This window comes from Candidatus Aminicenantes bacterium (genome assembly GCA_026393855.1).
Taxonomy (GTDB): domain Bacteria; phylum Acidobacteriota; class Aminicenantia; order Aminicenantales; family UBA4085; genus UBA4085.
Map to the genome: position 1 here is coordinate 1 of JAPKZJ010000087.1, position 57,293 is coordinate 57,293.

The following is a 57,293-nucleotide window of genomic DNA, read 5'->3' on the forward strand; positions in this document are numbered from 1 at the left end:
GGAGGAGGATGGCAAAGCCCCGGAGTATATTTAGGGTCATACTGAGCGGCGCCTTTACCCCGATTTGAAAATCGGGGTTTTGTGCCGCGAACGTATGGGGCCGACATCCGAGGAGGATTCATGAAGAAGGCGATCGTCTCCCTTGCTTTGGCCCTGGCGGTGTTGACCGCGATCGCGGCCGCCCAAACGCCGACCTACGTGGGCGCCGACAAATGCGCCCTTTGCCACAAGACCGAAAGGCAAGGCCTGCAGTTCGTGATCTGGCAGGGCGCCAAACACGCCAAGTCCTTCGCCACCCTGAGCTCCCCGCAGGCCGCCCAGAATGCCCAAGCCCTCGGTGTCGCCAAGCCCGCGGAAGATCCCAAGTGCCTCAAGTGCCATGCGCCTCTCCACGACAAGGCCCCCGCCCTCATGGCCGAGGGAGTGACCTGCGAGGTCTGCCACGGCCCCGGCTCCGACTACAAGGCCCTTGCGGTCATGAAGAATCGCGAGGAATCGGCCAAGAAGGGGCTCATCCTCTTTCCGAACCCCGACGACATCAAGGCCCAGTGCCTGAAGTGCCACGAGAACGCCCATGGGCTGACCTTCGATTTCGCGGCCGCTTGGGCCAAGATCAAGCACCCCATTCCGGCCAAGTGACGGGGCCGGATCTCCGGCTCCCCATCCGTCCCGGCCGGCCGGCCCGTGCGGCGGCCCGGGACTCCGAACCGCGTGAGTTTTCCCGTCGTTGAGAGAAATATCTATTTATTCTGAAGCTGGAAGGCGTCGATAATCCGGCGCAGTTCGCGGGCCGCGGCTTCCGGATCGGAAGCGGCCATGATCGCCGAAACGACGGCCAGTCCGTCGGCGCCGGCCGCCAAAACCGCGGCGGCGTTGGCGGCGTTGAGGCCGCCGATGGCCGCCAGGGGAAGCGCCGTCGCCGCCCGCAGGCACCGCAGCCCCTCCGGCCCCCAGGCCGGACCGGCATCCCCTTTGGTCGGCGTGGGAAAGATGGGGCCCACGCCCAGATAATCCGCACCCCGGTTCGCGGCCGCAACGGCCTGGGCCGGATTCTCCACCGACAGCCCGATAATCGCGTCCGGGCCCAGGATGCGGCGGGCTTCCTCTGGAGGCGCATCGCTCTGCCCTAGATGGACCCCGTCGGCGCCCGATGCAAGAGCGACGTCGACGCGGTCGTTGATGAGGAGCGGGACGCGGCTGGGAGCCAAGAGGGATTTCAGACGGACGGCCGTTTCGATGAACGCCGCCGTCGCGAGCCTCTTCTCGCGAAGCTGAACCGCCGTCACGCCGCCCCGGACCGCCGCGGCCACGACATCCTCGAGGAAACGGCCCGCGGCCAGATCCCGGTCGGTGATCAGATACAGGCGCAGATCGAACGGCCGGGTCACCCTTCCTCCAGACGCAGGCGCGACCGGACGGCCTCTGCGCTTAGGGCGTAAAGGGCGTCGAGAAACCGGACTTGGAGCGAAGCTGGACCGGACGCGCCTTCCGCCGCCATCTCGCCGGCAATGCCCATGACGGCCATGGCGTGGACGGCCGCCGCAAAGGGCGAGGGGTTGACCGCGGTAAAAGCCCCGGTCAGAGCGGTCGCGACACAGCCCAGGCCGGTCACCCTCGGCATCAAGGGATGGCCGTTGGCCACTCGAACGAGAGCGGCCGGCCCGACGATGATGTCCACGGGGCCGCTGACGCTGACGACCGGGCCGAAGCGGCCGGCCAGCATCCGGGCCGCTTCCAAAGCGTCGGCGGGATCATGGCGGCTGTCCACGCCCTTGGTCCCGGCCTCGGCCAGGGCCAAGGCCCGGATTTCGGAGGCGTTGCCGCGCAGCACCGCCGGGCGAGCTGTTTCGAGCAAAGCCAGCGCGGTCTCGGTCCGAAAGCGGGTGGCGCCCGCCCCGACCGGGTCGAGGACGATCGGGATGCCCGCGGCCCGGGCCGCCGCCGCGGCCAAGCCCATCGCTTCGATCCAGGGCCGGCTGAGCGTCCCGATGTTGAGGACCAGGGCCCGGGCGAGCCCGGCCATCTCGGCCACTTCCTCGGGGGCATGGGCCATGACCGGCGAAGCTCCCAGGGCCAGCAGCGCGTTGGCGGTCAGGCTCATGGCCACATAGTTGGTGATGTTGTGAACGAGCGGGCGCTCGGCCCGGATCCTCTCGATGTCCCGCCAGATCCCCTGGGCGTCGGTCATAGCGTCCTCCTGATTCCCGAGCCGCTTCCCGCACCGGCCCGGAAGCGAAAAAAAAGGCCGTCTCCCCCGGCTTCGATCAGACGGAGGAAACGGCCTTGGAACGTCGTTACTTCTTGGTCGCGCAGCCGGCGCAGCCGGTGCAACCGGTCTCGGCCATCGGGCCGGCGGCCGGGGTCTTCTTCATCTCTTTCATGTCCTTCATGTTCATATCTTTCATCTTGGCCGCATGCTCCTGGATCTTCTTGACCGTCTCGGCGTTCTTGGAGGTCAGGGTGATGACGACACCGTTCTTGGTCGTTTCGATCTTGCGCTCGACGTCGGGGAGCATCATCGGGCAGCCGGCCATGCCTTCCATGCCGGCGGCCATCTTCTCGTGCATCATGCCCTGGCCCTTCATCATGCCGGCCATCGGCTTGGCCTCGGCGGCCAGATACTTCTCGGGCTCCTTGGCGAAGGAGGTCTTGCAGCCTTCGCTGCAGAAGTAATAGGTTGTGCCCTTGTATTCGTAGGTCCACTTGGCCGTGGCCTTGTCGACCGTCATGCCGCAAACGAGGTCCTTGGCCTTGGACGGATCGACGGCCTGGCCCTGCATCATCTGGCCGTGCATCATGCCCTGGCCTTTCATCTCGCCCATGGGCTTGGTCTCGGCCCCGGGGGCCAAATACTTCTCGGGGTCCTTGATGAAGGACGTCTTGCAGCTCTCCCCGCAGAAGTAATAGGTCGTGCCTTTGTAGTCGTAGGTGTATGTGGCGGTCGATTTGGTCACCGACATGCCGCAGACGGGGTCCTTGGCCTTGTCCGGGCCTTGGGACGCGACCAGCCAACCGCCCGCCGCCACGAGAAGCAGCAGGACGAGAATCAGCAAGCTCGATTTCTTCATTGGAACCTCCGTTCGATTCGGCCCCCCGAGGGGCGGCCGTTGAACGCCTATTATACATATTTATGATAGGATAAATCAAACCACCGTTCGCGGGACGCAGGCTTGAAGGCCGGCCTCCTTCAGACGCCGGCCGGGGCGGTCACAGCCGGGGCGTCCGCATCCGGCGCCGGGGGAAGAAATACAGGTTGACGAAGGCGATCAGCCCCAGTCCGGCCAGGCTCACCAGGATTTTCGCAATCATGCCGCCTCCTTCAATCGCCCGGGCGGAAACGCCGGAGGCGAAGGGAATTCGAAACCACCGAGACCGAGCTGAAGGCCATGGCGGCGGACGCCAGCATCGGGTTGAGCAGAAGGCCGAAGAAGGGATAGAGGAGACCCGCCGCCACGGGGATGCCGATGACGTTGTAAAAAAAAGCCCAGAAGAGGTTCTGCTTGATCGTTCGGATCGTCCGACGGCTTAGGGCGATGGCTCGCGCGACGCCGGCCAGATCGCCCCTGATCAGGGTGATGTCGGCGGCTTCCATGGCCACGTCGGTGCCCGTCCCGATGGCGATCCCGACGTCGGCCTGGGCCAGGGCCGGAGCGTCGTTGATCCCGTCGCCGACCATGGCCACCCGGCGACCCTCGGCCTGCAGGGCGCGGATCGCCGCCGTTTTATCCGCGGGCAGCAGCTCGGCCCGAACCCGGTCTACACCCGCCGCCCGGGCCACTGCCTCGGCGGTTCGGCGGTGATCGCCGGTTAGCATGACGACCTCCAGGCCGAGCCCCTTGAGCTTCGCAACGGCGTCCGCCGCCCCGTCCTTGAGGGGATCCGCGATGCCCAGAAGCCCTGCCGCCCGCCCGTCCGCCGCCGCATAGACCGGCGTCTTGCCCTCGCCGGCCAGGTTTTCGCCGCGGGCCGCCAGGCCGGAGGCGTCGATGCCCCGCGACTCCAGGAGGGCCTTGGTCCCGACGAGGACCCGCCGACCTCCCACGACGGCTTCGACCCCCCGGCCTTCGAGGGCCATGAAATCGGCCGCGGCCTCGAGCTCGAGGCCCCGTGATCCGGCGGCTTCGACGACGGCCGAGGCCAGGGGATGCTCGGAAGGACGCTCGGCCGCGGCCATGAGCGAGAGCAGGGCGTCCGCCGTCCAGCCCTCGGCGGGGACGACATCGGTCACCTCCGGCGTTCCCTTGGTCAGCGTCCCGGTCTTGTCGAAAACCACGGTCGTAATCTTATGGGCTGTTTCCAGGCTGGCGCCGTTTTTAATGAGGATGCCGTGCTCGGCCCCCTTGCCCGTCCCGACCATGATCGCGGTCGGCGTCGCCAGGCCCAGGGCGCAAGGGCAGGCAATGATCATCACGGCCACGAAGTTGAGCAGGGCCATGGTCAGCGCCGGCCGGGGGCCGAAATCGAACCACAGGACGAAGGTCAGGACGGCGATCGAGATGACGACCGGGACGAAGACGCCGGCGATCCGGTCCGCCAGCCGTTGAATCGGGGCCTTGGAACCCTGGGCTTCTCGGACCAGGCGCACGATCTGGGCCAATGCGGTGTCCCGGCCGACCCGGGTGGCCTGAAACTCGAAGCTGCCCGTCTTGTTCATCGTCGCTCCGATCACCTCTCCCCCGGCTTCCTTGGCCACGGGCAGGCTTTCGCCGGTGATCATGGACTCGTCCACGGCCGACTTGCCTTTGAGCACGACGCCGTCCACGGGAATCCTCTCGCCCGGACGCACCACCAGGATGTCGCCGACAGCGACGTCCCGGACGGGCACTTCGATCTCGCCCGGCCCGCGGACGACATGGGCCGTCGCCGGCTGCAGCCCGATGAGCCTGCGGATGGCGTCCGAGGTGCGGCCTTTAGCCCTCGCTTCGAGCAGGCGCCCAAAAAGAATCAGAGTGATGATCACGGCCGAGGTGTCGAAATAGACGTCGGGCTTCAGACCGCCGCGGGTGAAGAGCGCCGGCGCCACGGTCGCTGCAACGCTGTAGCCGTAGGCGGCGGAAGTGCCGACGGCGACGAGAGTGTTCATATCCGCGGTCCGGTGGCGGAAGGCGGACCAGGCGCCTTGGTAAAAGCGACCGCCGATCCAAAACTGGACCGGGGTGGCCAGGGCCCAGAGGAGAAGAGGCGAGCCCAGCCACGCCGGGAAGCCCGGGATGAGGTGTCCCAAGCTTCCAATCAGGACGGCGGCGCTGAAGGCCAGACCGAAGAGGAACCGGGAGCGGAGCCGCCGCCAATCGCGGTCCCGCAACGCGGCTTCGACGTCCTCCTCCTCGCCCTCGTCGGAGGCTCGGACCACACCATAGCCGGCCGCCTCGATCGCCGCCTCGATCTCGGCCCGCCGGATTTCGTTGGGCAGATACTCGACGGTCGCCCGATTCGTGGCCAAATTGACGGCGGCCGTCAGGACGCCCTTGACGGCGAGCAGGGCTTCCTCGACCCGGCGGACGCAGGACGCGCAGTGGAGGCCCTGGACCGCGATCTCGACCTTGGCCGAGGCCACTTCATAGCCGGCCCGGCGGACGGCCTGAACAAGATCCGCGGCTTTCACCAGCCGGGGCGAGAACAGGACGCTGGCCCGGGCCGAGGCGAAGTTCACCCCGGCTTCGTCCACCCCTTCGATGTCGGATAAGGCCCGCTCGACGGAACGGGCGCAATTGGCGCAGCTCATCCCCGTGACCGGAATCTCAAGGCGGGTCGCTCCGGGGGCGGCGGGATTCTTCTCCCGCGGGGTAGGGGGTGCCATGGGCTCCCGGGAACCCGTCCGATATTTCTCGGGATCGATAGCCATGTTGAACCTCCTTAGCGCCGAGCCCGGAAGCGGCCCAGTACGTCCACGATCTCCGCGATCTTCCGATCCTGGTCGTCCCGGTCACGTCCGGCCAGCGAGTCGCGGACGCATGTCCGCAGGTGCCGGGCCAGGATGTTCTCCTCGACCTTGGCCAGCGCGCCGGCGATGGAGCGGATCTGGGTCAGGATGTCGATGCAATAGCGCCCGTCATCGACCATCTTCCGGACGCCCTGGACCTGGCCTTCGATCTTGCGCAGACGGCCGGCGTCGTCCGAGGGGGGCTTGGGTGGGTGGGTCATGGGATTCTCCTCGCCCATTATACCATACCCCCCTATAGTATATGCACGAGTCGGACGCATCCCCTCCCGACCGGCCAAGGAGTCCGAGCCGCACGACTTCCTCTTGCTCGGCCTCCAGGTCCACCTGATGGCCGGAGCGAGGTCCGACTTCGGGACGAAATTCTTGATCGCCGGCGGCATTTCCTACTAACCGGGCATCTGATAGAATACCCGCCCGGTCGGATCTCCTCTGTTCCCCCTTCCGGAAAAGATTGGCCATGAAGAAAAAGCTCATCCCCGGCTGGCTTCTGATGGCGGGACTCGGCGGCTTCTCCCTGCTGATCCAAAACCTCATCACCGCGGGCGGCAAACACCCCCTGGAAGCCTCGGCCGTCGCCGTGATCCTGGGCCTCGTTCTGCGCAACTTCGGCCTCGTGCCGAAGATCTTCCTCCCCGGCCTCAAGCAGTTCGAGATGTTCCTCATCTGGGGCGTCATCCTCATCGGGGCCACCCTCAACTTCAGGGATTTCCGGACCCAAGGGGCGCGGATGCTGGCCGTCATCCTGGTCACCATGTTCGTCAGCTTCGTCGTCATCTACGCCCTGGCCAGGGTCTTCAAGCTCCCGGCCGCGCTTGCGACCCTGCTGGCCGTAGGGACGACCATCTGCGGCGGCTCGGCCATCGCCATCACCGCGCCGCTCATCAAAGCCCGCGAGGAGGAGACGAGCTACGCCATCGGCACCATCACCCTGTGGGGCCTTCTGGCGATCCTCGTCTATCCGCAGATCGCCCGGCTGCTGGGCGTCGGCGACGTCGCCTTCGGCGTCTTCGCCGGCACGGCCATCCACTCCACCCCGCAAGTCGTCGGGGCGGGGTTCATCTATTCCGACCTGGCCGGCCGGACCGCCACCGCCGTCAAGCTGGTCCGCAATTGCTTCATGGCCCCGCTGGCCTTCCTGATCGCCGCCGGCTGGACCCGAGCCCGGATCCGGGCCTCCCGGGATGAGAAGCGCCCGGTCAACGCGGCCAAGGCCTTCCCCTGGTTCTTGTTCGGCTTCTATCTCATGGCCGGGCTCAACACGGCCGGATACTTCACCCAAGCCGGCTTGGACGGCCTGACCTGGCTGGGCAAATTCCTGATCACCATCTCCATGGCCGGCATCGGGCTGAACACCCTGGTCAAAGCCTTCAAAGCCGTCGGGTTCAAACCCCTGCTGGTCGGCTTCCTCGGCGCGGTCGTCGTGGCCGGGGTGAGCGCGGGGATGATCGCTCTGCTGCTCTGATCCCGATCGGCCGGATTAAACGATCGTCCCGCCGCCGAGGACGACGTCGCCCTCGTAGAAGACCGCCGCCTGGCCGGGGGTGACCGCGCGTTGGGCCCGCTCGAACTCGACGACGATTCTCGCGCCTGCCTCGGGGTGCAGGACGGCCTTGGCTTCGGCGTGCCGGTAGCGGATCTTGACCGAGGCCGGCCGCGGCGCCGCAAGCCCCGCGATCCCGACCCAATTGAGATCCTCGACGACGAGGCTCCGGCGGAAGAGGGCCTCGTTCGGCCCGGCCGTGATCCGGTTGGCCGCGGCATCGATGCCGACGACATAGAGCGGCCGCGGCGCGGCGATGCCGAGACCCTTGCGCTGGCCGATGGTGTAATGGGCGATCCCGGCATGGCGGCCGAGCGGCCTCCCGGCGAGGTCGACGATGGCCCCCGGCCGGAACGCCTCCGGGGCGCGCGCCCGCAGGAACCCGGCGTAATCGTCGTCGGGGACGAAGCAGATCTCCTGGCTCTCCGGCTTATGCGCGACGGGCAGCCCCCACCTCTCGGCCAGGGCGCGGACTTCCGGCTTGCGCAGGGAACCGACCGGGAACAGCGTCTTAGCCAGGACGGCCTGGGTCAGGGGGAAGAGGAAGTAGGACTGGTCCTTGTCGGGATCGAGGCCTTTGCGCAACAGCCAGCGGCCCGAGCCCGCGTCGCGCTCGACCCGGGCGTAGTGGCCGGTGGCCACGACCGTCGCGCCGAGCCGGCTCGCCCGCCGCAGGAGCGGCCCGAACTTGACGAAGCGGTTGCACCGGAGGCAGGGATTGGGCGTGCGGCCGCGGGCGTATTCCGAGACAAAATCCTCGATCACCGCCTTTTCGAACGTCCGCCGGAAATCGGCCGTGTAAAACGGAATGCCCAGGGCCGCGGCGACGGCGCCCGCATCCCGCCGGGCACTCGATCCGCAGCAGCTTCGCAGCTCCTCCGAAGCGCAGACCGCCCGGGGCAGGCCGAACAGGTTCATGGTCAAGCCGATGACCTCATGACCCGCTTCCCGGAGCAGGGCGGCGGCGACGGAGGAATCCACGCCCCCGCTCATGGCCACGACAACGGGGCCGTGAACGGACTCATCGTCGGCCGGGCTCCGTTCGATCCCTGGAACGCGTTGTGCTATCATTTGCCGAGGCTATTTTATCACGGCCCGGGAGAAGACCCATGAAAACCTCGCGCCTATTCGTCGCCGCCTCGGCTGCCGTCCTGCTCGTATCCGGCTCGGCGTTCGCCCAGCTCAGCCTGGAGATCAACGTCGGGTACGGCACCTATGTCTCGGCCTGGAAGGACGCCGCATATATCCACGCCTATTCGCCGCGCTTCCTCTACGGCACGGCCGTCACGTCGGCCCTTCAAACCCTGCGTCTCAACGCCGACGCGGCCGGCAGCGGATCGTTCGGCCTGACCCTGTTCAGCGGCCGCTTCGGCATCCAGATCCAGTACCACGAGTTCGACCCCGCAGTCTCGGGTTGGAGCTCGACGCACGAGGCCTCGGTGACTTACACATCCATGCAGCCGCCGGACTATACGCCGACCCAGTTCACCCAGAACTCCTCCACCCTCATGCCCGAGCCCTCCGGCCAGCTGAACGAAAAAGCCTTCAGCCTGAACGCCGTCTACCGGCTCCGCCTGCCGGGTTGGTTCAGCCTGGACCTGTCGGCGGGGCTGACCTGGTTCAACGTCCAGGGCGAGATCGGGGTCTTGGGGTATTGGAAATACTGGCTGGGCGGCCACTCGGTGCTGTTCTCCGAAAACTACCAGATGGCCATGCATATCGAGACGTTCAACCGGATCGGAGGCAACGCGGCGGCGACCTTGAACTGGCATATGGGCAGCAACGCGGCCCTCTGGATCGAAGCCCGCTGGTTTCTGGCTCCGGAGACCGAGGCCGGGCTGAGCTTCGAACCGATCGACGCCGCGGACGCCATCATGGCCTTCGATCCGATCGAGGACGTCTTCCCGGCCGGCCGGCTTCTCGTCAAGCCGGCCTTCTTCCGCTTCGCCGCGGGCTTCCGGATTTCGATCTGACGAGGACGAGGCGACGGTGCGACGCCGAACGGGCGGGGCCGGCGCAGCCTTCCTACGCTTCCATTTGCGGGTCGGGGTCCGGGTCGGCCTGCGCCTCCTGGCCCCGGTCCTGGCCGGCCTGTTCGCCGCCTATTATCTGCTCCGCCCCGAGCTGGTCCTCCTGCTGGCCGAGCACCTGCTGAAGAGCGGGGACTCGATCCGGCGCGGCCTCTCGCTGGCCGTCGTGACGGGGCTGGTCGGCGCCGCCGTCTCTCCCCGGGTGACACTGGGCCTAGGCGGATGGATCCGGCACTTGCCCGCGTCCTCCCGGACCCAGCGGCTCCTAGCCGCGGCGTCCCTCCTGACGGCCGAGCTTCCGATTCTGTTACCGCTCGGTACGGCGGCATTCATCTTACCCGACAAAAACGGCTCCGGATCGGCCTGGGCGGCGGCCGGAGGAATCCTCGCCTCGGCGTTTTTCATGGCCCTGTACCTTCTTCCGGTCCGGCAGCCGCTCTGGGCCTCAGGCCTGGGTTTGACGGCCTGCATCCTGGCCGGTTCGGGACAACCGCTCCTGCTCGCGGCGGCCGCGGCGGCGGCCTTCCTGGCCGATCGGGCCTCGGGGCCTTTCCTGGGGCGAGGCCGGACGGTCCGCCGCTTCGGCCGGCCGGCCGCCGGCTCTGCCGCCTTCGGCTTCCGCCTGAGCCTCCGCGCGGCCGGAAGCGGGATTCTCTGGGCCCTCATACCCACCGGCTTGGCCCTCGGTTGGGCGGCGCTTTTTCTCGGCAACAATCCCCTCGCACCCGGCCCGGCCCGGGCGGCCGTCCGCTTCGCGGCCGGGGCCGGACTGGCCGGCGCCCTGGCCGTCTCCGCCGCCATCCTCGGAAAGAGGAGGCCGCCGTGGCCTTGGAGCCGTTCGCTGCCCCTGGGCTCGCGGCGGCGCGTATTCGAGGACGCCCTATTCCTGGCCGGCCCGGCCGTCGCGGGGTTGGCCGCCTTCGCCGCATTTTCTGCGGCCGCCCTTCCGGTCGCAGGGCTCCTGCCCTACGCCGTGCTCCGGGCCTCGGCGGCTCTGCGGCCGTCCATGGAGACGCCGCGGAGCCCCGTGCCCGGCCTGGTCTTGGAGCTGATGCTGGCCGCGGCTTTAGCGGCGCTCGTCCCGGCCGTCCTTGGATTATTTCCCGTTCTGGCCATCCCTGCCTGGCTGGAGGCGGCGCGGCGGGAGCGCGCCGTCAAAGTCGGCCGCTGGCTGGAGCGGCGCTACTCCGCGGCCGGCGATTCCCTGACTTGGAGCTCGCGATGATCGTTTTCGAAGAAGTGACTTTCGGCTATGATCCGGGCCGGCCGTTCCTGCGCGGCCACAGCGTAACGATCGGCCCCGGCTTGACCCTGGTCGTGGGCCCCAATGGGGCCGGCAAGAGCTCCTGGCTGAAGCTGGCGGCGGGGGTCGAGCCGCCGGACGCCGGTCGCATCCTGATCGACGGATGCGACCTCTGGCGGGAGGAAGCGGCGGCCCGGGCCTCGCTGGCCTATCTCCCCGAACAGCCGGATTTGACCCCCTACGCGACCATCCGGGATATTCTCCTGCTCGTCTGCGGCATCCGCCGCCGCCCGCGGGCCGAGGCCGACGAGGCGCTGGCCCGCTTTGGACTGATCCGGTTCGCCGGGCGCTCCGTGCGGGAGCTTTCGCTGGGCCAAAAACGCAAGGCCGTCTTCGCGGCGGCCTTCATCGGTTCGCCTTCGCATCTTCTCCTGGACGAGCCGCTCGAGGCGATGGATCGGACCGCCCGCGACCTGGTCGTGGCTTGGGTTATAAGGCGGAAAGCCGCCGGAGCGGCGGCCGTGGTGGTTTCGCACGATATCGAGCCGTTCGCCGCCGCCGCCGACCGCGTCCTGGCGCTGCGCGAAGGGACGGCCGTCCTGCACCCGGATTGGCCGGAGGGGCAGGCGGCACGGCTGGCCTTCCTGGACCGGCTGGCGCGGGGCGAAGCGCCGGCTTAGGCGCCGCCCTACCGTTTACGATTCGGGCCGCGGAAGAAGGTGTAGAGCGAACAGAACCCGATCGCCGACGTGATCAAAAGCAGGACCGCCAAAACTCCCAAAACGATGGCCCAGGTTCCCTTGAGGGCCCCGGTCAGAATCAGGGCGGCCAAGCCCAAGGCGATGATCAGGCGGATGATGCGATCGAGGGGGCCGACATTGGTCTTCATGGGATGCTCCTTAAAGGGTTGCCGACTTATATATAATATATTTGTTATATATAAAGTCAAGCCCGCGCCGGGCCCTTCCCGCGTTGCGGCCGGACCCGGTTTGTGGTAATATTTTCCGGCTTCATACCGTCTCCAAGGAGCTCACATGTCCGGTCATTCCAAATGGGCCTCGATTAAGCATAAAAAGGGCGCCGCAGACGCCAAGCGCGGCAAGATTTTCACCAAGATCATCCGCGAAATCGCCGTGGCCGCCCGAGCCGGCGGCGGCGATCCGGACATGAATCCCCGCCTGCGTACGGCCATCCAGGGCGCCAAGAACGCCAACATGCCGGCCGACAACGTCAAACGGGCCATCCAGAAAGGCACCGGCCAGCTCGAAGGCGCCCAATACGAAGAAGTCATCTACGAAGGCTACGGCCCCGGCGGCGTGGCGATCTACATCACGGCTCTCTCGGACAACAAAAATCGGACGGTCTCCGAAATCCGCCATATTTTCCTCAAGAACGGCGGCCAGATCGGGACCCAGGGCTGCGTCTCGTTCCGGTTCAAACGCGGCGGCTACATCGACATCGACAAGGAAAAAGCCTCTGAGGAACAATTGATGGACATCGCCCTAACGGCCGGGGCCGAGGACATCAAGGACGACGGGGACACCTGGGAAGTCATTACTACGCCGGAGAAATACGAGGCCATTCTGGAGGCGATCAAGGCGGCCGGGATCGAAGTGGCGGATTCCAGCGTCGGTTACATCCCCCTGGACTATACCAAGGTCGAAGGCAAACAGGCCCACCAGGCCCTCAAGCTGGTCGAGGAGCTTGAGGACCACGACGACGTCCAAAGCGCCGCCGCCAACTTCGATATCGACGCCAAGGATATCGCGGAGTACGAGAACTCCTGACCGGGGCACCCCTCCCATGCGGGTCCTCGGCATCGACCCCAGCAGCCAGGCCACGGGCTACGGTCTGATCGAATCGGACGGCGGCGACGCGACGGTGCTCGCCTACGGCGCCATCAAGCCGGCCCGCAAATCCGGCCTCCCCGGCAAGCTTCTGGAGATTCGAGCCGGTGTGGCCGAGCTCATCGCCCGTCATCACCCAGAGGAAGTCGCCGTCGAAAATCCATTTTTCGCCCGCAACGCCCGGACGGCGCTCATTTTGGGCCAAGTCCGCGGCGCGGTCCTGGTGGCCGTGGCCGAAGCGGACCTGCCCCTCTTCGAATACTCCGCCCTGGAGATCAAAAAGGCCGTGACCGGCTATGGCCAAGCCGAGAAGAACCAGGTCGGGGTGATGATCCGAGCCTTGCTGCGGATCGAAGACGAAAGCATGGAGGAGGACGCCGCGGACGCCCTGGCCTGCGCCCTCTGCCACCTGAATACGCGGCTGTTCCAGAAGAACGTGGAAGCTTCGTCCCGCTGAACAGGGGCCTGAGCGGCAGCCGTCAGACGGCGAAGCGGAAATTGATGATGTCCCCGTCGCGGACGGGGTAATCCTTGCCTTCCAAGCGCAAAGTCCCATCAGACTTGCAGTCCTGGAGGTTGCCCTTGGCGGCAAAATCCTCGTAGCCGACGACCTCGGCCCGGATGAATCCCCGCTCGATGTCGGAATGGATGACGCCGGCAGCCCGGGCAGCCGGAGTGCCGGACCGGATCGTCCAAGCCTTGACCTCGTCGCCGCCGACCGTGAAAAACGAAACCAGCCCCATCAGCGCGTAGGCCGTGGCGATAAGCTTGGCCCGGGCCGGGCGCTCGATCCCGAAGTCCTGGAGAAAGCGTCGGGCGTCCTCCTCGGGCAGCTGGCGGATCTCCATCTCCAGCCGGGCCGAGAGGGCGATGACGGCGGAATTCAAGCCTTCCAGCCAGGGCTTGAAGGGGCGGAGCGCTTCGGCTTCCGTTGAGATGTCCGCTTCGTCCAGGTTCAGGGCCACGATGAAGGGCTTTTGGGTCAGGAACCGGTAGCCCCGCAGGAGAAGCTCCTCGTCGGCCGTCAGGTCCGCCCGCCGTAGCGGCGTCTCGGACTCCAGAAAGGCCCGGCACCGCTCCAGGGCGGCCTTCTCCCGGACGTCGCGGTCGGACTTCTTGGCCGCGATCTGCTTGACCAGCTTCTCCAGACGGCTCTCAATGACGCCGAGGTCGGCCAACAGGAGCTCCGCCTCGATATGGCGCAGGTCGCGGAGGGGATCGATAGACTCGAGGGGATGGGCCACCGCGGGATCGCGGAAGCCGCGAACCGCGGCCAGCAGAGCGTCGGCGGCCCGGAGCTTGCCCAAGGCCTGCTCAGCGAAGCCCGTCCGTCCGGGCTCGCCCGAAGTCAGGCCGGCCGTCTCGCTGAATTCGATGGCGGCGAAAGTCTTTTTCTTCGGCTTATAAACGGAGGTCAGATTTTCGACCCGGAGATCGGGGACTTTGACGACGGCTACGGGCTCCGTCCCCTTGGCGGCGGCCTCCCCGGTGCCAAGCCCGGTCAGGGCGCTGAAAAGCGAGGACTTCCCGGATTGGGGCAGTCCGATCAGGCAAATCTTCACGTTTTTTTCCTTCGGGGGATATCAGGCGAAGCAAGAATCGTCATTATACAGGATTCCTTCCAAAAAACAAGGCTTTCATGGGAAAAACGCCTAAACTTGTCTCCGCTTCCTGCGTATAATAAGGACGAGGAAAAGCCCCGGACATGTCACATCCCCTCCCCGTTCTCGCCGCCAGCGTCATTCGCCATCCCGCCATCCTGCGGGCCCGCCCCTCCGTCAATCGATTTCTGCTCCGCTATATGATGAAGTTTCGGCCGCGACGGGTCGGCGGGCATGTCATTCTTCATTCCCATCTCCCCCCGCTCAACAGCCGGGCCTACGGCCGCTTCGTGCGCGAGCATCTGCTGGGCGGTAGCCGGGGGCCTTCCCACGCCCAGATCGGACTGACCGATGCCTGCCCCCAGCACTGCGCCTACTGCTACAACAAGGGCCGTCAAGGCGTGGCCATGGACGCAGCAACCCTCCGGCGGACGATCTCCGACTTGAAGGCTCTCGGCGTCTTCTGGCTCGGGCTGACCGGCGGCGAGCCGTTGCTCAACCGCGAGATCGTGGATCTGACAGCCGTGGCATCCCCGGACTGCGCCGTCAAGCTGTTCACGACCGGGATGGGGCTGACCCCAGCCCTGGCCGACGACCTCCGGCGCGCCGGGCTCTTCTCGGTCTCGGTCAGTTTGGACCATGGGACGGCCGAAAAGCACGACGCCATCCGGGGATATCCGGGTGCCTTCAACGCGGCCATGCGGGCCATCGGAATGTTCAAGGAGGCCGGCCTTCATACCGGAGTCTCGGCCGTCCTTTCGACCGGGATGATCCGAAGCGACGGCGTCGAGCCGTTTCTGGAATTCCTGAACGGCCTGGGCCTCGACGAGGCCTGGTTGAGCGAGATGAAGCCATCGCTCCAAGGCCCGTCCGATCCGGCCGCCATCGCCACCGCCGAGGAACGCCGAAGCCTGATCCGTCTACAGGATCGCTGGAACCGGTCGGCCCGAATGACCGTCAACTACCTGGGACATTTCGAAGCCGGCGCCCATTTCGGCTGCAACGCCGGGACGAAGATGATCTATGTCGACGCCTTCGGCGAGGTCAGCCCCTGTGTCTTCGCACCGCTTTCGTTCGGCAACGTCCGCCAGACGCCTCTCGCCGCGATCTGGGACGACATGCGCTCGTCGTTCGCCCCCGGCGAAGATTGCTTCATGCTCCGCAACCAGGGCCTGTTGCGGAGCCGGGCCGGAGCCGGCCTGCCGATCGCGCCCTCAGCCTCGCGGGAGCTGGTCAAGGAAATCCATCCCGAGGCCCCGGGGCGATTCGTCGGGCTTCTCGATCGAAGCCGAAGGAGTTCCACATGAGTCCCAAGATGATTCGAGCGGCCGGAATCGCTTGCGGTCTGACTTTTGCCGGAGTCGGGACGATCTTCCTCTTCAGCCCGGACGCCGTCTTGCGGCTCATGAATTCGCTCGGCCGTTCGTTCGGACTGCCCGAAGCGCCGCTCGCAGGCGCCGGGTTCTACCTCGCCCTGGCCGTCGGCTATATGGCCGTCGTGACCATCCTGTCCTTCATGATGGTTCGGCAGCCCGGGAATCCGGCCTATGCCCTTCTCCTGAGCCAAGCCAAGGGCGCGTCCAGCCTGCTTTCGATCGGGCTGTTTTTCTTCCATCAGAGAGCCTTCGTCTACCTGGCCAACGGCATCGTGGACGGAGCCCTCGGGCTGTTCGCCTTCCTGATCTACCGATCGGTCCGGAAAAGCCCCGCCGCCGCGAGATCATGAGCCTGCGCCTGCGGCTCGCCGCGCTGTGGCTCCCGCGCGTCGTCCGCGAGAGGTTTTTTCTCGAGCTGGCCGAGCGGACAGCCAGGGCTTTCGAATCGTCCGCGCCGAACTTGAGTGGTCTTTCCGGCGAACCCGCTCGGCTCGCCTTCGCCCGCTTCACCCAGGAGAAGGCGGCCGGCCTCCAGGCCGACCCGCCGGCCCGGGCTCGGGCCGAAGCAAGGCTGCGGGAGGAATCCGTCTCGTTCGGCCGGCGGCTTGGGTCCGTCCTCGGCGTCCGAACCCGGGCCGACGTCCTGCGGGCGGCCCGCCTTCTCTATCGCTCGATCCGGATCGATTTCGCAGCCTCCGCGTCAGGCGGGATTCGCATGACGGCCTGTTCGTTCGCCGAGACCTATTCGCCGGCGACCTGTCGGACGATCGCCGCCCTGGATGAGGGCCTCCTCGTCGGCTTGGCCGGCGGGGGGCGGCTGGCCTTCACGTCCAGACTGACCGAGGGAGCCGAGGCCTGCCGAGCCCAATTCGATTTTCCGGAGTCGCTCCCTTGAAGACCGCTATCGTCGTCGGGAGCGGGGCCGGAGGGGCCGCGGCCGCCCGCGAGCTTCAGGGCCGCTTTAACGTCACGATCCTCGAAGCCGGGCCCGAATTCCGGCCGTTCGGCTGGAGCCTTCGAATCCCCACGGCCGCCAAGCGGGCTCGGCTGCTCTTCGACGTCCGGGAGATCTCGCTTCTCTTTCCGGCCATGAAGATCGATCGGGCCGGGGACGGGATGATCCACGTCCGAGGCATCGGGACGGGCGGAACGACGACATTGGCGACGGGCAACGGCCTTCGCTTGGACCACGACCTCAAGGCCTTGGGGATCGATCTGGGCCCGGAGTTCGATGACCTCGGACGGGAGGTGCCGATCACGACGGATCACCGCCGGCTCTGGCGGCGGACGACGCGGGAACTTTTCGCCGCCGCCGAAGCCATGGGCCTGGATCCCCGTCCGACGCCGAAAATGGGCCGCCATGAGCACTGCCGCAATTGCGGCCGCTGCGTCCTGGGCTGTCCGTACGGCGTCAAATGGGACAGCCGCGAATTCCTGAAGGATGCGCTGGCCAAAGGCGCGAAGCTGGAAACCGGCGCCCATGTCGAGCGTCTCGAGATGCGGGGGGGCGAAGCGGCCGGAGTCCGGGTTCGCAGGGGCCTCCGGAGCCGATTCATGCCCGCGGATGTCACGGTCCTGGCGGCGGGGGGGTTGGGAACCCCGGTCATCCTCGCCGCGTCCGGATTCCCGGGCGAACCCCGGCTTTTCGTCGACCCGGTCCTCTGCGTCGCAGCCCGCCGTCCGGGGGCGGGCCAGAACGCGGAGCTTCCGATGCCGTTCTATGCCCAGCGAGACGGCTATATGATCTCGCCCTATTTCGATCATCTCAGCTATTTTTTCAACCGGCGCTGGACCGCACCGGCCGGGGATATCCTGAGTCTGATGATCAAGCTGGCCGATCAAGGCCGGGGCTCAATCGAAAGACGGCGCCTGCGCAAAACGCTGACCCCGGAGGACCGGGCCAAGTTGGCGGAGGCGACAGGGCTTTGCGAGGAGCTATTCGGTCGTTTGGGCATCCCCAAGAACCGCTTGTTCCTCGGCACCCTCAACGCCGGGCATCCCGGAGGGATGTATCCGCTCACCCGGGCCGAAGCCAAAACATTCCATCACGATCGCCTGCCGGGCAACGTCTTCCTCGTCGACGCCTCACTCTTGCCCGCCGCGCTCGGCCGCCCCCCCATCCTGACCATCCTGGCCCTGGCCAAAGCGGTAGCCCGTAAGATTCCTTCGTAAGGAGCCGGGCGCCGATTCACGCCGCTCCCCCGGCCGCCCTCGCCTTGCCTCGGTCGTGAGTCGCCTTAAACCCGCGGCTTCGGGATCTGTTCGACAAAAACGATCCGGAACTCGGTGCCGCCGTCCCGGATCAATTCAAGAGTCCCGTCCAACTGTCCGACCAGGAGATTGACGAGCTGTAAGCCCATCGATTCCGCCGCCCGATAATCAAGGCCGGCGGGGAATCCGGCGCCGTCGTCCCGGACCGCCAGAAGCAGCCGGCCGTCCTGCAGGCGTTGAAATTTGATCATGACCTCGCCGACCCGCCCATCGGGGAAGCCATGCTTGATGGAGTTGGAGACGAGCTCGTTGACGATCAGCCCGCAGGGAATGGCATTGTTGATGTCCAGGAGGATCGCCTCCGTCTCCCGCCGCAGACTGATGCGGCGCAAATCGACGGCCAGGAATTGGAACAAGTGGACGGCCAGGCTCTCAATGTAGTCGGCGAAATCGATCCGCGACAAGTCGCCCGATCGATAGAGCTTTTCATGGACGATGGACATCGTCCGGATCCGGCTTTGGCTCTCCTTGAGGAGCTCGGCCTGGATCGGGTCCTTGAGGCTCCGGGCCTGCAGGTTGAGCAGGCTGACCATGATCTGCATGTTGTTTTTGACCCGGTGATGGACCTCCCGCAGGAGGATCTCCTTCTCCCGCAGGGAGGCTTGGACGAGCGCTTCGGCCTTCTTGCGCGGGCTGACATCGGCCATGATATGGACGGCGCCGGTCAAGACGCCGCTCTCATCCAGGATCGGATCGACCGCCACATACATCCAGCGGCCTTGTTCGAAGACTTCGGCCTCCTCGTGGCTCTTCGAGGCCAGCATTCTCTGGAACGGGCAGTCGGGTAAGAAGCTTTCCAGGCCATGGACCATCCGGTGGCATTTTTCCCCAATGATCTCGGCTTCGGGCTTGTTCAGAAACCGCTGATGGGCCTTGTTGCATTGGAGCATTCGCCCGTCGGCGTCGAGCAGGCAGATGGCGTCGGTGATGGCGTCGAAAGTCGATTTCCAGCGGAGGGCGGACTCGTGCAGGTCCTCGTCGGCCCGCCTCTTCTCCCGACGGTTCCGAGCTTCCGCCATCTCCCGCCGGATGGAGGGGGCCAGCCGACCCGGCTTGTCCTTCATGATGTAATCGACGGCGCCCGCCCGCATGGCCTCGATGGCGATGTCCTCGCCGATAGTCCCCGAGACGAGAATCACGGGGATATCCAGGCCCGTCTCTTTGATCAAGGCCAAGGCTGCGGTGCCGCTGAAATGGGGCAGAGCATAGTCCGCCAGAACGATGTCCCAGGCCCGCTGCCGCAAAGCGTTCCGCAGCCCCCCGGCCTCTTCCACCCGAATCCAATCCGGGTCCAAGCCATCCGCCTTCAGCTTGCGGATGATGAGGACGGCGTCGTCCTCGGAATCCTCGACCAGTAGAATTCGGACTGAATCGGACAAAGTCAACCTTCTTTCAGCGGCGGCGATTCGTTCAAGAGCAGCCAGTACAGCCCCAGATGCTTGATGGCTTCGTTGAACTGGTCGAAGTCCACGGGCTTGCGGACATAGCTGTTGGCGCCCAGCTTGTACCCGTTTAAAATGTCGCGCTCCTCCTTGGACGAGGTCAGGATGACCACGGGCAGGAGCTTGGTCCGCTCCTCGGCCCGCAGGCGTTTGAGGACCTCCAATCCGTCCACCTTGGGTAGCTTGATGTCGAGGAGGACGACGACGGGCAAGGTCGGAAGAGCCTCGCCCTCGGCCCCTGAGCCGAACAAGTGGGCCAGCGCCTCAACCCCGTCATTCACGACCACGACCTGGTTCGTGATGTTGTTTTTCTTGAGCGATCGCAGCGTCAAGACCACGTCGTCCGGGTTGTCCTCGACCAACAAGATGCTTTTTTCACTCATGGCGCCTCTCTTTTCCGATATCGAGGGTGAAATAGAAAACGGCCCCCTGATCGACAACCCCTTCGGCCCAGACCCGGCCGCCATGGCGGCGGACGATCCGCTGGACCGTAGCCAGGCCGACTCCTGTGCCGGGGAATTCGTCCTTTGCGTGCAGGCGCTGGAAGGGGGCGAACAGCTTCCCGGCATAAGCCATGTCGAATCCGACGCCGTTGTCGCGGACGAAAAAAGCGGTCGTCCCCTCGACGGCCTCGGACCCGAACTCTATCCGGGCGTCGGAACGCTTTGAGGTGAACTTCCAGGCATTCTCGATCAGGTTCTCCAGTGCCGCCTGCAGGAGGCGCACGTCGCCGCGGGCGGTCAGGCCGGGGGCGATAACGACGTCAACCGTCCGCTGAGGCCAGGCCCCAGCCAGCGCAGCGGCCGCCGACTCCGCCAGCCGGCTTAAGTCGACGTCCTCGACGCGCAGATCGGCTTTGGTCACCCGAGCCAGATTGAGCATGTCGTCGATGAGATTCCCCATGGCTTGGACATTGGCCCGGATCCGGCGCAGAAAGACGCGGCCTTCCTCGTTCAAGCTCCGATCCTGTTCCTCCAGGACGGCCTGGCTGAAGCCGTCAATGATTCGAAGCGGCGCCCGCAAGTCGTGGGAGACGGAGTAGCTGAAGGCCTCGAGCTCCGCGTTGGCCGCTTCGAGCTGAGCCGTCCGCTCGGTGACCCGCCGTTCCAGGTCGGCGTTGAGCCGCCGGACCGCTTCCTCAACGCTTTTCCTAGCCGTGATGTCGCGGGAGACAACCACGACCCCCACGATATCGCCGGCCTCGCTCCGGATGGGATTGTGGGTGACCTGGAAATAGCGCCGGAAGAGCTCATCATCGCCCGAGAACGATTCGTCGGTAATGCTCTCGCCCCGCAAGACGCGCTCCAGATTGGCCCGGGCCGCTTTCCGGTCTTCGGCCACGGTCATGGCGTCGTAGAACCACATCCCCGGCCGGATGTCCTTTCCATAGAGGGCCTTCATGGCCGCGGCATGGCCGCTGTTGAAGCTGGTGTAGCGAAAGTCACGGTCCAGCGAAAAAATCAGGGCTTCCGTGCTTTCTTGGACGCCCCGCAGGACCTCGTTCCTTTTTTGGATCTCGGCTTCCGCTCGGCGGTGGTACTCGGCCCGCTCGCGCCGTTCGAGCCAACTCAAGCCCAGCCCCGCCGCGGCGATCAGGACCAGGCAGAGGCTGGCCATGAGGAATCCCTCCCGGCGGAGAGGGGCCCTGATCTCGGCCAGATCGACTTTGGCGATCAGGAACCAAGGCGAATCCGGAATTCTTCGGATCGCGGACAGAACCGGGACGCCCCGGTAGTCCATTCCCTCCACCTCGCCTTCGGTGCCCCGAACGGCCATGGCCGCGGGCAGATTAACGTCTCCGCCCGACATCCGCAGGTGCAAAGCCGTGTTCCGGCGATGCCGCAGCTCGTTGAGGTAGAGAACGTCTTGGCCTTCGCGCCGGACGAGAAGCGTTTCCGCCGAGCGGCTGGGCGTCGGCCAAGTCTGAATCAGGGGGTAAAGAAAGTCGGCGGGATCGGAGCGCAGCACGATCGTCCCGACGGCCGGGCCCGTTGGAGAGGGCGGAGAGAGGGGGACGAAAACGTCGATGTGAACGGCCCCATCGGAGGCCGCTTCCTCCAAGTCTCCAAGGGCGGCGATCCCCGTCTTTCCAATGGCTTGGGCTCGGCGCAAGGCTTGTTCGCCCGGCGGCTCATCCGGCCTCCCGCCCCGCCGGATCAGAACCCGGCCGTCGGGATCCAGAAGCCAAGCCGATCGATATCGATACACATCGCAAAGCTTCGATAGAAAAGTCCCGAGCTCGCTCGCTAAACCGGTCAAACGCGGATTGGCAATGAAGCGAGCCGCCTGGGCGGCGAGGAAGGGATTGCCGGAAAGGGCGACGGCGTCGCCCAGCCTTTCGTACCGCCACATTTCGATTTCGTGAGACTTCAAGGCGGCAATGGCGGCCAAATCGCGCTTATAGCCGGCCTCGAGACGATGCTTCTGGCCCTGGAAGAAGTATATGCCCGCCGCCGCGATCCCAGCCGCCAGGAGCAGAAAGGCGAAGAAAAACCCCCCGAAAAAGCCCGCGGCTCCCCCGGGTTTCGACTTTCCGGAAAACGTGCGCTTTATCATCTATCCGGTCTCGAACCGATCCGTTGGAGAGACGGCGCGAGAAGTCGGAAACCTTGAAGCGGACATCACAAGTTGACGCGTGGAGTATAATCCGGCCCCGGGACCGAGTCAATCCGCCCCTGGGGCAGAGAGCCGGAGGCCCGGAGCCGATTCTATCGCACGACGATCTCGTCGACGAAGACCCAGGACGCGCCCCCGGCCGAAGGGTGCCAGCTCGGATTGGCCTTGGTTCCCTCGACCCGGAACCGGATGAACCGGACGCCGGCCAAGTCCACGATCCATTCGAAATTCCGGATCAAGGCCTCGCTCCGTTGGTCGCCGTCGATCTCCGTGACGCCGATCGGCCGCCATTCGGCCCCGTCCGCGGACGCCTCGCAAGTCACCCGGCGGGGATGGAAGATCCAGCTTTTCGGGTCGTAGAGTGTGCTCAAGGCGATGGAACGGACCCGGCGCACCTCGCCCAAGTCCAGACGGAGGCTGAAATCGGCCGCCTCCCAGCCCAGCCAATGAACTTTATAATCGCCCGCCCCCCGCACCCCGTTGGTGAGCAAAGCCAGGTCGCCGCGGCCGTATTTGGCCGCCGGGGCCGGATCGGCCTCGACCTTGCGGCGAAAAGCCAGGTTGCCCTCGACTTGGACGTCGATGAACCGGCGGACGGCGTCGTAATAGGCCTTGGGGGCCAGGCCCGACTCGTTGAGGCTGCGCACCCCGGCATCTAGGCAGGCGGTGAAGAAGGCGTCTAAAAGGCGGCCCTTCTCCGGCCGCGGCTCGAACCGGCCCTGGTCCTCGGCATAGAATCCGCGCGGGCCGAACATGTCGGCCTTGCCGATCTCGAGCTCGGCGTATTGGAGCGGGAGCCGGGCGGCACGGACGCGGCGGAGGCGCTCGGGATCTGCAGCGACGGCCTTCTCGGCCAGGTCGAAGACGGCGTCGTAGACGGCGACCCTCTCGGCCGAGAGAAAGCCTTCGGCGTGGGCGTTGGGCGGCTCATAGATGTCGAGCTTGGCGCCCGAGACGGCCAGGGCCTCCCGATAGGAATCGATGATGTGGCGGATGAAAGGCGCCGCGGTCCCGTAATACCCGGCCAGAAAATCGTTGATCGCCGCGTCGACGTCCAGGTCGGGGTTCCAGAGGAGCTTCGCCAGGATCCAACCCTTGAGCTCCGAAAACTCGTGCCCCGGCGAGGTGTTGGTCTGCTGAAAGTGCTGCCGGGCGCCGTTGCGGGCAAAGAAGCGCAGATTGGGCTGCAGGACGTGGAGGTTGGGAAAGGGCGAGACTTGGTGGGCGAAATCGACGGTGTAATCCCAGAGATAGAGATTCTTCGTCAACCGGCTCCAATCTTCTATGTCGCGGACGAAGGAGGCGCTGGAGGGATCCTCGGCGATCGGCAGGCTGCGATTAAGCTCGATCGTGCAGAGCATGATCTGGACGTTGGCCGCCGGCTTCGTCACCCTGGGCGCGGGCCGGGAGAACTGATAAGCCAGAGTCGAGATGATCTTGTCCGGGAAGCGGGCCGCCAGGCGGTTGACGAGCCTCAGGATCGGGCCGGCCGGCGTCCCCTCTTCGGCGATGATTTTCAGGCAGTCCGGGCACCGGCAGTAGGAAGAATTGTCGTTCTGGCTGACCGACCAGACCTTCTGGTCGGGTTGGGCGGCCATCTCCTTCGCCAGCCGATCCGCCAGAAGGTCGAAGACTTCGGGCCGCGAGGGGCAGAGCTGGTCGATAATGCGCTTGCCGTTCATCAGGGCGTAATAGTCGGGATGATCGGCGAAGAACTCGGCCCAAGGCAGAAGCCGGTTGAAGGTGTGGACATAATAGCCCTTGGCGAACATCTCCTCGGTTCCGTCCAGCCGCAGCCAGTCCCTATAGTCTGGGTCTTGGACAAAGTCGCCGTTGACGCAGCGAAAATCGTTGGCCGGATTGTCCAGATCGAAGACGCGCCCCAAGGCCAGCGACGCGGAAACGGGGAAAAAGTCGGCCGTCGGGCTGTATTTGCGGCAGCCGAAATATTTTTCCAGAAGATGAACGACGCCGTAGATCGAGCCCTTGCCGCCGCCCGAGAGGATGTAAACGGCCCGGTTGGAGACGACATCGAGGTATCCTCCGGGTTTCAGCCTGGCGGCGGCCGGACGGAAGGAATCGGGATAGACGCCCAGCCCGTACCCGATCCATATCTCGCCGTCCGGGACGGGCTTGGCCTTGTCGACGATCGGAAGCTCCGCCCCCGTCATCCGGCGCACGGACTCCCGCAGGATCTCCGCCGCCCGCCGATCCGCGGCCGAGGCGCCCGGCGGCAGGGCGATGACACAAGCGGGGCGGCCGTCCCGGACCAGAGCGAATCCCGGGACCGCGGCTTGGCCGCGCGGCCCGCCCGCGAAAAGGCCGGAGGCGGCAAACGCGAAAGCGATGAGGGCGAAAACCGAGCGGGCTCCGGATCGAAGCATCATGGGCCTTCTTCTCCTGGACTGGGAGGGCTGACTCTATTTATACGATGATGCCGGCCGGCGTCAATCGCCATCCGGGCCTTCCGTTGACTCCCCCGGGCCCCTCCGCTATGATCGTTCGCCCATGGGCGTCTCTCGGCGAAACGGCGCGAATCGGGGCTGGACCGTCGTCGCGGCCGGCCTGGGGCTCAACCTGGCCATGGGCGTGCTGTTCGCCTGGAGCCTGATCGGCCGCGCCTTGGCCGAACCCGTCTCGGGCGGCGGCTTCGGTTGGTCGCGGACGGCCGCCACCCTGCCTTACACCATGGCCATCGCCTGCTTCGCCTTGGTCATGGTTCCGGCCGGCCGCTGGCAGGATCGCTTCGGTCCGCGCCGCGTCGCCACGGCCGGGGCGGCTCTCTGCGGGGCGGGCCTCCTCGTCGCCGGCCTGGGCCGTCCGGATGCGCCGGCGGCGATCCTCCTGGGATTCGGCGTTCTGTCCGGCGCGGGCATCGGCCTCGGCTACGCTTCCGCCACTCCGGCCGCCGTCAAGTGGTTCGGACCCGAACGAAAGGGACTGATCACCGGGATCGTCGTGTCCGGCTTCGGGCTGGCTCCGGTCTATCTGGCGCCCCTCACCGAATTCCTGCTGGCCGGGCGCGGCATCGCCGGCGCCTTCCGCGCCCTGGGGATTCTCTTTCTGGCGATCGGCGGAATCTCCGCCCGCTTCCTGGTCAATCCGCCTGCAGCCCGGATGCCCGTCCCTGCGTCCCCCCTTCACCCGTCCGCGGGCGGTCTCCCCGCCGAGGCCGACGGCACCTGGCGACAGATGATCCGGACGCCCCGCTTCGCCTCCCTCTATCTCCAATTCGTCGCCGCCGCAACCGCGGGACTGATGATCATCGGGCATGCGGCCCGCATAGTCGCCGTCCAATCGTCAGGGACGATCCCGGCCGGCTTTCTTTTCGTCGGCTGGCTGGCTCTCTTCAACGCCGGAGGGCGGGTCGTCGGGGGATTTCTATCGGACCGGCTGGGCCGGTATCGGACCACGGTCGCCGTCTTTATGGCTCAGGCGGCCGTCCTGTTCTTTTTCGACCGCTTCACCACCGGGCCGGGACTTGGCCTGGGGATCGCGCTGGCGGGCTTCAACTACGGGGCCTGCCTCTCGCTCTTCCCGGCGACGGCCTCCGATCGCTGGGGGACGAAAAACCTGGGCGCCAACTACGGAATCCTTTTCACCGCCTGGGGCATCGGCGGCGTCATCGGCCCGCTCCTGGCCGGCCGCATCGCCGACGCCGCCGGGAGCTACGGGCCCGCCTTCCGGGCGGCCGGGACGATGATGCTCGTGGCCGCTCTTTTGGCGGCCGGGACTCGGTTCCCGCGGCCGCTCCGGCTGAAGGAATAGGGAGCGTTTCCCGGCCGCGCTTTGCTTTCCCGACGGGCTTTGGTCTACAATGCTCCCGGCATGATCGCGCACCTCAAGGGAACTCTTCTCCGCAAAGAACCGCACCAGGTGGTGGTCGACTGCCACGGAGTCGGCTACGCGGCCGGGATTCCGCTGTCCACCTTCTTCAAGCTGGGCGAGGAGGGCTCTGCGATCGAGCTCCTCATCCACACCCACCTGACCGACACCTCGCTCTCGCTCTACGGCTTCGGGACGGCCGAAGAGAAGGATCTTTTTCTCAAGCTCATCGGCATCTCCGGCATCGGGCCCAAACTGGCCCTGGCCGTTCTCTCGGGGATCGGGACGGACGAGCTGGCCGAGGCCGTCCGGGCCTCCGACGTGGCCCGCCTCTCCCAGGTCCCGGGCATCGGCAAGAAGACGGCGCTGCGCATCGCTATGGAGCTGGCCGACAAGCTGGAGAAGAAGGAAAGCCTGCTGCGGGGGAAGAGCGCCCAAGAGGCCGAAGACCTCGTCTCGGCCCTGCTCAACCTCGGCTTCCGGCGCAAGGAGATCGAGCGGGTGGTCGAGGAGACCGTGCGGGCCCATCGCGACAAGGATGAGGGCTTCGAGAAGCTGCTCCGCGAATGCCTCAAGAAGCTGGCCAAGCTATGAGCCCCGTGAGCACTCCCGCCGTCCTCAGCCCGGTTCGGACCAAGGAGGATCTCCTTTTTGAGGACAGCCTCCGGCCGCGGAGCTTCGACGAGTTCATCGGCCAGGACACCATCAAGGCCAACCTGAAGATCTTCATCGCCGCCGCCCGCAAGCGCGGCGAGCATCTCGACCATGTCCTGCTCTACGGACCGCCCGGGCTGGGCAAAACGAGCCTGGCCTACCTGCTGGCCAAAGAGATGGGGGTCGGCATCAAGCCCACTTCGGGCCCGGTCATCGAGCGGGCCGGCGACCTGTCGGCCATCCTGTCCAATATGCAGGCCAAGGAAATCCTGTTCATCGACGAAATCCACCGTCTCCAACCGGCTGTGGAGGAGATCATGTACTCGGCCATGGAGGATTTCCATCTGGACATCGTCATCGGCCAGGGCCCGGCCGCCCGGAGCCACAAGCTGGCCCTGAAGAAATTCACCCTGATCGGGGCCACCACCCGGGCCGGCCGCATCACGGCGCCGCTGCGCTCCCGCTTCGGCATCATCCACCGGCTGGATTACTACCGGGACGAGGATCTCAAGCTCGTCCTGCTGCGCTCGGCCGGGCTGATGAAGGTTAAGCTGGACGGGGAAGGCGCGGAGGCCATCGCCCTGCGATCTCGCGGGACGCCCCGGGTGGCCAACCGGCTGTTGCGGCGGGTCCGCGATTATGTCGAGGTGCGCGGCGGCAGCGTCATCACCGGCCAGGAAGCCCGCTACGCCCTGGACATGATGGAGGTCGACGAGATCGGGCTCGACGACGTGGACCGCAAGATCCTGACCACGATCATCGAGAACTTCGGCGGCGGGCCGGTCGGCATTTCGACCATCGCCGCGGCCATCGACGAGGACAAGGACACCATCGAGTCCATCTACGAGCCCTTCCTGATGCGGATCGGCTTCCTGGAGCGGACGTTGCGCGGCCGCAAGCTGACCGAGAAAGCCTGGCGCCACCTGGGCTTTGCAGGGCCGGGCGAGAAGCCGGCGGCGGGCCGGCCCGTCGGGCAGAAGAAGCTGTTCTAGTTGGGCGTCTCGGAAATTCATTGACTAAGTCCCAAGCAGGCTAGACGCACAACCGCCGGGGAGTATGAGGGGGGCGGCGAGGCCCCCCTCAGGGGGTCAGCGGAGCGCCGAGGGGGGAGCTTGTCTCCCCCCTGGAAGTGTCCCGTCTCCAGGGAGATTATGGGATCGGTAATTATGAGACGGGACACTAGCCCGCCTCCTATTTGACGTACAGGTAGACGGAGTGCTCCGTCCCGACGTCGTCGGTCAGGGATTCCGATTTGACGCCCCTTGCCTCCCAGCCCTCGATCGTATAGTTGTGGGTCACAACCCGCGTCCCCCGGCGAAGTTGGGCCTCCATGCGGGGCCGCAGAAGAAGATTGGATTCCGGCAGCAGGTAGAGGGTGACCACCGTCGCCGGGGAGAGGTCCAAGGTCATGGCATCCTGCAGGCGGAACTCGACCAAGCCCTCAACTCCGGCCTCCTTGGCCCCGGCCAGGCATTCCTTGATCCGCTCGGGAACGATGTCGACCCCGACGCCGCGGGCGCCGTACTTGCGGGCGGCCGTGATCAGGATGCGGCCGTCGCCGCAGCCGATGTCATAAATAACGTCTTGAGGCCCGACCCCGGCCGCCGCGAGCATCTTCTCGACCACCGGCATGGGCGTCGGCACGAAAGGCGCCAGGTCAGCGGCGTCGGCCCGGCCGTGCGCGCCCTTGAACATTTCCAGCCGCCCGTTCTCGTCCAGCCTGAAGGAATGGGCCGTGCCGGGCTCCAGCCGGTAGAGCTTGAGATGATCGCCGTTGTTGAACTCCAGGTCCATCGACGTCCGGCTCGGGAAACGGTCCACGGCGCCGGGAGCGAGGGTGCGGGTCACCGGGCCGACATTCGAGAAGAGGACCCGAATGGTGTAATGAACGGTTTCGGCCGTGACGTTGCGGAGGGTCGTTTCGATAGGCGCGGGCGGCTCGGCGGGCTGCTCGGGGGCTTCTGCCCGGCAGGCCATCGCTCCTGCGAGCATCGCCAGCAGGATCAGGGCAGCTGCGACGCGAAGGGATCGTGTTGTTCTCATCGATGACTCACTTGAGGGATCGCCCTTCATTTTAGCGCATCCCGACAGGCACGTCATCTCAGTCCCCTTGCGGCGGAAGTCGCATTCCGGCTATCCTGGCCCCATGCGCCGCGCCGCTCAAGGACCTCCCCTATGAGAATGCAGGATTTCGACTTCGATCTGCCGGCGGAACTGATCGCCCAGCGGCCGGCCCTCCGCCGCGACGATTCGCGGCTGATGGTCGTCGAACGGAGGACGGGGCAGATCTCCCACCGCGAATTCCGCGATTTTCCGGACTTGCTAAGCGGCGACGAACTTGTCGTCCTCAACGACGCCAAGGTCATCCCGGCCAAGGCCTGGGGAAAACGGGGCCAAGCGACGATCGAGTTTCTCTTCTTGAAGGAAGTCGAGCCCGGGCTCTGGGACGTCCTGTGCAAGCCGGCCCGGCGCGTTCGCCCCGGCGATGAAGTCGTTTTCGCCGACGACCTGAAGGGGACGGCGTCCCTGCCCGAGGGGCCGGCCGCCGAAGCAGGCCGTCGGCTCCTGCGCTTCGCCGTTCTCGACGTCCTGGGAAGGCTGAAGCGCGTCGGGTTCGCCCCCCTGCCTCCCTACATCAAGCGGGCCAAGGCCGATCCGGCCGATCGGGAGCGCGACCTCGAGCGCTACCAGACCGTCTTCGCCGTCAACGAGGGCGCCATCGCCGCCCCGACGGCAGGGCTCCATTTTACGCCGGAGATCCTGGAGCGAATCCGGGCCAAGGGGGTCGAGACGTCCCGGGTGACTCTCCGGGTCGGGCTGGCCACCTTCCAACCGATGCGGACGGACAGGATCGAGGACCATCGCATGCTCGAGGAATCCTACGACGTGCCCGAGCCCGCCGCGGCCGCCATCGACCGAGCCAAGTCCGAGGCCCGGCCCGTCCTCGCCGTCGGCACGACCGTCGTCCGGACGCTCGAAAGCGCCGGCCGTTCGGGCCGGGTCCGGCCGGGTCCGGGAGCCACCTCCTTATTCATCACCCCCGGGTTCGAATTCAAAATCGTCGATCGCCTGCTGACGAACTTCCACCTGCCTCGATCGACGCTGCTGCTTCTCGTCTCGGCCCTGGCCGGGCGCGAGCTCGTTCTGGACGCCTACCGCGAAGCCGTCAAAGAGCGCTATCGGTTCTTTTCTTACGGCGACTGCATGCTGATTGTGTGAAAAGGCGGCGCCTTGACACACGGGTCGGCCGGAGGCTATATTCCGAACATGGTACGCTGGGAACCCGCCCGTTCCCGAAGGAGGAGATCATGGCTGAATCTTGGCTGGCCCAAGGCGAAGAGCTAATCGGTTCCTGGTCCGTTTTTTTGGGCGATCCGCGCCCGAACTCGGCCAAACTCGCTGGAAAGCTGCATGTCACAAACCAGGGGGTCCATTTCAGGTCCGAAGTGGCCCTGGCCGAGAACGCCGCCGCCATGATCGGAAACTGGTGGGAGCGGCACAAGGCCCTGGCTCGGACCGACAACCATATGACCATCCCCTTCATCGAGATCGGCCAAGCCCAAGCGGTCAAGAAATCGCTATTCGTCAAGGCCCTGGCGCTCAAGATGAAGAGCGGCGAGGAGATCGAATTCCAATTCGGCGCGGCCTCCCCTCAGAAGGCCGTGGACGCCATCGCCGCCAGGCTCTAGACGCTACGCGGTGATGATCCCCAGCGGGGGGTTGGTCTTCCATAGCCCGCGGGTGAAGTCGGGGATCTCGACCGGCTTGCCTTTGGCCGCGACACTTCGGCAGCTGGCTTCGACGACGGCGCTCCAGGCGGCCGCATCGTAGACATCCTGGTCGAGCGGCTCGCCTTGGCGCAGGGATTGGATCAGCCGGTAGTCCTCGATGTAATCCATGCCGCCGTGGCCGCGGCCTTCGCCCTTGGAGGCGATGGCCTTCCACAGCGGGTGCTCGAACTCGGCGGCGAACTTCTCGAAATCGTCCCACTCGTGCATCTTGGCGGCCCGGCCCTCGACGTAGACCCGATCGGGCCATTTGTGGGCCAGGCCCTTGGTCCCCTGGACCAGATTGATCCGGGTATAGGGCCGGGGCAGATTGGTGTCGTGGATGAGGATGATCGTCTTGCCCAGCTTGGTCCGGATCAGGCTGGTATTGACGTCGCCTAGAACATATTTTTCCTTGGCCTGGAGCGAATCGGGGCCGAACTTTTCGACGGCATATTCCTGCAGGCCCCGGCCGGGCGAGCTCATCGAGACGAGCACGTCGAAGGCGTCGCCGCGGTTGACGTTCAGGCACTGGGCCACCGGGCCAAGGCCGTGGGTCGGATAGAGATTGCCGTTGAGCTTCTGGGCCCAGGCCCGCCGCCACAGCCCCTCGCCATCCTTGGAGAACTTAACCTCGCGCAGGTCGTGCAGGTAGCCGGCCTCGGCGTGCAAGACCTCGCCCAGGACTCCCTGCCGGACTAGGTTGAGGGTCATCAGCTCGATCCGGTCGTAGCAGCAGTTCTCCATCATCTGGCAGTGCTTGCCGTATTTTTCGGCCGTCTCGACCAGGGCCCAGCAGTCATCCAGAAACATCGCCGCGGGGACCTCGGTCACGGCATGCTTGCCGCTCTTCATCGCCGCCAGGCAAACGGGGACATGCCACTCCCAGGGGGTGGCGGTCATGACCAAATCGAGATCCTCCTTCTCGCACATCCGCTCGAAATCGCGCGGCCCGTTGGAGTAGCCCGCGGGCTTGGGCCGGCCGGCGTCCGTGCACCATTTCTGGACCCGCTCGACCTTGGCCGGGACGATGTCGCAGACGGCCTTGATCTCGACGCCGTCGATGTTCATATAGTTCTGGACGTGGGCCGAGCCCATCCCGCCGACGCCGACGAATCCGACCCGAACGGTTTCAATCGGGGCCGTTTTGAATTGCGACCTGGCTCCGCCGGACCGGGCTTCGGCCTGGCCCGGGAGCGAGAGGCCGGCCAGGGCCGTGCCCACCGAGGCGACGGCGCCCGTCTTCAGGAATTCGCGGCGGCTGGGGTTTTTGAGATCGTCGGACATGGAGACCTCCGGTGCGGGGATTGGCCTCCAACATACTCAAAACCAGGCCCCGATGCAACGGCCAAGGCGGCCAAGGCGGACCGGCGATGGCATCGCGCGGACCGCAACCGGCGCGATCGGGGGATCTACCGAGGGGGGACGGGGATCGGGCTCAGCGGCCCGACGCCGGCGACGCAGCGGCAGTCTAGGTACAAAAAAGCGTACCTTTGCGAATCCATGTCAGAGCGACGCGGCTTCGCCGAAACCGCTTTCGGGATTCGCTGCGGACTCCAGCGAATTGGATCGCCGCTACGGATTCTTGGAGCGTGGGCCGATGAATCGGGGTGGCGGGGTCAAACGGGCTCGGCCAGCGAAGGCGAGGAGGATTCTCCCATCAGCGTTCGGCGGGGTTGGACGCCGGGCCCTCGGGCGATGGACGGAGGTTTTCCAGGAAGGCCGAGCTCATCCAATAGACTGTGGCGCTTCCGTTCCCGGGCCGGGACAGGGCTGCTTGCAGCTCCATATAGGCGCCCCTCGTCAACCGATCGGCCGTCCCCGGATTGGGCCGCGTCGTCATAAAAAAAAAGAACTTGCCGTCCGGCGACAGAGCGGGCGAGAACTCCTGCCCGCCGGTCGTATTGACGGCCGGGCCGAGGTTGACCGGCCGGCTCCATTCGTCCCGGAAGTTGCAAAAGACGATGTAGTAATCCGTAGAGCCGATCGTATCGGGCATTCCAGCCGCAGGCACGATAATGAACCGCTCGTCGGGATCAATCCAGGCGTTGAATCGATTCGTCCCGCAATTGACCTCAGGAGGGAGCTTTTCGGCCGGGCCATAACCGTCGCCTTGGCGTCGGGCCCGGTAGATCCAGTTCGTCCGCTCGCCCTTGGGCATACGGGTGAAATAGAGCGTTCCATCGCGGGTCGTCGAGGGGAAATACTCGGCATCCTCCGTGCTGACCGTGCCCCCGACGACATGGGGTTCGCCCCAGCCGTCGCCCGCCCGGTCCACGGCCCAGATGTTCTGGTTGCGCTCGCCCCCCTCGGTCAACGGCTTGTCGGACAGAAAGAATAAGCGCTTCCCGTCCGGCGCGACATGCGGCTCATAAGTCAAATACCGCGCGTCGCGGGAGAACGACGCCGGCGCCGGCTCGGTCCAGACGCCGTCGGCGATCCGAGTTTGAAAAACCAGGTTGAAGCCAAAGGCCGAGACCGAGAAATAGAGCTCCTTCCCGTCCGGCGTCCAGGTGATGTCGCGTGTGAACAGGCCGCAGGAGACGACTCCAGGAGCGAACGGCATGGGCGTGTCGCCCGGGAGCGGCTGTCCGAGGTAAGGGCCCTTGAGCATGGGGAATCGCCCTGCTTGGCGCGCGACGGCCCCGGTGCCTAGAAACCCAAAAATCAAAGCCCACGCCGCTAATGTCCTCGACTGCATCATGTTCGTACTCCTGACCGGACTAGGCCGCGGCCGCCGGAGGAATCGAGCGGTCGACACCATAGATACGATCTCCGCCGGACAAGCGCCATAGGGCCATCTCTCCCTCTCGATAAAAAGACCGCCGGCCGGCCCTTCAGCCGACCACGATCTTAGACAGAAGCTCTTTGCGGCGGGGCCAGTCGGGCATGACCTGGGTCAGGAGAGCGTAAAAATCCCCTCCGTGGTGGTGATGCTTCAGGTGGCACAGCTCGTGCATGATGACGTATTCGATGCATTCCAAGGGCGTCTGGACCAGCCGGACATTGAGGACGATGCGACCGTCGCGCCCGCAGCTGCCCCAACGCCTTTGCATCCGGCGCAGGGACCAGCTCGGCCGCGGAATGCCGAACCGGGACGCGACGGTCAGGTGGCGCGCCAAGACCCGCTCGAAGACCTCCCCGGCCCGGGCTTTCAGCCAGCGATCCACGGCCCGCTGCGCCGCCGCCCCGTCGGTCGGATCGGGAACGCGGACGATCAGCGAACCGCCGGACATCTTCGCCGCGGCTCGGCCGCCCCCCTCGACCACCAAGGGATGGGGCACCCCGAGGTAGGCCACGGCTTCGCCGGCTTGGAACCGCTCGGGATGGGGCAGGCGGATATAATTATCGACCCGGTGCAGGGTCCGGGCGATCCAGCGCGACTTGCCGCGGACGAAGCCGAGGATCTGATCCTCCGGCATCCGGGTCGGGGCGTGGACGGTGATCCGGCCGTCGGGCTGGACTACGATCCTGACCCTCCGGCCGCTGCCGCGCAGCAGCCAAAGCCGGACCGTCCGGCCGTCCAGCTCAAGGGTATGGCAAACCGTGGCGGCAGCGCTCAACCGGGGAGCCTCCCCCGATCCGGGCCGAGAGACTGAACCATGGCGGGCCTCCTGACCGGTATTATAGCGTTTTTTTCCTTGCTTCGAGGCCGCGAAAGTCGGATAATTTCGGGCAAGAATTTAGCGCGAGGAATCGTCTCTTCATGAACCTTCGCCAAAGGACTCTGCTTCATACCGGCGCCATCATCCTGGTCATGATCGGTTTGCTTTTCGCCATCCTCTCCAAGCGGCTCCAAACGAGCTTCTCCGCCCTGGAACGCGAGGACGTCCAGACCAAGGTCGCGGCCGTGAAAAGCTCCTTGGCCAACGACCTGGAGACGATCCGCGGCCAGACCCGGGACTGGGCCTTCTGGGATGACCTCTACGAATTCATGACCAGCGCCGACGGCGATTTCATCAAGACCAATATCACCGCATCGACCTTCGGCGACCTGAAGATCGATTTGATCGCCATCTTCCGTCCCGACGGCCGGGAATTGTTCGGTCGGGTCTCCGACACGGGGGACGGCCTGCCGGGATCCCTGCCCAAAGAATTCGCCGCCCATATCGCCCCCGACAGCCCGCTTCTCCGTCCGGCCGGAGGGACCGAGGTCCGGACAGGCCTGCTTCTCCTATCCAGACAACCCCTCCTCTTCGCCGCGGCCCCGATCCTCCGCTCGGACGAGACCGGACCCGCCCACGGAACGGTGATTTTCGCCCGCTATCTCGATGAAACGCTGATCACACGCATCGAAGTCCTGACCGGACTCCGGCTGAAGGTTTTCCCAGCGGAGGCGGCCGATTTACCGGCCGACGTGCGCGACGCCCGGACGGAGCTGCTGGCGGGCCGAACGACGTCCATTCGAACCGCCGGGCCGGATGCCATCTCAGGCTACGGCCTGCTGATCGATTACTTGGGCCGACCCGCCCTGATCATCCGCGCGGATTCACCCCGGCCGATCTACGCCCACGGCCGGATCTCTCGTCGCTATCTCTTGTTCGCCCTGCTGGCTTGCGCGGCCGTTATCCTAGCCATGAACCTGATCTTCCTGGACCTGCTCATCGTCCGGAGGATCGGCCGCATCGACCGCCTGTTCGAAAAAGTCCGCGCCTCGGGCGACACCTCGGTCCGCCTGCGGCTGTCCGGGAAAGACGAGCTGGCCCGGATGGGCGCCTCCTTCGACCGACTCTTGGACACCCTGGAGGATTTCCGCCGGCACGACCGCGAGCTGTCCATCACCGACCCCCTGACCACGGCCTACAACCGGCGTCATTTTAACGACAAGCTGGCGGAGGAATTCGGGCGGGCCAAGCGCTACGGACGCCCGCTGTCGCTCATCATCTTGGATCTCGATCGGTTCAAGGATTACAACGACGCCCACGGCCATCTCGAAGGGGACGAGCTCCTTAAGCGGACGGCCGAGTTCCTGCGCGGCATCACCCGCAAACAGGATATCGTGACCCGCTTCGGCGGCGACGAGTTCGCCATCCTCCTGCCCGAAACGCCCCGGGCCAACGCCCGCGGCCTGGCGGACCGCATCCGGATCGGGTTAGGGGCGGCGGCGGGCGCCGGCGCACCGACGCTGAGCGCCGGGGTGGCCGCCTTCCCCGACGACGCCGCGGAGACCGAGGCTCTGATCAACAAGGCGGACAAAGCCCTCTATCGGGCCAAGGCCGCGGGCCGCGATCGCGTCGAATCCGCCTGACGGGCCTTACTCAAACCGCTCCACAATGGCCCGGTTCTGGGAGTTGAGAATGCTCTTGGCCTCAGCGGTATAAAGGAAATCGATCCGGTTCCGGTAATAATCGACGATCCGGCCGCGGACCATTTTGAGGGTCGAATTGAGCAGGCGGTTCTGCTCGGTGAACGACTCGCCCAGGACGGCGATCGCGGACGGCAGCCAGCGGCCGGGGAACTGGCCGGCGAATTCGCCGCCCTCTCGATATTTGGCGATCTCCCCCTCCAGGAGCCGGAGCCCGGCGTCGCGCCCCTCGGGCTCTTTGACCGAGAGGCTCTTTTTCTTCAGCCAGCCCAGGACGGCCTCTTTGGCCGGGACGAGCAGGGCCACCGTATAGGGCGACTGGTCGTTGTAGAGCATCAGCTGTTCGATGTAGGGCGAGCTGTCCGTAACGGCTTCCTCGATCAGCTCGGGGCTGTACTTCTCGCCGTCGTTGGCGATGAGCAGGCTCTTGACCCGGCCCAGGACATAGAGATAGCCGTCCCGATCGAGGTAGCCCAGATCGCCGGTATAGAGCCAGCCGCCCCGCAGCGCCTCGGCCGTGGCCTTGTCGTTGCGCCAGTAGCCGGCCATGACGTTTTCGCCGCGGACCACGATCTCGCCCGAGGCGCCGGCGGGGAGGGCGTTGCCGTCCGAATCGCAGATGCGGACCTCCAGGCCGGACATCACCCGGCCGGAGGACCCCAGCTTGTGGTGGGTCAGGCTGTTGGCCGAGATGACCGGGGCGGCTTCCGTCAGCCCATAGCCCTGAAGCATGGGGATGCCGACGGCATAGAAGAAGCGCTGCAGCTCGATGTCGAGCAGGGCCCCGCCGCCGACGAAGAACTTCAGCCGGCCGCCGAAATTCGCCCGGATCTTACTGAACAGGAGCTTGTCGTAAAGGGCCAGAACGGGCTTCTTCATCTTCTGGGCCCCGCGGCCGCGATTCCAGCCCTCCTTATTATAGGCATAGGCGGTCTTCATGGCCTTGGCGAAGAGCGCCTCGGCCTTGGGGCCCCTGTCCCGGACACCCTTTTCGATGGTCTTGCGGAAGTTCTTGGCCAGGGCCGGCACGCTTAAAAAAACGTGCGGGCGGAGTTCCTTGATGTTGAGGGGCACGTTCTTTACGGTTTCCATGGCGGTCCGCCCCTGCTGGACCGAAGCGATCGAGGCCCCGGATTTCATCATCATGTAGATGCCGCAGGTATGCCCGAAAGCGTGGTCCCAGGGCAGGACGTTGAACAGGACCCAGTCCGGCTGGGGATCGATCATGGCCGTGCCCTGCTCGACGTTGGCCGTATAGTTGCGGTGGGTCAGGATGATGCCCTTGGGGTCGGCGGTGGTTCCCGAGGTGTAGCAGATGTTGGCGTGATCGCTCTCGCGCACGGACTGCCAACGGGCCTCAAAGGCGGCCCGGCTGTGGCCGAGGAAATCCTCGCCGTGCTTGAGCACGGTCGCAGCCGAGACTTCGTCGGTTTCGAACGATTTCAGGCCGTCGAAGCAGATGGTCAGCTTGAGCTCGGGCAGGTCGGCCTTGATCCGCCGGATCTTGTCGATGTGGCCAGGGGAAACCAGGGCCATCTTGCAGCCCGAGTGGAGGAGACGGAACTTGAGGTCGGCCAGCTCGTCGACTTTGACCGAGATGGGCACGTCGACCGCACCGACATAGAGGAGGCCGAGCTCGCCCATGACCCAGTCGTTGCGGCCCTCGGAGATCAGGGCCGCGCGATCGCCCTTTTCCAGTCCCAGGCTCATCAGCCCGGCCCCGAAGCGGTGGACGAGGGCCCGCATCTGAGCGAAAGTCGTCCCCTCGTACTTATCGGCCTTCTTCTCCCACATCAGGACGTTGTCGGGAAACCGCTCGGCGCTGATCTCCAGAAGCCGGGGTAGAGTGCGTTGTTCGTTCATGTCGCTCCTTCCTGACGAAGCGGGCTCATCCTATCGCGGCGGACGGGGACTTGTCAAAGTCGTCGAACCCTGGTCCCGCCTGTGAGCCAGCAACCCCCATCCGAGCCAGCCCGTTCGGACAGGGACCAGACCCGAAGCGTCGCGCCCCCCGTAAAAGGGGATTGACAAGGCCCGACCGAGGCCGATATTCTGGTTTCGGCAGGAAGGAGTTCGAATGAAAAAAACGATCTTGGGCGCGCTCCTAGCGGCCGGCGTGGCCGCTGTCTGGCTGTCCGCCGGGTTCGGGCAGTCCGATTCCGTTCCCGGCTTGGGCCTCCGACTGGCGACACCGGACCGGCTCCGGGGAGTCCCCCTGGCCTTCACCCCCTACTCGGGCGATACGCTGCCGGCGGCGGTCGATCTCTCCCCCGACATGCCGCCGCCCGGACAGCAGGGCAGCCAGAATTCCTGCGTCGGCTGGGCCATGGCCTACGCCCTGAAAAGCTATCAGGAGAAGGTCGAGGAGAAACAGCCTTATGGCCGAGACGCGGCCTTGGACGCCCGGCGCGTCTTCAGCCCGGCCTTCATCTACAACCAATGCAACGGCGGGCGGAATGTCCCGATTCTTTACGCCGACGCCTTCGCCATCCTGTCTGAACAGGGGGCAGCGACCTGGGCGGATATGCCATACAATATCGCCGATGCCGCCTCCCAACCGGGCGCCGAGATCAAGCAGCGGGCGGCCCGCTACAAGATCGACTTCTGGCGCCAGGTCAACGCCCAGGACGTCAAAGAGGTCAAAGCGCACCTCCACGCCGGGTTCCCCGTCCTCATCGGAGCCAACGTCGACCAGGCCTTCATTAAACATCCGGCCGGCACAACCTGGCAGTCGATCGGGACCGTCGTAGGCGGCCACGCCATGGTCGTCGTCGGCTACGACGACGCGCGCCGGGCTTTCCGGCTGATGAACTCCTGGGGCCGGGATTGGGCCGACGGGGGGTTCTGCTGGGTCGACTACGATCTTTTTCGCCGGGTCGTCAACGAGGCTTACGTGGCCAAGGATGCCCGCAACAGTCCCGCGCCCGCGGTCGTAACGCCGGGCGAAGATCCCGTCCCGCCGCCGGCTCCGACGCCGCGGCGTGCGGCCTCGCTGGCCCTTCTCGCCATCAATCACAATGCGTCCTTCCCCGGCCGGCCCGACCTGGGGTACTTCATGAAGTTCGACGGCAGCCTGGACATCCCGGCCGGGCTGGGGCGGAGCGATCAAATCGTCGTCTACTTCTACTACGACGCCGGGAACGGAACGCCGGGCGCCGCAGTGGCCGGCGCCGACCGGGCTTACGCCGACATCAACGGCTGGGCCGCCTGCGGCACCCAGAGCTATCCCGTCCCCACCGAGGGCCTGCGGACGAATTGGGCCACTTGGATCCCTTACGCCGCCCTGCTCGTCCCCGTCGGCCGCAACGTGGCCTCCCCTCAGGGCTGGGTCTATCAAATGGCCGAAACCCATCTCTTGGCCCAGGCCGTCCTGTTCGTGGACGGCTTCGGAGTCGTCCGATCGCCATACATTCCGTTTTTCGTCCGCAAATAACCTTAAAGGATGTTCCATGATCCGAAACGCCCCGAGCGCCCGCCCGAGGATTCTCCGCTTCGCCGTCGTGCTCATGGCGGCCATGGTCCTGACGGCCCTAGGGCCCGCCTGCAAGGGCAAGGCCGGGCTGACCAATTCGGCCGACCGGGCTCTGGCCGAGATCGAAGCCGACAAGGCCGAGGCCGAGGCCGCCGCCGAGGCGGAAGCCAACAAGCCCCAGCCCAAGCCTGAGCCCAAGGTCAACGACGCCCTCTATATCGAGATCACGGCCCGCACGATCCTGATCCGCGAGAAGTACGCCGACGACCAGACTGCGATCGAGCCGGAGATCGAGAAGGTCTACGAGAAGCTCGGCGTCACGGCGGCCGACTACCAAGAATTCGTCAAAGCCCTCGTCCCGCCCAAGACCAACGAGCTGGCCAAGAAAGTCCAGGAGAAAATGCAAACCCTGGCCGACGAGTACCGGTGACGGGCCGGGAACGGATTCTGGCCGCCCTGCGGGGCGAGCCGGCGGACCGGACGCCGGTGATGCTGCATAATTTCCTGATGGCGGCCCGCGAAAACGGGCTGACCATGGCTCGCTTCCGGAGGGATGGACGGGCCGTCGCGGCGTCCTTCATCCGGGCCGTCGAAACGTACTCCACCGACGGGATTCTGGTGGACGTCAGCACGGCGATGCTGGCGGGAGCGCTGGGCGTTCCGGTCGATCTGCCCGAGGATCTGCCGGCTCGCTGCAAGGGACCGCTCATCGCCTCGCTCGAAGCCGTGCCCGATCTGCAGCCCCCCGATATCGCCGGCTATTTCGAGATTGAAACCGCCCTGGAGTCGGTCCGGATCCTCAAAGCCCATTTCGGGGATGCGGTCGCCGTGCGCGGCAACGCCGACCAGGCGCCCTTCTCGCTGGCCGCGATGGTCCGGGGCCTGGACGCTTGGATGATGGACCTCGTCGAGGCCGATCCGGAGCGGATCCGGACCTTGCTCGACTACTGCTTTGAGGCGACCCGCCAGTTCCTGGACTTGATGGCGGAAGCCGGCGCGGACATCCTTTCCAACGGCGACAGCCCGGCCGGCCCGGATCTGATCTCGCCGGCCGCTTACCGGCGGTTTGCCCAGCCGTGGGAGAAAGCCTGTGCGGACCGGGCCCATTCGCTCGGCAAGCCCTATGTCCTCCATATCTGCGGCAACACGGGCCCCATTCTGGCGGACATGATCGCGACCGGGGCGGACGGGCTGGAGCTGGATTACAAGACCGACCCGCGGCAAGCCCGGGCAGCGCTCCGGGGGCGGGCCTGCCTGATCGGCAACATCGACCCCAGCGGAGTTCTGGCCTTGGGAACGCCGGCCGAAGTCGAAGACCGGACCCGCGAGCTGCTCGAGATCTTCCGGGGCGAGCCCCGCTTCATCCTCAATGCCGGCTGCGCCATCCCGGCCGAAACCCCGGCCGCGAACCTGCGGGCCATGCTCGACACTCGCGGGGACTGACGAAGCGTTCGTCCCGACGAGTGCGACCAAAGCGTCGCACGGCCTGGGATTAAACAGGTGATCTAAGTGTTTCTCCCATCTCCGGGTCTCATGCGGCACGGTATCCGGCCGACGGCGAAACCGCGCGGGTTTAGCCTTTTTGCGCACCTCTTCGAGGGAACCCAACCCTCGCGGGAACGATCGAAGCGACGTCCCGACGAGGACTGCGAAGCGCTGCGGGCGCCGAGGGATGTTTGAGCACGAGACCATCTAACGGAAAAGAAACGGAGTGGGAGATGGTATCCACCTCAATTTCCCTTCTCACCGCGCAAACTACGGCCCTCCATCTATTGAAGCGGCCGCCCATTCGTGTATGATAGGGCCAAACCCGCCGAAAGGAGGCTCGATATGGAAAGACGCCTGGCCAGAGTCTCGGGCCCGATCGCCCTTCTGATCATCGCCTGCCTCATCGGCTGCGTCGTCAACCCCGTCACCGGCAAGAAAGAGTTCAACATCATCTCCGAGTCCATGGAGATCGAGATGGGGCGGTCGACGGACGTCAGCATTCGGGAGGAATACGGGATCTACGATGATCCCGCCCTGAACGGCTATGTGGAAGCCTTGGGCAAACGCATGGCCCCGATCACCCACCGGCCCCAGCTGCCGTACCATTTTTCCGTGCTGGACACGCCGGTCGAGAACGCCTTCGCGGCGCCGGGCGGCTACATCTACGTCACCCGCGGCATGCTGGCCATCATGGAGGACGAGGCGGCTCTGGCCGCCATCATCGGCCACGAGATGGGCCACGTCAACGCCCGCCACACGGCCCGGGCCATGAGCCGTCAGCTCCTGCTGATCGGCGGGGTCCTCGTGGCCAGCGCCCTAAGCGAGGACATCCAGAAGATCGCCCCCTTCGCCATCGTCGGCCTGCAGGTCCTGTTCCTCAAGTACAGCCGGGACGACGAGTATCAAGCCGACAGCTTGGGCGTCCAATACGCCCGCAAGATCGGCTACGCGCCCGGCCAAGTGATCCCGCTCTTCACCACCTTCCTGCGGATGGAGAAAAACAGCCAGGGGCCGAGCCTGCCCAATTTCCTGTCCACCCACCCCCTGACCGACCGCCGCATCGAAGAGATCAACAAAATGCTCGAGCCCGGCGACGCCGGCCTGCGGGTGGCCCGGCCGGAGTACATCAAGCGGATCGACGGCCTGGTCTTCGGCGACAACCCCCGCCAGGGCTATGTCGAAGCGGGCGCCTTCTATCACCCCGACCTCCAGTTTGCCCTCAAGATCCCGCAGGGCTGGAAATACCAGAACTCGCCCAAGCAGTTCATCATGGCCTCCGACGACGAGAAAGCGGCCGTCTTCCTGTCGGCCGAGGCGACGACCAAAGACCTCGGCGTCTACCTTCAGGAGCAGCTGACGGCCTTCAAAGAATCCCAAGTCAAGGAAGTCTCCCGGTCCCCCCTCCAGATCAACGGACTGAACGCCTTGCGGGGGCTATATGACGTTCGGCCCAAGCCCGTGGAGGGGCAGGCGGAGACTACGGAAACGCCGATGTCGGTCGACATCCATTGCATCCGGAAAGGCAGTCAGGTCTTCACCTTCCTCTGCGCGGCCGGAGAGGCCGACTTCACCAAGTACACCGGGGCCATCGAAAGTGCCATTCGCTCGTTCCAGCCGCTGACCGACCCGGCCAAGCTCAACCGGAAGCCGCTACGGATCTCGATGCAGGCGGCCCGCGGAGCGGAGGTCTTCCGGGCCGCCCTGAAGCGGCTGAACGCACCCGAAAAACAGTGGAAAAACCTGGAAATGTTGAACGGGCTCTCGCTCGACAAGGCCATCGGGGCCGACCGGGCGATCAAGATCGTCCGCTGAATTGAAGGCCCCCCATCCGATGTGGTAGATTGAAGCCATGGCCGCCGACCTCGCCGCAAAAGACCAGTTGGACGACATCCTTCACCCGAACACGGAGGCCAAGTCGTTTCGCATCACCGTCGTCTTCGGCCGCCGCGTCCACCCGAATTACGCCCAGGCGGTCGAGCTGGCTAAGAGAAACCCCACCTACCGCGAGGAGGGGGACGGCGACTGGATCCGCCACTCGGCAGTCTACACCCCGGCCGAAGTCGAGGATCTCTTCCGGCTCTTCAACCTGGTCCACGAATGGGAGACAACCGAGATCCTGGTCAACCACAAGCGCCTGCCCTACGGCCACCAGCTGTGGCTGCCGCTGATGTGGTTTTACCGCATCCGCTAGCCCGGACCGACGCCGGGGCCGGGATTTGACGAGCCCGGCGGCTTGTGCTACCGTTTTTTCCTCTCATCCCCACTCCTTGGAGGTTGACGCCGATGAAAAAAGCTCTCGCCCTGGCCATCCTCGTTCTCGCCTTCGCCTACCCGGCCGCGGCCATCGAGGAAGGCCGCTTCTTCACCTATCCGACCATCCACAACGACAAGATCGTCTTCACTTACGAAGCCGACCTGTGGACCGTCAGCGCCCAGGGCGGCGTCGCCTCGCGCCTGACGACCTTCCCGGGCACGGAGTCCTTCGCCAAGCTGTCCCCGGACGGCAAATGGCTGGCCTTCACCGCCTCCTACGACGGAGCTGGGGCGGTTTACCTGATGCCGGCCGAGGGCGGGGCCCCGGTCCGGCTGACCTATAACCCGGGCGGCGCCCAAGCCATCGCCTGGACGCCGGACGGGAGCGAGGTCATCTTCCGGGCCCTGTTCGAGAACGTCGTCGGCCGCGACACCAACCTCTACTCGGTCGGCGTCAAGGGCGGCGCGCCGCAGCGTCTGCCGCTGGAGCGGGGCGGACTGATCAGCTTCATCCCCGATCAGCACAAGTTCCTTTACACGCGCAAGGGCAATGAGGAGTACTACTGGAAGCGCTACAAGGGCGGCCAGTACCAGGACATCTGGCTTTACGACCTCACCGCCCGGACCTACACCCCCGTCACCGATTACGTCGGCAAGAACAGCTACCCGATGTGGATCGGCGGGCTGATGTACTTCGTCACCGACCGCGGCAACGGAATCTCCAACCTCTACACCCAGAAGCTGGGCGCCAAAGAGGTCAAGCCGGTGACGTCCTACGCCGACTTCGACGTCATGATGCCGAACACCGACGGCCGCTCGATCGCCTACATGCAGGACGGCCGCATCCACGTCTATGACACCCAGGCCGGGAAGGACCGAACCCTGACCGTGCAGGTGCCTTCCGACCGCTGGTCGCTTCGCGACCGGGTCATCAACCCCCGCGACTACCTCCACACGGTCAACGTCGCCAACGACGGCCGCAGCGCAGTGCTGGAAGCCCGCGGCGACGTCTTCCGCGTCCCGGCCGGGCGCGAACCGGCGGACAACCTATCGGGGACCCCGGGGACGCGCGAGATGTATCCGGCCATCTCGCCGGACGGCAAGACCGTGGCCTTCTTCAGCGACAAGACCGGCGACTATCAGCTTTACACCCAGAGCGTTTCCGGCGGCGAGTGGACTCCGATCACGACCGACCTAGACCGGGCCGTCTACCGCCTGGCCTGGTCCCCCGACGGCAAGAAGATCCTCTTCGGAAACAAGGATTACAGCCTGTTCTACGTGGACGTGGCGGCCAAGAAGACGATCAAGATCGACTCTTCCAACCAGATGAAGAACGACGAGTTCATTTGGGAGATGGCCGACTACGCCTGGTCGCCCGATTCCAAGTGGATCGCCTACAGCTTCGTCCAGTCCAACCGCAACAGCCAGATCTTCCTCTACAGCCTCGAAACCGGCAAGAAGATCGCTGCGACCAACGATTTCTACGACAACCTCTACCCCTCCTTCGACGCCAACGGCCGGTACCTCTACTATGTCAGCAGCCGCGGCTTCGATATCCAGATGGACTTCTACGAGGACAACCACGTCTACCCGGCGCCCCAGCAGGTCATGGTTGTCCAGCTGAGGGACGGCGAGAAGCCGCCCTTCGCCCCGGCCGCGGCCGGAATCGGGGCTGAGGCCGGGATTAAGGCCGACCAGAAGGCCGAGCCCGAGCCATTCCGGATCGACGCCGAGGGGCTGATGAAGCGGACCTACCCCCTGCCCGTCCCGGCCGGGAACGATTTCTATCTCAAGGCCGGCAAGGGCAAGGTGCTGTGGGCCTCGGTCGACGCCTTCACCGAGGACGAATACGAAGAGATCTTCAAGCCCAAGCAGGGCGCCACCAAATGGGCCCTCCACATCTTCGACATGGCCGAGGGGCGGGAAGTCGTCCTCAACGACAAGGTCCGCGACTTCGGGCTTTCGGCCAACCAGGAGCAGCTCGTCATCCGCAAGGAAGGCGACGTCTTCTTGACGGGCGTCGATCGGGCCTTTGCCTCCAAGGCCTCCGGCGAGCGGCTGAACCTGTCCGGCCTGGTCTACACCGTGAACCTGCGCCAGGAGTGGAACCAGATCTTCAATGACGCCTGGCGCTGGTACCGCGACTTTTTCTACGACGCCGGCTTCCACGGCCGCGACTGGAAGGCCATGGGCGAGAAATACCGGGCCTACATCCCCTACCTGTCCTCGCGCAGCGAGCTGAACTGGGTCCTGTCCCAACTGGTCGGCGAGCTGTGCGTCTCCCACACCTACATCGGAGGCGGCGACCTCGGCCCGGCCGCCGCGCCCCGCTCCCCCGTGTTCACCGGCTTGCTCGGCGCCGACCTCGTCGCCGACAAGGCCTCCGGCCTCTACAAGCTGGACAAGATCTACGGCCCGACCGAGATCAATCTCAACCTGGTCGGCCCGCTTGTCCGGCCGGACATCGCCGTCAAGGAAGGCGACTACCTCTTGGCCATCAACGGCACGCCCCTCAAAGCGGGCGACGACTACTTCAAGCTCCTCCAGACGACCCCCGGGCACAAGATCCGTGTCACGGTCAGCGCCAAGCCGACCCTGGAAGGAGCCAAAACCTACGCCGTCGACCCGATCGGCAGCGACCAGCAGCTGCGGTACTTCCGCTGGATCCAGAACAACATCCAGGCCATCGACAAGGCCGGCAACGGCCGCATCGGCTACATGCATATCAACGCCATGGGCGGGGGCGGGATCGGGGAGTTCGACAAATACTGGCGGGCTTTCCGGTACAAGGACGGCGTCATCATCGACGTCCGCCGCAACGGCGGCGGCTGGACCGAGTATTTCCTGATCGACAAGCTGGAGCGGGTCATGACCGCCCAGAACGTCCTGCGCGGCATGGTCCCCTTCCGCTACCCCGGCACCGCCGGCAACGGCAACTACGTTGTCATCTCCAACGAGAACAACGGCTCGGACGGCGAAGCCTTCGTCGACGACTTCAAGTCCCGCAAGCTGGGCACGGTCGTGGGCGTCACGTCCTGGGGCGGCCTGGTCGGGATCCTCAACCAGCAGCTGACCATCGACAACGGCACGGTGGAGCAGTCCAACAACGCCTTCTACGGCCGGGACGGCAAGTGGATCGTCGAGAACCACGGCGCCGACCCCGACGTCTGGGTCGATAACGACCCGGGCTCGGTCGCGGCGGGACGCGATCTGCAGCTGGAGAAGGCCATCGAAGTGATGCTGGAGAAGATCAAGAAGAATCCGCCGAGCTTCCCACCGACACCCGCCTATCCCAAGAAATAGGCCCGTCATTCCCCGGAGGGGGCGCCTGAGCGCGCCCCTTCCCCTTTTTTCTCTCTCTCTTCAAGAGGACGTCTGACCGCGCCGAATATCAGGCTGGGAGGGGGAATTCGACCTCGACCGCGGTCCCGCCCTCCCGACCAAAGGTCAGGGTTCCATCGATCTGCTTGACCAGGGTCTGGACGATCTGAAGCCCCAGCGATTCGCGGGCCTGAGGATCGACAGCCCCGGCCCAGCCGACGCCGTCGTCCCGCACGATCAGGCGGCCCCGGCCGGCACCGGTCCGCTCCAGGCGGACCTGGAGGATCCCCCGCCGCCCCTCTGGGAAGGCATGCCGCAGGACGTTGCTGACCAGCTCGTTGATCACGAGCCCGAGCGGAATGCTGAGGCCGATGTCGAGCACGATCGGTTCGAGCTGCGGCTCGAAGCGGATCCTCTCCGGATCCGCCTGCAGGACGTGGAACAGGTGCACAACCAGGCTCTGGGCGTAGTCGGCGAAATCGATCCGGGACAAGTCGGACGACCGGTAGAGCTTTTCGTGGACCAGGGCCAGGGCCTTGATCCGGTTCTGACTCTCCCGGAACAGTTCGCGCAGGGCCGGTGTGGGCAGCTCCTGGGCCTGCAGGTTGAGGAGGCTCGAGATGACCTGCATGTTGTTGCGGACCCGGTGGTGGACTTCCTTCAGCAGGACTTCCTTCTCGCGGATCGATTCCCGCAGGGCCTCCTCGGCCCGCCGCCGCTGGGTCATATCGCGCGAGCTGATGATGGATCCGGCCGGGCGGCCCTCGGCGTCGTCGTAAAGGAGGACTTCCGACTCCAGCCAGGGAAACGACCCGTCGGCATGCCGGAACCGGTACTCGAGGCGCAGCGTCCGGCGATGCGCCCGCCTGGCCTCCTGAAGCTCCCGGGCCACGGAGGCGAAATCCCCGGCCTGGATGAACTCTTCGGCCCGGCGGCCGAGCATATCCCGGAAGGGATACCCCAGGATGCGTTCGACCGAGGGGCTGACATATACTGCGGTCCCCGCCGCATCGAACTGACAGAGCATGTCCAGCTGGTTGTCGCTGACGAATCGCAGGCGCTCCTCGCGGCGGCGGAGGGCTTCGGCGGCCTCCCGCCTGTCCGCGTTGAGCAAGGCCTGCGCCGTCTGGTCGGCGATCTCGCCGGCGAAACGGATCTCGTCGATCCGCCAGGCCCGAACCGGGCCGATATGCTCAAAGCAGACGATGCCGCGGATCACACCGGCGGCCCGGATCGGAGCGTCGAGCATCGAGCTGATCCCCAGCGGGACGAGATAGTCCTCCCGAAATTCCGAGGTCCGATCGTCGGCCTCGGCGTCGTCGGCGGCGATGACCCGGCCCGCCGCGATGGCAGTGAAGTAGCGGGGATAGCGGGCCGATGGAAGGATCGTCCCTGAGGAGTGCCGCGCCGGCGTCCGCTCGAAAAGATCGGCGCAGCGGATCTGCCCGTCCTCGTAGTTGCCCAGCCAAACGCTTGTCCGCTCGACGCCCATCGTCGTCCCGGCAGCCTCAGTCAGGGCGGCGGCGGCCGCCTCGAACTCCCCGGTCGTCAGGGCCGGATTCACCGTCAAGGCGACGACGGCCTGCTGTTGGCGGCCGATGCGCTCCAGGGAGGCGAACCGTTCCTCCTCCGCCGCCTTGAGCGGCGTGATGTCGCGCAGGACGATGAGCCGGCCCATGGCCGCGCCGCGGGCGTCGCGAAGCTCTGCATTTTGAACATCCAGCCAGCGCTTGATGACCGGGCATTGGATGATTTCCTCGCCGCTCTGGCCGAGGAGGCCGGGCGCCAGGGCGGCGAAATCAGGCCAAGGGGCCAGGAGATCGAGCAGCGGGCGCCCGATGACGTCGGGGGGAGCGCCGATCAGGCGACGGGCGGCGGGATTGAGGTCCAGGATGCGGTTCTCGGGGTCCAGAACCAGCACGCTGTCCGCCATGCGGGCAAAGAGCTCGACATGGGCGATGGGGACGATATCCAGGAGGCGGTAGCGCAGGAGGCTGACGGCCAGGCATCCGCCCGCGAAGGTGAACGCGACAGGCGTCAGGTCGAGCCCGGCCGGGCTGATCCGGAACATATAAGCGGCGTTGCCGAGCCAGGGAAAGGCCGCGCCGGCCAGCAGCCAGACCGTCTGTTTGCGGAAGACGCCCGAAAGCTTCAGGGCGTCACGGACCAGGATGCTCGTGGCCAGGATGATCAGGGCGTAGGCAAAAACGAGATGGACCCACACGGCGGGGCCGTGGCCGTAAACGAGCAAGGCCCCGGGTTGGTCGGAAACCGGGCGGATCGAGGTCCAGATCAGGTTATGGCGCTCGTTGGTGAAGGCCAAGACGACCAGGATCGTCGGCACCAGCCAGAGCCAAGCCTGCATTCGGTGCGTCACACGCGAGAGGCGCTGGCCGTGCGAGAGGGCAAAGAGGAGCCAGAGCGGGGCGACCGAAGCGATCCCCAGGTACTGGAACTTGGCGGCCAGGATTTTAGCCGCGGGGGCGATCACCGCAGCTTCGATGGCCCCGTTGAACGACCACCAGCCGATGACGGCCATGAGCACCGAAAGCGCCCGGCCTCCCGGATTACGGCGGCGGGTCCAACCGAAGGCCGAGAGCCCCAACGAGATCAATCCGGCGGCAAGCAGGATGGCGGCGTAGAAGTTCATCTCCCAGTTCATCGCGGACGACCTCCGATCGAGAGCAATATCCGCCCGCGCTTGTTGGGAGGATGATAGCAGATTCCGTCCGGCGTGTCACAACGCCCGGCGGCCGCCGCTTTCGCGGCCGCCACGGCTCAACCCCGGCGGATCTCTTCGAAGCGGGCGGTAAAATGGCGCAGAAACCGCGGCTCGTCCACGATGCGCAGTCCCCGGACCGCCTCCTTGCAGCGGGCGATCGCCCCCAGGGCGTCCGCCACGTAGGCCAAGTGGCTGGCGGTGTAGACGCGGCGGGGCAGGGCCAGGCGGACCATCTCCAGGCGCGGGAAGACCATTTTCCCCGTCCGGGGATTCTTGTGGCCGAACATGACGCCGCCGATTTCGACCGCCCGCACCCCGCCCTCGCGGTAGAGGGCCACGGTCAGGGCCCAGGCCGGGTACTGCTCCCGCGGGATGTCCGGCAGCATCCGGTCGGCCAGGAGATATACGGCGTGCCCGCCGACCGGCTTGAAGTACGGCACGCCGACCCGGTCGAGAAGCGCTCCCAAGTAGGCCGCCTGCGCGGTTCGGTAGGCGAGATAGTCCTCTTCAACCACTTCGGCCAGGCCTTGAGCGATGGCCTCCAGGTCCCTGCCGGCCAAGCCGCCGTAAGTGGGAAACCCCTCGGAAATGATCAGGATACTCTTTAAGCGCTTGGCCAGCTCGCCGTCGGCTAGGGTCAGGAAGCCGCCGATATTGACCAGGGCGTCCTTCTTGGCGCTCATGGTGGCCCCGTCGGCGTAGGAGAACATCTCCCGGGCGATGGCGGCCACGGATTTGCGGGCGAAGCCCTTCTCCCGCTGTTTGATGAACCAGGCGTTCTCGGCAAAGCGGCAGGCGTCGAAGAAGAAGGGGATGCCGACGGCCCGGCAGACGGCGCTGACCCGACGGATATTGGCCATCGAGACGGGCTGGCCGCCGCCGCTGTTGTTGGTGATGGTCAGCATGACCAGCGGGATGCGGGCCCGGCCTTTGGCAGCGATGAACGCCTCCAGCTTGGCAACATCCATGTCGCCCTTGAAAGGGCAGGCCGAGACGGGGTCGTAGGCCTCGTCGATGACCAGGTCGACGGCCGCGGCTCCCCGAACCTCGATGTTGGCCCGGGTGGTGTCGAAGTGGATGTTGCTGGGCACGAAATCGCCCTTCTTGACCATCGCCTCGAACAGGATCCGTTCGGCTGCCCGGCCCTGGTGGGTGGGGATGACATGCTCGAAGCCGAAGAGGCCCCGGACGGCCTTCTCGAACCGGAAGAAGCTGCGGGCTCCGGCGTACGATTCGTCGCCGCGCATGATGCCGGCCCACTGCGAGTCGCTCATGGCCGCAGTTCCCGAGTCGGTCAGGAGGTCGATGAAGATCTTTTCGGCCGGGATGCCGAAGACGTTGTAGCCGGCCCCGCGAAGCGCTTCTTCGCGCTCGGTCCGGGACGGCCGGCGGACGGGCTCCACGACTTTGATCCGGAAAGGCTCCACGGGCGGCTTGATTTCGGTCACGCAAGACTCCCTTGTCAATGATTAGAAAGAGACCAGATTCTTGAAGGCCCGGTAGCGGGCGGTGATCTCGGCCGGCTTCAGGGTCCGGAATCGTTCGACGCCGAACCCCTCGATGGCGAAGGAGGCCATGACGCTGCCGTAGACGGCGGCCCGACGGATCTCCTGCCGGCTGAAGCTCCCGGCCTTGTCGAGCCAGCCGAGGAAGCCGCCGGCGAAGCTGTCGCCGGCCCCGGTCGGATCGACGACGGTTTCGCAGGGCCGGCCCGGCACGGCCAGGACCAGGCGCGAGCCGAAGATCATGGCCCCGTGCTCGCCCTTCTTGATGACCACGAGCCTGGGCCCCATGGCCCGGATCATCCCAGCGGCCTTGACCAGATTCCGCTCCCCGGTCAGCAGCCGGACCTCCTCGTCGTTGCCGAAGTACACGTCCACCCGCCGCAGGACGCGTCGAAGCGCCTCGGGCTTGGTGTTGATCCACAGCCCGATCGTGTCCAGGGCCGTTAGCTTCGGCTTCTCGACCTGGCGAAAGATGGATTCCTGCAGGTCGGGGTCGATATTGGCCAGAAAGAGGATGTCGGCTTTTTTATAGGCGGCCGGGATCTCGGGCCGGAAGTCGAGAAAGACGTTGAGGTCGGTCCGGAGGGTATCCCGCTGATTGGGATCATCGCCGTAGCGGCCGTGCCAGTGGAAGGTCAGCCCGTCCTTGACGGTCTTGAGCCCCTGCAGGTCGATGCCCCGGCGGCGGAAGAAGGTGACAGCGGACCGCGGAAAGTCGCGTCCGACGACGGCCACGATCCCGGGCCGGGTGAAGAAGCTGGCGGCCAAGGCGCAGAAGGTGCACGATCCGCCGATGATCTTCTCCTTCTTGACGGACGGGGTTTCGATGGTGTCGAAGGCGACCGAGCCGACGATGATCAGGCTCATCGGGACCCGCCCCCGACGTACTTGCCGATGATCAGGTGAAGCCGCTTCCGAACGGCCGGCGTGATGAGCTTGGGATCCGTCATGATGGCCCCGGCCAGGGCCCGCCGGCAGCCGCAGGCGGATTCGTCGTGCGGCGGGAGCGAGGCCACGGCCGCCTTGATGACGGCCTTGGCGTTGCCGATGTTGCGGCGCAGGTTCGCAAGGACCATGTCGACTGTGACGCTCTCCTCGCCGGCGTGCCAGCAGTCGTAGTCCGTAGCCAGGTTCATGGTCGCATAACAGATCTCGGCCTCCCGGAAAAGCTTGGCCTCGGCCGCACCGGTCATGCCGATGATCGAGCCGCCCCACTGGCGGTGCATCTCCGACTCAGCTTTGGTCGAGAAGGCCGGTCCCTCCATGCAGACATACGTACCACCCCCGTGACAGCTCAGGCCCAAGCCCTCGGCCGTCCGGTGGAGGTGGCGGGCCAACGACCCGCAGACCGGGTCGGCGAAGGCCACGTGGGCGACGATCCCCTCGCCGAAGAAGGTCGAGCGGCGGTGGGTCTTGTCGATGAACTGGTCGGCGAAGACGAAGTCGCAGGGCCGGATCTCGGCCCGCAGCGAGCCTACGGAGCTGATCGAGATGACGCTCGTGACCCCGAGCATCTTGAACCCGTAGACGTTGGCCCGGTAGTTGATCTCGGAGGGCAGGTAGCGGTGGCCGCGGCCGTGGCGGCTGAGGAACGCCACCCGGCGGCCTTCCAGCGTCCCGACCATATAGGCATCCGAGGGATCGCCCAGGGGCGTCTTGAGCCTGATTTCCTTGAGCTTTTTAAGGCCTTCGATCTCATAGAGACCGGTCCCGCCGAGGATTCCAATCTCGGCCCGGGGCCGATCGGCCTGGACGGTGACGCGGGTCGCGGCTTTTTTCTTTTCGAGCATGGGACCTCCTCGAGTCCGGGTCCTCTACTATACCCAAAACGGCGGCCGATGCCAAACCAGCCGTTCTTTGATTTTTCGGCCCGAAAACGCTATTCTACAAAGATTACCGAGGATCGTGACCCATGAAATACGTTTATCTCGACGCATCCGCCGGCCTGAGCGGCGATATGCTGCTGGGCGCCCTGGCCGACCTGGGCCCGGTCCGGGCCGAGCTCAAAAAGGCGATCGACGGCCTCGGCCTGCCGATCGTCCTCAAGTTCCGCCAAGTCGAGCGCTCCCACCTGCGCGGGCTCAAGGTCGACGTCCGGATCACGGCCCCGACCGCCCGGGCCCGCCATTGGGCCGATATCGAGCGCTTCATCCGAAAAGCCCCCCTCGCCCCGGCCGTCAAGGACAGGGGCCGGGCGGTGTTCGAAACCCTCTTCCGGGCCGAGGCCAAGGTCCACGGTGAGCCGTTCGATCACGTCCACCTGCACGAGGCCGGGGGCCGACGACGCCTTGGTCGACGTGCTCGGGACCTGCTGGCTTCTCGAAACGCTCGGGGTTGCCGATCTCGTCTGCTCGCCCCTCAACGTCGGCTCGGGCTGGGTCAGGACTTCGCACGGCGTCCTGCCCGTTCCGCCGCCGGCTGTGGCGGAGCTGTTGAAGGACGTGCCGGTCTACGCCGCCCATGCCCAAGCCGAGCTGGTCACCCCGACCGGGGCCGCCCTGGTCAAGACGCTGGCCTCGCGCTTCGCCCCGTTTCCCGAGCTCGTCTACGACCGGATCGGGTACGGGGCGGGCGACCGCGACCTGCCCGGGATGCCCAACATCCTGCGGGCGTTTCTCGGCCGCCAAGAAGCCTACGAGCCCGCCAAGCGGGTGTATCTGATCGAGGCGACCGTCGACGATTCCACCCCCCAAGTGCTCGCCGCCTTCCTCGACCGGGCCCTGGAGCTGGGCGCCCTCGACGCCTGGATGACGCCGGCGGTAATGAAGAAAGGCCGGCTGGGCACCCAGCTCTCCCTGCTGGCCGACGGGGCGGGCCTGGACCGGCTGATCCGGGCCGTCTTCGAGGAGACAAGCTCGATCGGCGTCCGCTACCACCCGGTCGAGCGCCGGGCCTTGGAGCGGAGCGTGGAAAAAGTTTTAGTACTCGGGACGCCTATCCGGATCAAGACGGCCGGCCTCGGCGGCCGGGTCCTCAACGCCCAGCCCGAGTACGACGATAGCCTGGCTTTGGCCCGCCGCAAGGGCTTGCCCCTAAAAGACATCCTGCGCCGGGCGACGGCCGCCTATGCGCGGGGAAAATGAGAAGGCCATGAAAACCAAGACAAGCCGGGGCTCGGCCCCGACGACGGAAAAGCGCCGAGGCATGGACCTGGCGCTGATGGAGAGAGGCGTGCGCATGATCCTGCGCGGCGCCGGCGAGAACCCGGACCGGGCCGGCCTCAAGGAAACCCCGGCCCGCGTCGCCCGAATGTACCAGGAAATTCTCGGCGGACTGCACGAAAACCCCGAAATCCATCTCCGGACGGTGCACAAGGAAAAGCACGACGAGATGGTCCTGATCAAGAACATCCCGCTGTACTCGATGTGCGAGCACCATATGCTGCCGTTCGCCGGAGTGGCCCATATCGCCTATATCCCCAAGAACGGCCGCATCGTCGGCCTGTCCAAGCTGGCCCGGGTCGTGGAGGGGCTGTCCCGCCGGCTCCAGGTGCAGGAGCGGCTGACCAAGCAGACCGCCGATATGATTATGGACTACCTCGACCCGCAAGGCGTCATGGTCGTGATCGAAGCCGAGCACATGTGCATGTCGATGCGGGGGGCCAAGAAGCCCAAGTCGATCACCGTCACCTCGGCGGTGCGGGGCATCTTCCGCACCCACCCGGTCACCCGGGCCGAGGCCATCACGCTTATCCGAGGAGGGCTCACCGGTGGAAAAGAAGTCTAAGCCCACGTTCTCCGTCACGACGCCGATCTACTACGTCAACGACATCCCCCATATCGGCCACGCCTACACCACGATCATCGCCGACGCCCTGGCCCGCCACAACCGCCTGGCCGGGCGCGAGGTCTTCTTTCTGACCGGCACGGACGAGCACGGCCAGAAGATCGAGAAGGCCGCGGCCGAGCGCGGTATCACGCCGCTCCAATTGGCCGACTCCGTCGTCACCCGAACCCAGGACCTCTGGAAGGCGCTGGATATCTCGTACGACCTGTTCATCCGGACGACGATGGAAATCCACGAGAAGGGCGTCCAGAAGCTGTTCAAGGCCCTGGTGGATAAGGGCGACATCTACAAAGGCGAGTACAAGGGCTGGTACTGCGTTTCGGACGAGGCCTTCCTGCCGGCGGACGCCCCCGCCGGCAAGGACGGGGCCAAGATCTGCCCGGACTGCGGCAAAGCCGCCACGGTCGTCTCGGAGGAGACCTACTTCTTCCGGCTCTCGGCCTACCAGCAGAAGCTGCTCGACCATTTCGAGGCCCATCCCGAGTTCGTCCGGCCGCAGAGCCGGATGAACGAGGTGGCAAGCTTTGTCCGCGGCGGCCTACGCGACTTGAGCATCACCCGGACGACCGTCAAGTGGGGCGTGCCGGTGCCGGGCGATCCGGCCCATACCATCTATGTCTGGTTCGACGCTCTCCACAACTACGTCACCGGCCTGGGCTGGGACTGGGACATGGAGCGGTTCGACAAGTTCTGGCCGGCCTCGCTGCACCTCATGGGCAAGGACATCCTCCGCTTCCACGCCGTTTACTGGCCCGCGTTTCTGATGGCCTCGGGCTTGGCGCTGCCGGACTGCATCCTGGGCCACGGCTGGTGGCTGAAGGACGAGGCCAAGATGTCCAAGTCCCGCGGCAACGTCCTCGACCCCTATGTCCTGATCAACGCCATGGGGCCCGATCCCCTGCGCTACTTCCTGCTGCGGGAGATCCCCATCGGCCTGGACGGCAATTTCTCGCACGAGGGCTTCATCCATCGCGTCAACTCCGACCTGGCCAACGACTTCGGCAATCTGGTGCACCGGACCCTGACCATGGTCCGGCAATACTTCGGGGGAACGCTCGAGACGCCAGCGGAGGAGCGGACGGACGACCTGGCGATCCGGGAGGCCTTCGAGAAGACCCGGGCCGCGGTCCTGGAGCACTACGAGGCCTACGCCCCGGCTAAGGCGCTGGAGGAGCTGTGGGCCTTCATCGGCCTGGCCAACAAGTACCTGGCCGACAACGTGCCCTGGAAGCTGGCCAAGGACCCGGAGCAACGGCGGCGCCTGGCCCGGGTACTGTGGCAGACGGCGGCGGCCATCCGCGGCGCGAGCCATCTGGTGGCGCCGGTCATGCCCGGCTCGGCCCGCAAGATCTGGGACCTCCTGGGCGAGACGCGCTCGCCGCTCGATGTGCCCTACGCCGAGTTTCGTTTCGACGACCTCGACCCGGCCCGGCCGATGAAGGCCCCCGTGCCCCTCTTCCCCCGGATCGATCTTAAGGAGTTCCTGGGCCGGCCTGGCGAGGCCGGGCCCATCGAGCCGGCACCGGCCGCAAAGGAGACGACTATGGATATCATCACCTACGAAGAATTCAAGAAGCTCGACCTGCGCGTGGGCCTCGTCCTCAAGGCCGAACGGGTGGAGGGGGCGACCAGGCTGCTCAAGCTCCAAATCGACCTGGGGACGGAAGAGCGCCAGATCGTAGCCGGCGTCGCCGAAACCTACGCCCCCGAGGACTTGGTGGGCAAGCGGTTCACCGTCATCGCCAACCTCAAGCCGGCGGTCATCCGCGGCGTCGAGTCGCAGGGTATGCTGCTGGCCGGGATCAAGGATGGGAAAGCCTATATCCCGTTCTTCGAAGGGGACATCCCCCCGGGCAGCAAAGTCCAATAGGCCGCGGCCCGGCCGGGGTCAGAGCAGGGGGACTTTCTTCTCCGCAAAGGCCTTCAAGCAGGCGTCCACGACGGCCGCGTCGAACTGGATGCCGCGCTGAGCCGACAGCTCGGCCAGGGCTTTTTCGATCCCCAAGGCCGGCCGGTAAGGCCGGTGGGAGGCCATGGCTTCGATGACGTCAGCCACCGCGATGACCTTGGCCTCGATCAGGATCTCGCCGTCCCGCAAGCCGCGCGGGTAGCCCGAGCCGTCCAGCCGCTCGTGATGCTGGTGGACGATCTCGGCGATGGGCCAGGGGAATTCCACGTTTTTCAGGATTTCGTAGCCGAACCGGGCGTGCTCCCGGACCAGGCGGAGCTCGTCGTCGGAGAGGCGGCCCGGCTTGCTCAGAATCTCGGCCGGGACGGAGGTCTTGCCCACGTCATGGACGACACCGGCGAAACGGATCGCTTCGATCCGCTCGGCCGAGAGTCCCATCTGCGTGCCGATGGCCCGGGCCAGGTTGGCCACCCGCTTCTGATGGCCGGCCGTCCCGGGATCCCGCATTTCGACGGTCGCGGCGACGACGTTGATGATGTTGCCCAAGGCCTTGCGGAGCTGGTCGGCGATGCGGGCCTGATCGCGCTCGGCCCGCTTACGGTCGGTCAGGTCGCGGACCACGTATTGGACGCCGAAGGGGCGGCCTTCGCCGTCCTTGACCACGGCGCCGCGGACTTCGACCGGGAACTCTCCTCCGTCCGCTCGGCGGAGCATCCGCTCGAAAGGCGGCCCAGCCTCGCCCCGCCGCAAAGCCTGGAACCGCGCTCGGGAGGGCTCCAAGTCGGATCCGGCCAGGAATTCGGCCACCGACCGGCCGTTGACCTTGTCCGGCGGCAGGCCGAGCAGGGCGCCGCCGAGGCGGTTGACCATCATGATCCTGGCTTCCTCGTCGACCAGGAAGACGCCGTCGTTGGCCGACTCGAAGAGCGTTCGAAATCGCGTTTCGCTCTCCGCCAAGGCCCGTTCGTGGGCTTTGCGCTCGCTGATGTCCTGCGACACGACCAGGTACGCCGCCGGCTCCCCCGCGGCGCCGCGGACGAGCCTGGCCGAGACGAGGGCGTCGAAGGTCCGGCCGTCCCGGCGAAGGCAGAGATGCTCCTTGTTGAACTGAACCCCCTCGGCCATCACCGCCTCCATGGTCCGGGCCGCCGCGGCCCGCTCCCCGGCATCGAGGAATTGCTCCCCCCTCAAGCCCAGGAGCTCGAAGCGGTTTTCATATCCGTACAGCTCGGCCGCCGCCCGGTTGCAGTCGATGATCGTCCCGGAGAGGGAGATCAGGAAGATGGCCACCGGGGCCATCTCCATGAACAAGGGCACGTCCATCGTCGGCAGGGGAATCGCCTCGGACTCGGAAGGATCGGAGGCAGACCAAGTCG

At 65.8% G+C, this 57,293-nt stretch carries 48 protein-coding genes and 1 pseudogene (1 of these 49 running past the window's edge); 27 read left to right on the forward strand and 22 right to left on the reverse strand.

The window, feature by feature from the left end; genetic code table 11:
• Nucleotides 1-120 precede the first annotated feature (120 nt).
• The gene (locus NTZ26_10310; protein MCX6560888.1) at nucleotides 121-639 is read left to right on the forward strand and encodes a multiheme c-type cytochrome; all 519 of its coding nucleotides are present in this window, start codon (nucleotides 121-123) and stop codon (nucleotides 637-639) included.
• Nucleotides 640-740: 101 nt separating this feature from the next.
• On the opposite strand, the gene thiE is transcribed toward NTZ26_10310, so the two are convergent.
• From thiE to NTZ26_10335, 5 genes are all read right to left on the reverse strand, one after another.
• The gene (gene thiE / locus NTZ26_10315; protein MCX6560889.1) at nucleotides 741-1,388 is read right to left on the reverse strand and encodes a thiamine phosphate synthase; all 648 of its coding nucleotides are present in this window, start codon (nucleotides 1,386-1,388) and stop codon (nucleotides 741-743) included.
• Entirely contained in the window at nucleotides 1,385-2,188 is an 804-nt protein-coding gene (gene thiM / locus NTZ26_10320; GenBank protein MCX6560890.1) for a hydroxyethylthiazole kinase, read from the reverse strand. Before thiM ends, thiE begins: the two co-directional genes overlap by 4 nt.
• A gap of 106 nt (nucleotides 2,189-2,294) precedes the next feature.
• Nucleotides 2,295-3,068 carry a YHS domain-containing protein gene (locus NTZ26_10325; GenBank protein MCX6560891.1) on the reverse strand — a complete coding sequence of 258 codons (774 nt, stop codon included), beginning with the start codon at nucleotides 3,066-3,068 and terminating at the stop codon, nucleotides 2,295-2,297.
• A 251-nt stretch (nucleotides 3,069-3,319) separates the two neighbouring features.
• The gene (locus NTZ26_10330) at nucleotides 3,320-5,800 is read right to left on the reverse strand and encodes a heavy metal translocating P-type ATPase (GenBank protein MCX6560892.1); all 2,481 of its coding nucleotides are present in this window, start codon (nucleotides 5,798-5,800) and stop codon (nucleotides 3,320-3,322) included.
• 56 nt (nucleotides 5,801-5,856) lie between these two features.
• Nucleotides 5,857-6,144, reverse strand: coding sequence for a metal-sensitive transcriptional regulator (locus NTZ26_10335; protein MCX6560893.1), 288 nt, complete (start codon nucleotides 6,142-6,144; stop codon nucleotides 5,857-5,859).
• Between the two features lie 257 nt (nucleotides 6,145-6,401).
• On the opposite strand from NTZ26_10335, the gene NTZ26_10340 reads away from it, so the two are divergent.
• Nucleotides 6,402-7,406, forward strand: coding sequence for a putative sulfate exporter family transporter (locus NTZ26_10340; GenBank protein ID MCX6560894.1), 1,005 nt, complete (start codon nucleotides 6,402-6,404; stop codon nucleotides 7,404-7,406).
• A gap of 15 nt (nucleotides 7,407-7,421) precedes the next feature.
• On the opposite strand, the gene mnmA is transcribed toward NTZ26_10340, so the two are convergent.
• On the reverse strand, nucleotides 7,422-8,477 hold the full coding sequence (gene mnmA, locus NTZ26_10345) for a tRNA 2-thiouridine(34) synthase MnmA (protein MCX6560895.1): 1,056 nt from the start codon (nucleotides 8,475-8,477) through the stop codon (nucleotides 7,422-7,424).
• A 116-nt stretch (nucleotides 8,478-8,593) separates the two neighbouring features.
• Here mnmA and NTZ26_10350 point away from each other — a divergent pair, with 116 nt between their 5' ends.
• The 3 genes from NTZ26_10350 to NTZ26_10360 are packed head-to-tail and all read left to right on the forward strand — an operon-like array spanning nucleotide 8,594 to nucleotide 11,437.
• On the forward strand, nucleotides 8,594-9,457 hold the full coding sequence (locus tag NTZ26_10350; GenBank protein MCX6560896.1) for a hypothetical protein: 864 nt from the start codon (nucleotides 8,594-8,596) through the stop codon (nucleotides 9,455-9,457).
• A gap of 16 nt (nucleotides 9,458-9,473) precedes the next feature.
• Entirely contained in the window at nucleotides 9,474-10,739 is a 1,266-nt protein-coding gene (locus tag NTZ26_10355; protein ID MCX6560897.1) for a hypothetical protein, read from the forward strand.
• Nucleotides 10,736-11,437, forward strand: coding sequence for an ABC transporter ATP-binding protein (locus NTZ26_10360; GenBank protein ID MCX6560898.1), 702 nt, complete (start codon nucleotides 10,736-10,738; stop codon nucleotides 11,435-11,437). The genes NTZ26_10355 and NTZ26_10360 overlap by 4 nt, the downstream gene beginning before the upstream one ends.
• 8 nt (nucleotides 11,438-11,445) lie before the next feature.
• On the opposite strand, the gene NTZ26_10365 is transcribed toward NTZ26_10360, so the two are convergent.
• Nucleotides 11,446-11,646, reverse strand: a complete 201-nt coding sequence (locus NTZ26_10365) for a DUF2892 domain-containing protein (protein MCX6560899.1) — start codon at nucleotides 11,644-11,646, stop codon at nucleotides 11,446-11,448.
• A 145-nt stretch (nucleotides 11,647-11,791) separates the two neighbouring features.
• On the opposite strand from NTZ26_10365, the gene NTZ26_10370 reads away from it, so the two are divergent.
• Nucleotides 11,792-12,544: a YebC/PmpR family DNA-binding transcriptional regulator gene (locus NTZ26_10370; GenBank protein MCX6560900.1), complete on the forward strand. Its 753-nt coding sequence runs from the start codon at nucleotides 11,792-11,794 to the stop codon at nucleotides 12,542-12,544.
• Between the two features lie 16 nt (nucleotides 12,545-12,560).
• Nucleotides 12,561-13,061 carry a crossover junction endodeoxyribonuclease RuvC gene (gene ruvC, locus NTZ26_10375; protein ID MCX6560901.1) on the forward strand — a complete coding sequence of 167 codons (501 nt, stop codon included), beginning with the start codon at nucleotides 12,561-12,563 and terminating at the stop codon, nucleotides 13,059-13,061.
• 22 nt (nucleotides 13,062-13,083) lie between these two features.
• Here ruvC and ychF read toward each other — a convergent pair whose 3' ends face one another.
• Entirely contained in the window at nucleotides 13,084-14,166 is a 1,083-nt protein-coding gene (gene ychF, locus NTZ26_10380; protein ID MCX6560902.1) for a redox-regulated ATPase YchF, read from the reverse strand.
• Nucleotides 14,167-14,309: 143 nt separating this feature from the next.
• Between ychF and NTZ26_10385 the strand changes: the two genes are divergently transcribed.
• The 4 genes from NTZ26_10385 to NTZ26_10400 are packed head-to-tail and all read left to right on the forward strand — an operon-like array spanning nucleotide 14,310 to nucleotide 17,753.
• Nucleotides 14,310-15,512: a radical SAM protein gene (locus NTZ26_10385; protein ID MCX6560903.1), complete on the forward strand. Its 1,203-nt coding sequence runs from the start codon at nucleotides 14,310-14,312 to the stop codon at nucleotides 15,510-15,512.
• A complete protein-coding gene (locus tag NTZ26_10390; protein ID MCX6560904.1) occupies nucleotides 15,509-15,931 on the forward strand; it encodes a hypothetical protein in 423 nt (140 codons plus the stop codon). The genes NTZ26_10385 and NTZ26_10390 overlap by 4 nt, the downstream gene beginning before the upstream one ends.
• Nucleotides 15,928-16,476 (forward strand): hypothetical protein, encoded by a 549-nt coding sequence (locus NTZ26_10395; GenBank protein MCX6560905.1) that lies wholly within the window; start codon nucleotides 15,928-15,930, stop codon nucleotides 16,474-16,476. Before NTZ26_10390 ends, NTZ26_10395 begins: the two co-directional genes overlap by 4 nt.
• Complete coding sequence (locus tag NTZ26_10400) at nucleotides 16,473-17,753, forward strand: GMC family oxidoreductase N-terminal domain-containing protein (protein ID MCX6560906.1); 1,281 nt, start codon at nucleotides 16,473-16,475, stop codon at nucleotides 17,751-17,753. Before NTZ26_10395 ends, NTZ26_10400 begins: the two co-directional genes overlap by 4 nt.
• A gap of 65 nt (nucleotides 17,754-17,818) precedes the next feature.
• Here NTZ26_10400 and NTZ26_10405 read toward each other — a convergent pair whose 3' ends face one another.
• From NTZ26_10405 to NTZ26_10420, 4 genes are all read right to left on the reverse strand, one after another.
• Nucleotides 17,819-19,231: a response regulator gene (locus NTZ26_10405; protein ID MCX6560907.1), complete on the reverse strand. Its 1,413-nt coding sequence runs from the start codon at nucleotides 19,229-19,231 to the stop codon at nucleotides 17,819-17,821.
• A gap of 2 nt (nucleotides 19,232-19,233) precedes the next feature.
• Entirely contained in the window at nucleotides 19,234-19,677 is a 444-nt protein-coding gene (locus NTZ26_10410; protein MCX6560908.1) for a response regulator, read from the reverse strand.
• A complete protein-coding gene (locus tag NTZ26_10415; protein ID MCX6560909.1) occupies nucleotides 19,670-21,850 on the reverse strand; it encodes an ATP-binding protein in 2,181 nt (726 codons plus the stop codon). Before NTZ26_10415 ends, NTZ26_10410 begins: the two co-directional genes overlap by 8 nt.
• A gap of 152 nt (nucleotides 21,851-22,002) precedes the next feature.
• Nucleotides 22,003-24,297 (reverse strand): DUF4838 domain-containing protein, encoded by a 2,295-nt coding sequence (locus NTZ26_10420; protein MCX6560910.1) that lies wholly within the window; start codon nucleotides 24,295-24,297, stop codon nucleotides 22,003-22,005.
• A 121-nt stretch (nucleotides 24,298-24,418) separates the two neighbouring features.
• Between NTZ26_10420 and NTZ26_10425 the strand changes: the two genes are divergently transcribed.
• From NTZ26_10425 to ruvB, 3 genes are read left to right on the forward strand one after another with little or no spacing between them, the layout of a single operon-like run.
• On the forward strand, nucleotides 24,419-25,678 hold the full coding sequence (locus NTZ26_10425) for an OFA family MFS transporter (GenBank protein ID MCX6560911.1): 1,260 nt from the start codon (nucleotides 24,419-24,421) through the stop codon (nucleotides 25,676-25,678).
• A 60-nt stretch (nucleotides 25,679-25,738) separates the two neighbouring features.
• The gene (gene ruvA / locus NTZ26_10430; GenBank protein ID MCX6560912.1) at nucleotides 25,739-26,329 is read left to right on the forward strand and encodes a Holliday junction branch migration protein RuvA; all 591 of its coding nucleotides are present in this window, start codon (nucleotides 25,739-25,741) and stop codon (nucleotides 26,327-26,329) included.
• Entirely contained in the window at nucleotides 26,326-27,381 is a 1,056-nt protein-coding gene (gene ruvB, locus NTZ26_10435) for a Holliday junction branch migration DNA helicase RuvB (protein ID MCX6560913.1), read from the forward strand. The genes ruvA and ruvB overlap by 4 nt, the downstream gene beginning before the upstream one ends.
• A gap of 199 nt (nucleotides 27,382-27,580) precedes the next feature.
• Here ruvB and NTZ26_10440 read toward each other — a convergent pair whose 3' ends face one another.
• Complete coding sequence (locus NTZ26_10440; protein MCX6560914.1) at nucleotides 27,581-28,432, reverse strand: methyltransferase domain-containing protein; 852 nt, start codon at nucleotides 28,430-28,432, stop codon at nucleotides 27,581-27,583.
• A 132-nt stretch (nucleotides 28,433-28,564) separates the two neighbouring features.
• On the opposite strand from NTZ26_10440, the gene queA reads away from it, so the two are divergent.
• Together queA and NTZ26_10450 are read left to right on the forward strand one after the other, a co-directional pair.
• Nucleotides 28,565-29,608, forward strand: coding sequence for a tRNA preQ1(34) S-adenosylmethionine ribosyltransferase-isomerase QueA (gene queA, locus NTZ26_10445; GenBank protein ID MCX6560915.1), 1,044 nt, complete (start codon nucleotides 28,565-28,567; stop codon nucleotides 29,606-29,608).
• Between the two features lie 89 nt (nucleotides 29,609-29,697).
• Nucleotides 29,698-30,078: a hypothetical protein gene (locus NTZ26_10450; protein MCX6560916.1), complete on the forward strand. Its 381-nt coding sequence runs from the start codon at nucleotides 29,698-29,700 to the stop codon at nucleotides 30,076-30,078.
• A 3-nt stretch (nucleotides 30,079-30,081) separates the two neighbouring features.
• Here NTZ26_10450 and NTZ26_10455 read toward each other — a convergent pair whose 3' ends face one another.
• The 3 genes from NTZ26_10455 to NTZ26_10465 all read right to left on the reverse strand — a co-directional run bounded on the left by NTZ26_10455 (nucleotide 30,082) and on the right by NTZ26_10465 (nucleotide 33,719).
• Nucleotides 30,082-31,443, reverse strand: a complete 1,362-nt coding sequence (locus NTZ26_10455; protein MCX6560917.1) for a Gfo/Idh/MocA family oxidoreductase — start codon at nucleotides 31,441-31,443, stop codon at nucleotides 30,082-30,084.
• A gap of 373 nt (nucleotides 31,444-31,816) precedes the next feature.
• Nucleotides 31,817-32,770 carry a hypothetical protein gene (locus NTZ26_10460; protein MCX6560918.1) on the reverse strand — a complete coding sequence of 318 codons (954 nt, stop codon included), beginning with the start codon at nucleotides 32,768-32,770 and terminating at the stop codon, nucleotides 31,817-31,819.
• A 223-nt stretch (nucleotides 32,771-32,993) separates the two neighbouring features.
• The gene (locus NTZ26_10465; GenBank protein ID MCX6560919.1) at nucleotides 32,994-33,719 is read right to left on the reverse strand and encodes a SprT family zinc-dependent metalloprotease; all 726 of its coding nucleotides are present in this window, start codon (nucleotides 33,717-33,719) and stop codon (nucleotides 32,994-32,996) included.
• 143 nt (nucleotides 33,720-33,862) lie between these two features.
• On the opposite strand from NTZ26_10465, the gene NTZ26_10470 reads away from it, so the two are divergent.
• Nucleotides 33,863-35,404 (forward strand): diguanylate cyclase, encoded by a 1,542-nt coding sequence (locus NTZ26_10470; protein ID MCX6560920.1) that lies wholly within the window; start codon nucleotides 33,863-33,865, stop codon nucleotides 35,402-35,404.
• Nucleotides 35,405-35,410: 6 nt separating this feature from the next.
• On the opposite strand, the gene NTZ26_10475 is transcribed toward NTZ26_10470, so the two are convergent.
• Entirely contained in the window at nucleotides 35,411-37,324 is a 1,914-nt protein-coding gene (locus NTZ26_10475) for an AMP-binding protein (GenBank protein ID MCX6560921.1), read from the reverse strand.
• A 214-nt stretch (nucleotides 37,325-37,538) separates the two neighbouring features.
• On the opposite strand from NTZ26_10475, the gene NTZ26_10480 reads away from it, so the two are divergent.
• From NTZ26_10480 to NTZ26_10505, 6 genes are all read left to right on the forward strand, one after another.
• Nucleotides 37,539-38,894, forward strand: coding sequence for a C1 family peptidase (locus tag NTZ26_10480; GenBank protein MCX6560922.1), 1,356 nt, complete (start codon nucleotides 37,539-37,541; stop codon nucleotides 38,892-38,894).
• 16 nt (nucleotides 38,895-38,910) lie between these two features.
• The gene (locus NTZ26_10485; protein ID MCX6560923.1) at nucleotides 38,911-39,363 is read left to right on the forward strand and encodes a hypothetical protein; all 453 of its coding nucleotides are present in this window, start codon (nucleotides 38,911-38,913) and stop codon (nucleotides 39,361-39,363) included.
• A complete protein-coding gene (locus tag NTZ26_10490; GenBank protein ID MCX6560924.1) occupies nucleotides 39,360-40,376 on the forward strand; it encodes a uroporphyrinogen decarboxylase family protein in 1,017 nt (338 codons plus the stop codon). Before NTZ26_10485 ends, NTZ26_10490 begins: the two co-directional genes overlap by 4 nt.
• Nucleotides 40,377-40,763: 387 nt before the next feature.
• Nucleotides 40,764-42,233 (forward strand): M48 family metalloprotease, encoded by a 1,470-nt coding sequence (locus NTZ26_10495; GenBank protein MCX6560925.1) that lies wholly within the window; start codon nucleotides 40,764-40,766, stop codon nucleotides 42,231-42,233.
• A gap of 37 nt (nucleotides 42,234-42,270) precedes the next feature.
• The gene (locus NTZ26_10500; protein MCX6560926.1) at nucleotides 42,271-42,612 is read left to right on the forward strand and encodes a hypothetical protein; all 342 of its coding nucleotides are present in this window, start codon (nucleotides 42,271-42,273) and stop codon (nucleotides 42,610-42,612) included.
• A 92-nt stretch (nucleotides 42,613-42,704) separates the two neighbouring features.
• Nucleotides 42,705-45,977 carry a S41 family peptidase gene (locus NTZ26_10505; protein ID MCX6560927.1) on the forward strand — a complete coding sequence of 1,091 codons (3,273 nt, stop codon included), beginning with the start codon at nucleotides 42,705-42,707 and terminating at the stop codon, nucleotides 45,975-45,977.
• An 88-nt stretch (nucleotides 45,978-46,065) separates the two neighbouring features.
• Here the strand turns inward: NTZ26_10505 and NTZ26_10510 are convergent, their stop codons facing one another.
• The 4 genes from NTZ26_10510 to mtnP form a co-directional block, all read right to left on the reverse strand.
• Entirely contained in the window at nucleotides 46,066-48,657 is a 2,592-nt protein-coding gene (locus tag NTZ26_10510) for a PAS domain S-box protein (protein ID MCX6560928.1), read from the reverse strand.
• A gap of 116 nt (nucleotides 48,658-48,773) precedes the next feature.
• Nucleotides 48,774-50,156: a tryptophanase gene (locus NTZ26_10515; protein ID MCX6560929.1), complete on the reverse strand. Its 1,383-nt coding sequence runs from the start codon at nucleotides 50,154-50,156 to the stop codon at nucleotides 48,774-48,776.
• Between the two features lie 30 nt (nucleotides 50,157-50,186).
• Nucleotides 50,187-51,089, reverse strand: a complete 903-nt coding sequence (locus NTZ26_10520; GenBank protein MCX6560930.1) for a PfkB family carbohydrate kinase — start codon at nucleotides 51,087-51,089, stop codon at nucleotides 50,187-50,189.
• Nucleotides 51,086-52,012 (reverse strand): S-methyl-5'-thioadenosine phosphorylase, encoded by a 927-nt coding sequence (gene mtnP, locus NTZ26_10525; protein MCX6560931.1) that lies wholly within the window; start codon nucleotides 52,010-52,012, stop codon nucleotides 51,086-51,088. Before mtnP ends, NTZ26_10520 begins: the two co-directional genes overlap by 4 nt.
• A 167-nt stretch (nucleotides 52,013-52,179) precedes the next feature.
• Here mtnP and NTZ26_10530 point away from each other — a divergent pair.
• The 4 genes and pseudogenes from NTZ26_10530 to metG all read left to right on the forward strand — a co-directional run bounded on the left by NTZ26_10530 (nucleotide 52,180) and on the right by metG (nucleotide 55,878).
• Nucleotides 52,180-52,434 (forward strand): annotated as a pseudogene (locus tag NTZ26_10530) (DUF111 family protein).
• A 25-nt stretch (nucleotides 52,435-52,459) separates the two neighbouring features.
• Nucleotides 52,460-53,305, forward strand: coding sequence for a LarC family nickel insertion protein (locus NTZ26_10535; GenBank protein MCX6560932.1), 846 nt, complete (start codon nucleotides 52,460-52,462; stop codon nucleotides 53,303-53,305).
• Between the two features lie 61 nt (nucleotides 53,306-53,366).
• Nucleotides 53,367-53,948 (forward strand): GTP cyclohydrolase I FolE, encoded by a 582-nt coding sequence (gene folE / locus NTZ26_10540; GenBank protein MCX6560933.1) that lies wholly within the window; start codon nucleotides 53,367-53,369, stop codon nucleotides 53,946-53,948.
• Entirely contained in the window at nucleotides 53,932-55,878 is a 1,947-nt protein-coding gene (gene metG, locus NTZ26_10545) for a methionine--tRNA ligase (protein MCX6560934.1), read from the forward strand. The genes folE and metG overlap by 17 nt, the downstream gene beginning before the upstream one ends.
• Before the next feature lie 18 nt (nucleotides 55,879-55,896).
• On the opposite strand, the gene NTZ26_10550 is transcribed toward metG, so the two are convergent.
• Nucleotides 55,897-57,293, reverse strand: partial view of a PAS domain S-box protein gene (locus tag NTZ26_10550; protein MCX6560935.1) — the 3' portion only. The gene runs 103 nt beyond the window's last position; 1,397 of the gene's 1,500 nt are visible here — the last part of the coding sequence; its start codon lies beyond the right edge, outside the window; it ends in the stop codon at nucleotides 55,897-55,899.

Bases quoted from the DNA above. Each gene is read 5' to 3' on its own strand.
- NTZ26_10310 (MCX6560888.1), top strand. From the start codon at position 121: ATGAAGAAGGCGATCGTCTCCCTTGCTTTGGCCCTGGCGGTGTTGACC.
- thiM (MCX6560890.1), bottom strand. From the start codon at position 2,188: ATGACCGACGCCCAGGGGATCTGGCGGGACATCGAGAGGATCCGGGCC.
- NTZ26_10325 (MCX6560891.1), bottom strand. From the start codon at position 3,068: ATGAAGAAATCGAGCTTGCTGATTCTCGTCCTGCTGCTTCTCGTGGCG.
- NTZ26_10330 (MCX6560892.1), bottom strand. From the start codon at position 5,800: ATGGCACCCCCTACCCCGCGGGAGAAGAATCCCGCCGCCCCCGGAGCG.
- NTZ26_10335 (MCX6560893.1), bottom strand. From the start codon at position 6,144: ATGACCCACCCACCCAAGCCCCCCTCGGACGACGCCGGCCGTCTGCGC.
- NTZ26_10340 (MCX6560894.1), top strand. From the start codon at position 6,402: ATGAAGAAAAAGCTCATCCCCGGCTGGCTTCTGATGGCGGGACTCGGC.
- mnmA (MCX6560895.1), bottom strand. From the start codon at position 8,477: ATGAGCGGGGGCGTGGATTCCTCCGTCGCCGCCGCCCTGCTCCGGGAA.
- NTZ26_10350 (MCX6560896.1), top strand. From the start codon at position 8,594: ATGAAAACCTCGCGCCTATTCGTCGCCGCCTCGGCTGCCGTCCTGCTC.
- NTZ26_10360 (MCX6560898.1), top strand. From the start codon at position 10,736: ATGATCGTTTTCGAAGAAGTGACTTTCGGCTATGATCCGGGCCGGCCG.
- NTZ26_10365 (MCX6560899.1), bottom strand. From the start codon at position 11,646: ATGAAGACCAATGTCGGCCCCCTCGATCGCATCATCCGCCTGATCATC.
- NTZ26_10370 (MCX6560900.1), top strand. From the start codon at position 11,792: ATGTCCGGTCATTCCAAATGGGCCTCGATTAAGCATAAAAAGGGCGCC.
- ruvC (MCX6560901.1), top strand. From the start codon at position 12,561: ATGCGGGTCCTCGGCATCGACCCCAGCAGCCAGGCCACGGGCTACGGT.
- NTZ26_10385 (MCX6560903.1), top strand. From the start codon at position 14,310: ATGTCACATCCCCTCCCCGTTCTCGCCGCCAGCGTCATTCGCCATCCC.
- NTZ26_10390 (MCX6560904.1), top strand. From the start codon at position 15,509: ATGAGTCCCAAGATGATTCGAGCGGCCGGAATCGCTTGCGGTCTGACT.
- NTZ26_10395 (MCX6560905.1), top strand. From the start codon at position 15,928: ATGAGCCTGCGCCTGCGGCTCGCCGCGCTGTGGCTCCCGCGCGTCGTC.
- NTZ26_10410 (MCX6560908.1), bottom strand. From the start codon at position 19,677: ATGAGTGAAAAAAGCATCTTGTTGGTCGAGGACAACCCGGACGACGTG.
- NTZ26_10415 (MCX6560909.1), bottom strand. From the start codon at position 21,850: ATGATAAAGCGCACGTTTTCCGGAAAGTCGAAACCCGGGGGAGCCGCG.
- NTZ26_10420 (MCX6560910.1), bottom strand. From the start codon at position 24,297: ATGATGCTTCGATCCGGAGCCCGCTCGGTTTTCGCCCTCATCGCTTTC.
- NTZ26_10425 (MCX6560911.1), top strand. From the start codon at position 24,419: ATGGGCGTCTCTCGGCGAAACGGCGCGAATCGGGGCTGGACCGTCGTC.
- ruvA (MCX6560912.1), top strand. From the start codon at position 25,739: ATGATCGCGCACCTCAAGGGAACTCTTCTCCGCAAAGAACCGCACCAG.
- ruvB (MCX6560913.1), top strand. From the start codon at position 26,326: ATGAGCCCCGTGAGCACTCCCGCCGTCCTCAGCCCGGTTCGGACCAAG.
- NTZ26_10440 (MCX6560914.1), bottom strand. From the start codon at position 28,432: ATGAGAACAACACGATCCCTTCGCGTCGCAGCTGCCCTGATCCTGCTG.
- queA (MCX6560915.1), top strand. From the start codon at position 28,565: ATGAGAATGCAGGATTTCGACTTCGATCTGCCGGCGGAACTGATCGCC.
- NTZ26_10450 (MCX6560916.1), top strand. From the start codon at position 29,698: ATGGCTGAATCTTGGCTGGCCCAAGGCGAAGAGCTAATCGGTTCCTGG.
- NTZ26_10455 (MCX6560917.1), bottom strand. From the start codon at position 31,443: ATGTCCGACGATCTCAAAAACCCCAGCCGCCGCGAATTCCTGAAGACG.
- NTZ26_10460 (MCX6560918.1), bottom strand. From the start codon at position 32,770: ATGCTCAAGGGCCCTTACCTCGGACAGCCGCTCCCGGGCGACACGCCC.
- NTZ26_10470 (MCX6560920.1), top strand. From the start codon at position 33,863: ATGAACCTTCGCCAAAGGACTCTGCTTCATACCGGCGCCATCATCCTG.
- NTZ26_10475 (MCX6560921.1), bottom strand. From the start codon at position 37,324: ATGAACGAACAACGCACTCTACCCCGGCTTCTGGAGATCAGCGCCGAG.
- NTZ26_10480 (MCX6560922.1), top strand. From the start codon at position 37,539: ATGAAAAAAACGATCTTGGGCGCGCTCCTAGCGGCCGGCGTGGCCGCT.
- NTZ26_10485 (MCX6560923.1), top strand. From the start codon at position 38,911: ATGATCCGAAACGCCCCGAGCGCCCGCCCGAGGATTCTCCGCTTCGCC.
- NTZ26_10495 (MCX6560925.1), top strand. From the start codon at position 40,764: ATGGAAAGACGCCTGGCCAGAGTCTCGGGCCCGATCGCCCTTCTGATC.
- NTZ26_10500 (MCX6560926.1), top strand. From the start codon at position 42,271: ATGGCCGCCGACCTCGCCGCAAAAGACCAGTTGGACGACATCCTTCAC.
- NTZ26_10505 (MCX6560927.1), top strand. From the start codon at position 42,705: ATGAAAAAAGCTCTCGCCCTGGCCATCCTCGTTCTCGCCTTCGCCTAC.
- NTZ26_10510 (MCX6560928.1), bottom strand. From the start codon at position 48,657: ATGAACTGGGAGATGAACTTCTACGCCGCCATCCTGCTTGCCGCCGGA.
- NTZ26_10520 (MCX6560930.1), bottom strand. From the start codon at position 51,089: ATGAGCCTGATCATCGTCGGCTCGGTCGCCTTCGACACCATCGAAACC.
- mtnP (MCX6560931.1), bottom strand. From the start codon at position 52,012: ATGCTCGAAAAGAAAAAAGCCGCGACCCGCGTCACCGTCCAGGCCGAT.
- folE (MCX6560933.1), top strand. From the start codon at position 53,367: ATGGACCTGGCGCTGATGGAGAGAGGCGTGCGCATGATCCTGCGCGGC.